This window comes from Azovibrio restrictus DSM 23866 (genome assembly GCF_000429665.1).
GTDB lineage: Bacteria > Pseudomonadota > Gammaproteobacteria > Burkholderiales > Rhodocyclaceae > Azovibrio > Azovibrio restrictus.
In genome coordinates, this window is the sequence record NZ_AUCH01000002.1 from 276,945 (window position 1) to 333,810 (window position 56,866).

The 56,866-nt window shown below is 65.2% G+C and carries 48 protein-coding genes (2 of these 48 only partly in view); 22 read left to right on the plus strand and 26 right to left on the minus strand.

From position 1 onward, the window contains the following. The 5 genes from eat to G474_RS21830 form a co-directional block, all read left to right on the plus strand. Positions 1–1,272, plus strand: the 3' portion of a protein-coding gene (eat, locus tag G474_RS0103285) for an ethanolamine permease (protein ID WP_026685729.1). The gene continues 147 nt to the left of window position 1, outside the view; 1,272 of the gene's 1,419 nt are visible here — the last part of the coding sequence; its start codon lies off the left edge, out of view; the stop codon is at positions 1,270–1,272. Between the two features lie 13 nt (positions 1,273–1,285). Continuing rightward, entirely contained in the window at positions 1,286–2,668 is a 1,383-nt protein-coding gene (locus G474_RS0103290) for an ethanolamine ammonia-lyase subunit EutB (protein ID WP_026685730.1), read from the plus strand. A gap of 14 nt (positions 2,669–2,682) precedes the next feature. Continuing rightward, on the plus strand, positions 2,683–3,447 hold the full coding sequence (gene eutC, locus G474_RS0103295) for an ethanolamine ammonia-lyase subunit EutC (protein WP_026685731.1): 765 nt from the start codon (positions 2,683–2,685) through the stop codon (positions 3,445–3,447). Between the two features lie 90 nt (positions 3,448–3,537). Next, positions 3,538–4,116: a DUF5610 domain-containing protein gene (locus G474_RS0103300; protein WP_026685732.1), complete on the plus strand. Its 579-nt coding sequence runs from the start codon at positions 3,538–3,540 to the stop codon at positions 4,114–4,116. Between the two features lie 153 nt (positions 4,117–4,269). Beyond that, positions 4,270–6,732 (plus strand): putative bifunctional diguanylate cyclase/phosphodiesterase, encoded by a 2,463-nt coding sequence (locus G474_RS21830; RefSeq protein WP_051281771.1) that lies wholly within the window; start codon positions 4,270–4,272, stop codon positions 6,730–6,732. Here the strand turns inward: G474_RS21830 and G474_RS0103310 are convergent. From G474_RS0103310 to G474_RS0103335, 6 genes are all read right to left on the minus strand, one after another. Further along, on the minus strand, positions 6,704–7,042 hold the full coding sequence (locus G474_RS0103310; RefSeq protein WP_026685733.1) for a zinc ribbon domain-containing protein YjdM: 339 nt from the start codon (positions 7,040–7,042) through the stop codon (positions 6,704–6,706). The genes G474_RS21830 and G474_RS0103310 overlap by 29 nt on opposite strands. 63 nt (positions 7,043–7,105) lie before the next feature. Beyond that, on the minus strand, positions 7,106–8,704 hold the full coding sequence (locus tag G474_RS19360; protein WP_051281773.1) for a tetratricopeptide repeat protein: 1,599 nt from the start codon (positions 8,702–8,704) through the stop codon (positions 7,106–7,108). After that, a complete protein-coding gene (locus tag G474_RS0103320; protein WP_026685734.1) occupies positions 8,701–9,909 on the minus strand; it encodes an ABC transporter permease in 1,209 nt (402 codons plus the stop codon). Before G474_RS0103320 ends, G474_RS19360 begins: the two co-directional genes overlap by 4 nt. Then, a complete protein-coding gene (locus G474_RS0103325; protein ID WP_026685735.1) occupies positions 9,903–10,619 on the minus strand; it encodes an ABC transporter ATP-binding protein in 717 nt (238 codons plus the stop codon). Before G474_RS0103325 ends, G474_RS0103320 begins: the two co-directional genes overlap by 7 nt. Continuing rightward, positions 10,616–11,905: an efflux RND transporter periplasmic adaptor subunit gene (locus tag G474_RS0103330; RefSeq protein ID WP_026685736.1), complete on the minus strand. Its 1,290-nt coding sequence runs from the start codon at positions 11,903–11,905 to the stop codon at positions 10,616–10,618. The genes G474_RS0103325 and G474_RS0103330 overlap by 4 nt, the downstream gene beginning before the upstream one ends. Next, a complete protein-coding gene (locus G474_RS0103335) occupies positions 11,902–13,374 on the minus strand; it encodes an efflux transporter outer membrane subunit (protein WP_026685737.1) in 1,473 nt (490 codons plus the stop codon). The genes G474_RS0103330 and G474_RS0103335 overlap by 4 nt, the downstream gene beginning before the upstream one ends. 337 nt (positions 13,375–13,711) lie before the next feature. Between G474_RS0103335 and G474_RS0103340 the strand changes: the two genes are divergently transcribed. Continuing rightward, on the plus strand, positions 13,712–15,118 hold the full coding sequence (locus tag G474_RS0103340) for a DEAD/DEAH box helicase (protein WP_026685738.1): 1,407 nt from the start codon (positions 13,712–13,714) through the stop codon (positions 15,116–15,118). Positions 15,119–15,463: 345 nt separating this feature from the next. Next, the gene (locus G474_RS0103345; RefSeq protein WP_026685739.1) at positions 15,464–17,296 is read left to right on the plus strand and encodes an SLC13 family permease; all 1,833 of its coding nucleotides are present in this window, start codon (positions 15,464–15,466) and stop codon (positions 17,294–17,296) included. Between the two features lie 4 nt (positions 17,297–17,300). Here the strand turns inward: G474_RS0103345 and recQ are convergent, their stop codons facing one another. From recQ to G474_RS0103385, 8 genes are all read right to left on the minus strand, one after another. Beyond that, entirely contained in the window at positions 17,301–19,160 is a 1,860-nt protein-coding gene (gene recQ / locus G474_RS0103350; RefSeq protein ID WP_051281775.1) for a DNA helicase RecQ, read from the minus strand. Between the two features lie 248 nt (positions 19,161–19,408). Further along, on the minus strand, positions 19,409–19,918 hold the full coding sequence (locus G474_RS0103355) for a GNAT family N-acetyltransferase (RefSeq protein ID WP_026685741.1): 510 nt from the start codon (positions 19,916–19,918) through the stop codon (positions 19,409–19,411). Beyond that, complete coding sequence (locus G474_RS0103360; protein WP_026685742.1) at positions 19,915–20,193, minus strand: type II toxin-antitoxin system TacA family antitoxin; 279 nt, start codon at positions 20,191–20,193, stop codon at positions 19,915–19,917. Before G474_RS0103360 ends, G474_RS0103355 begins: the two co-directional genes overlap by 4 nt. Positions 20,194–20,284: 91 nt before the next feature. After that, a complete protein-coding gene (locus G474_RS0103365; protein WP_026685743.1) occupies positions 20,285–21,025 on the minus strand; it encodes a UDP-2,3-diacylglucosamine diphosphatase in 741 nt (246 codons plus the stop codon). 16 nt (positions 21,026–21,041) lie between these two features. Continuing rightward, positions 21,042–21,533 (minus strand): peptidylprolyl isomerase, encoded by a 492-nt coding sequence (locus tag G474_RS0103370; RefSeq protein WP_026685744.1) that lies wholly within the window; start codon positions 21,531–21,533, stop codon positions 21,042–21,044. Positions 21,534–21,542: 9 nt separating this feature from the next. After that, positions 21,543–22,103, minus strand: a complete 561-nt coding sequence (locus tag G474_RS0103375; protein WP_043463022.1) for a peptidylprolyl isomerase — start codon at positions 22,101–22,103, stop codon at positions 21,543–21,545. A gap of 42 nt (positions 22,104–22,145) precedes the next feature. Next, the gene (locus G474_RS19365; RefSeq protein ID WP_245589294.1) at positions 22,146–23,504 is read right to left on the minus strand and encodes a L,D-transpeptidase family protein; all 1,359 of its coding nucleotides are present in this window, start codon (positions 23,502–23,504) and stop codon (positions 22,146–22,148) included. Next, the gene (locus G474_RS0103385) at positions 23,504–24,586 is read right to left on the minus strand and encodes a nuclear transport factor 2 family protein (RefSeq protein ID WP_026685746.1); all 1,083 of its coding nucleotides are present in this window, start codon (positions 24,584–24,586) and stop codon (positions 23,504–23,506) included. Before G474_RS0103385 ends, G474_RS19365 begins: the two co-directional genes overlap by 1 nt. Before the next feature lie 120 nt (positions 24,587–24,706). Here G474_RS0103385 and cysS point away from each other — a divergent pair, with 120 nt between their 5' ends. After that, entirely contained in the window at positions 24,707–26,077 is a 1,371-nt protein-coding gene (gene cysS / locus G474_RS0103390) for a cysteine--tRNA ligase (protein WP_026685747.1), read from the plus strand. 90 nt (positions 26,078–26,167) lie between these two features. Here cysS and G474_RS0103395 read toward each other — a convergent pair whose 3' ends face one another. The 5 genes from G474_RS0103395 to grpE all read right to left on the minus strand — a co-directional run bounded on the left by G474_RS0103395 (position 26,168) and on the right by grpE (position 32,409). Next, on the minus strand, positions 26,168–27,310 hold the full coding sequence (locus tag G474_RS0103395) for an ABC transporter substrate-binding protein (RefSeq protein ID WP_026685748.1): 1,143 nt from the start codon (positions 27,308–27,310) through the stop codon (positions 26,168–26,170). A 142-nt stretch (positions 27,311–27,452) separates the two neighbouring features. After that, positions 27,453–28,586, minus strand: a complete 1,134-nt coding sequence (gene dnaJ, locus G474_RS0103400) for a molecular chaperone DnaJ (RefSeq protein ID WP_026685749.1) — start codon at positions 28,584–28,586, stop codon at positions 27,453–27,455. 31 nt (positions 28,587–28,617) lie between these two features. Further along, positions 28,618–29,760 (minus strand): hypothetical protein, encoded by a 1,143-nt coding sequence (locus G474_RS0103405; protein ID WP_026685750.1) that lies wholly within the window; start codon positions 29,758–29,760, stop codon positions 28,618–28,620. Between the two features lie 71 nt (positions 29,761–29,831). Beyond that, positions 29,832–31,766 (minus strand): molecular chaperone DnaK, encoded by a 1,935-nt coding sequence (gene dnaK / locus G474_RS0103410; protein ID WP_026685751.1) that lies wholly within the window; start codon positions 31,764–31,766, stop codon positions 29,832–29,834. A gap of 100 nt (positions 31,767–31,866) precedes the next feature. Then, positions 31,867–32,409, minus strand: a complete 543-nt coding sequence (grpE, locus tag G474_RS0103415; RefSeq protein ID WP_026685752.1) for a nucleotide exchange factor GrpE — start codon at positions 32,407–32,409, stop codon at positions 31,867–31,869. Positions 32,410–32,523: 114 nt separating this feature from the next. On the opposite strand from grpE, the gene G474_RS0103420 reads away from it, so the two are divergent. Further along, the gene (locus G474_RS0103420; protein WP_026685753.1) at positions 32,524–33,873 is read left to right on the plus strand and encodes a protein kinase domain-containing protein; all 1,350 of its coding nucleotides are present in this window, start codon (positions 32,524–32,526) and stop codon (positions 33,871–33,873) included. 47 nt (positions 33,874–33,920) lie between these two features. Here the strand turns inward: G474_RS0103420 and G474_RS0103425 are convergent, their stop codons facing one another. The 5 genes from G474_RS0103425 to hrcA form a co-directional block, all read right to left on the minus strand. Continuing rightward, the gene (locus G474_RS0103425; protein WP_026685754.1) at positions 33,921–35,540 is read right to left on the minus strand and encodes a methyl-accepting chemotaxis protein; all 1,620 of its coding nucleotides are present in this window, start codon (positions 35,538–35,540) and stop codon (positions 33,921–33,923) included. 73 nt (positions 35,541–35,613) lie between these two features. After that, on the minus strand, positions 35,614–36,696 hold the full coding sequence (locus G474_RS0103430; protein WP_026685755.1) for a hypothetical protein: 1,083 nt from the start codon (positions 36,694–36,696) through the stop codon (positions 35,614–35,616). Positions 36,697–36,755: 59 nt separating this feature from the next. Continuing rightward, positions 36,756–37,181 (minus strand): thioredoxin TrxC, encoded by a 426-nt coding sequence (gene trxC / locus G474_RS0103435; protein ID WP_026685756.1) that lies wholly within the window; start codon positions 37,179–37,181, stop codon positions 36,756–36,758. 59 nt (positions 37,182–37,240) lie between these two features. Beyond that, positions 37,241–38,341 (minus strand): ferrochelatase, encoded by a 1,101-nt coding sequence (gene hemH / locus G474_RS0103440; RefSeq protein WP_026685757.1) that lies wholly within the window; start codon positions 38,339–38,341, stop codon positions 37,241–37,243. A gap of 5 nt (positions 38,342–38,346) precedes the next feature. Continuing rightward, a complete protein-coding gene (gene hrcA / locus G474_RS0103445; RefSeq protein WP_026685758.1) occupies positions 38,347–39,375 on the minus strand; it encodes a heat-inducible transcriptional repressor HrcA in 1,029 nt (342 codons plus the stop codon). Positions 39,376–39,444: 69 nt separating this feature from the next. Between hrcA and G474_RS0103450 the strand changes: the two genes are divergently transcribed. From G474_RS0103450 to G474_RS19370, 3 genes are all read left to right on the plus strand, one after another. Further along, the gene (locus G474_RS0103450; protein WP_026685759.1) at positions 39,445–40,356 is read left to right on the plus strand and encodes an NAD kinase; all 912 of its coding nucleotides are present in this window, start codon (positions 39,445–39,447) and stop codon (positions 40,354–40,356) included. 15 nt (positions 40,357–40,371) lie between these two features. Further along, entirely contained in the window at positions 40,372–42,027 is a 1,656-nt protein-coding gene (gene recN / locus G474_RS0103455; RefSeq protein WP_026685760.1) for a DNA repair protein RecN, read from the plus strand. An 82-nt stretch (positions 42,028–42,109) separates the two neighbouring features. After that, entirely contained in the window at positions 42,110–42,757 is a 648-nt protein-coding gene (locus G474_RS19370; RefSeq protein WP_084513543.1) for a putative metalloprotease CJM1_0395 family protein, read from the plus strand. Positions 42,758–42,770: 13 nt separating this feature from the next. On the opposite strand, the gene fur is transcribed toward G474_RS19370, so the two are convergent. Beyond that, positions 42,771–43,226: a ferric iron uptake transcriptional regulator gene (gene fur / locus G474_RS0103465; RefSeq protein ID WP_026685761.1), complete on the minus strand. Its 456-nt coding sequence runs from the start codon at positions 43,224–43,226 to the stop codon at positions 42,771–42,773. A 132-nt stretch (positions 43,227–43,358) separates the two neighbouring features. On the opposite strand from fur, the gene G474_RS0103470 reads away from it, so the two are divergent. The 6 genes from G474_RS0103470 (at position 43,359) to greA (ending at position 52,281) form a co-directional block, all read left to right on the plus strand. Then, positions 43,359–43,805: an outer membrane protein assembly factor BamE gene (locus G474_RS0103470; RefSeq protein WP_156919135.1), complete on the plus strand. Its 447-nt coding sequence runs from the start codon at positions 43,359–43,361 to the stop codon at positions 43,803–43,805. A 5-nt stretch (positions 43,806–43,810) separates the two neighbouring features. Continuing rightward, positions 43,811–44,620, plus strand: a complete 810-nt coding sequence (gene dapB / locus G474_RS0103475) for a 4-hydroxy-tetrahydrodipicolinate reductase (protein WP_026685763.1) — start codon at positions 43,811–43,813, stop codon at positions 44,618–44,620. Positions 44,621–44,653: 33 nt separating this feature from the next. Next, complete coding sequence (locus tag G474_RS19375) at positions 44,654–47,152, plus strand: PAS domain-containing hybrid sensor histidine kinase/response regulator (RefSeq protein ID WP_051281779.1); 2,499 nt, start codon at positions 44,654–44,656, stop codon at positions 47,150–47,152. A 155-nt stretch (positions 47,153–47,307) separates the two neighbouring features. After that, a complete protein-coding gene (gene carA, locus G474_RS0103485) occupies positions 47,308–48,465 on the plus strand; it encodes a glutamine-hydrolyzing carbamoyl-phosphate synthase small subunit (RefSeq protein WP_425386867.1) in 1,158 nt (385 codons plus the stop codon). A 47-nt stretch (positions 48,466–48,512) separates the two neighbouring features. Then, positions 48,513–51,719, plus strand: a complete 3,207-nt coding sequence (gene carB / locus G474_RS0103490) for a carbamoyl-phosphate synthase large subunit (RefSeq protein WP_026685765.1) — start codon at positions 48,513–48,515, stop codon at positions 51,717–51,719. A gap of 85 nt (positions 51,720–51,804) precedes the next feature. After that, a complete protein-coding gene (greA, locus tag G474_RS0103495; protein WP_026685766.1) occupies positions 51,805–52,281 on the plus strand; it encodes a transcription elongation factor GreA in 477 nt (158 codons plus the stop codon). A gap of 39 nt (positions 52,282–52,320) precedes the next feature. On the opposite strand, the gene G474_RS0103500 is transcribed toward greA, so the two are convergent. Continuing rightward, positions 52,321–52,674 carry a YhbY family RNA-binding protein gene (locus G474_RS0103500; protein WP_026685767.1) on the minus strand — a complete coding sequence of 118 codons (354 nt, stop codon included), beginning with the start codon at positions 52,672–52,674 and terminating at the stop codon, positions 52,321–52,323. Positions 52,675–52,708: 34 nt separating this feature from the next. On the opposite strand from G474_RS0103500, the gene rlmE reads away from it, so the two are divergent. From rlmE to glmM, 4 genes are all read left to right on the plus strand, one after another. Beyond that, positions 52,709–53,329: a 23S rRNA (uridine(2552)-2'-O)-methyltransferase RlmE gene (gene rlmE / locus G474_RS0103505; RefSeq protein ID WP_026685768.1), complete on the plus strand. Its 621-nt coding sequence runs from the start codon at positions 52,709–52,711 to the stop codon at positions 53,327–53,329. Between the two features lie 61 nt (positions 53,330–53,390). Next, entirely contained in the window at positions 53,391–55,271 is a 1,881-nt protein-coding gene (gene ftsH / locus G474_RS0103510; protein WP_026685769.1) for an ATP-dependent zinc metalloprotease FtsH, read from the plus strand. A 63-nt stretch (positions 55,272–55,334) separates the two neighbouring features. Continuing rightward, a complete protein-coding gene (gene folP / locus G474_RS0103515; RefSeq protein ID WP_026685770.1) occupies positions 55,335–56,165 on the plus strand; it encodes a dihydropteroate synthase in 831 nt (276 codons plus the stop codon). 5 nt (positions 56,166–56,170) lie between these two features. After that, on the plus strand, positions 56,171–56,866 hold the 5' portion of the coding sequence (gene glmM / locus G474_RS0103520) for a phosphoglucosamine mutase (RefSeq protein WP_026685771.1). Its footprint extends 663 nt past the window's final position; the window shows 696 of its 1,359 coding nt (coding positions 1–696); it begins with the start codon at positions 56,171–56,173; the stop codon falls past the right edge of the window.

Sequence of the window (56,866 nt, forward strand, 5' to 3'; positions counted from 1 at the left end):
CTGGGCTTCCTGGTCACGGCAATTGCCGTGGCCATCATGTATGGGGCTTTCATCTTCAGCTTCACCGAACTGACCACCAGCATTCCCCACGCGGGGGGGCCCTTCGCCTACAGCTACCAGGCCTTCGGTCCTACCGGGGGCTACCTGGCGGGCATGGCCACCCTGGTGGAATTCGTTTTCGCCCCCCCGGCCATCGCCCTGGCCATCGGGGCTTATCTGAATGTCCAGTTTCCCTCTCTGGATCCGAAGATGGCCGCCGTGGGGGCCTATGTGGTGTTCATGGGGCTGAATATCGTCGGGGTGCAGATCGCCGCCACTTTCGAGCTCTTCGTCACCTTGCTGGCCATCTTCGAACTGCTGGTGTTCATGGGTGTGGTGGCGCCGGGCTTCTCCTTGGCCAATTTCGTCCAGGGGGGCTGGGGTGGGGCCGACAGTTTCTCCCTGGCCTCCATTCCCGGCATCTTCGCCGCCATTCCTTTTGCCATCTGGTTCTTCCTCGCCATCGAGGGGGTGGCCATGGCGGCCGAGGAGGCCAGGAATCCCCGGCGTTCCATTCCCATTGCCTACACGGCCGGCATCCTTACCCTGGTGATCCTGGCCATGGGGGTGATGGTGATGGCGGGCGGCGCCGGTGACTGGACCCAGCTGGCCAACATCAACGATCCCCTGCCCCAGGCCATGAAGATGATCGTGGGCGAATCCAGCGGCTGGCTGCACATGCTGGTCTGGCTGGGGCTGTTCGGGCTGGTGGCCTCCTTCCACGGCATCATCCTGGGCTATTCCCGGCAGATCTTTGCCCAGGCCCGGGCCGGCTACCTGCCCACCTGGTTCGCCCAGGTCCATCCCCGCTTCAAGACGCCCCACCGGGCCATCATTGCCGGCGGGGTGGTGGGGATAGCTGCCATCTTCAGCGATGACCTGATCCAGTTCGGTGGACAGAGCCTGACGGCCAACATCGTCACCATGGCGGTGTTCGGCGCCCTGCTCATGTACATCCTGAGTATGGCGGCCCTGTTCAAGCTGCGCCGTAGTGCCCCGGCCATGGAGCGACCCTACAAGGCGCCCTTTTATCCGCTCTTTCCGGCCATTGCCCTGGTGGGCGCCGTGATCTCCCTGATCACCGTGGTCTGGTTCAACCTGGCCCTGGCTGGCGTGTTCGTCCTGCTGATGGGGCTTGGCTATGGCTACTTCCAGCTCACCCGTCATCGCCGGGAAGTCCTGGCCCTGGGGGAGAGCCTGCTGGAGCCGGACGAAGTCTCCGAGGCCGCTTGAGGAAAGGTCCTGCATGCGCTACTTCCACGACATTGGCGGGGTCCGCCACGCTTTTCCCGACCTGAAAGCCGTCATGGCCAAGGCCAGTCCCCTGCGTTCCGGGGACCTCCTGGCCGGGGTGGCGGCTGCCAGCGAGGAGGAGCGGGTGGCGGCCCGCCTGGTGCTGGCGGACCTGCCCCTGGGCCGCTTCCTGGAAGAAGCCCTGGTGCCTTATGAGGACGACGAGGTAACCCGGCTGATCCTGGACCGCCATGACCGGGCTGCCTTTGCCGAGATCAGCAGCCTTTCGGTGGGGGAATTCCGGGACTGGATACTGGCGGAGCATACCGACACCGCCACCCTGACCCGGGTGGCGCCAGGGATCACGCCGGAAATGGCGGCAGCGGTAAGCAAGCTGATGCGTAACCAGGACCTGATCCTGGCCGCCGGCAAGTGCCGGGTGGTGACCCGGTTTCGCAATACCCTGGGGCTGCCGGGCCGGCTGGCCGTGCGCCTGCAGCCCAATCACCCCACGGATGACCCCAAGGGAATTGCGGCCGCCATGCTCGACGGCCTGCTCTACGGCTGCGGCGACGCGGTGATCGGCATCAATCCGGCGACGGACAGCCTGCCGGCCATCGTTTCCCTGTTGCAGCTCATCGACGATCTGCGCCTGCGCTACGGGGTGCCCACCCAGAGCTGTGTCCTGACCCATGTCACCAACAGTCTGCGGGCCATGGAGCAGGGGGCGCCGGTGGACCTGGTGTTCCAGTCCATTGCCGGGACCGAACTGACCAATCGCAGTTTCGGCATCGACCTGGCCATGCTGGCCGAGGCCAACGGGGCAGCCCGCAGCCTGGGCCGGGGGAACCTGGGCAACAACGTGATGTATTTTGAAACCGGGCAGGGCAGCGCCCTCTCGGCCAATGGCCACCATGGCGTGGATCAGCAGACCCTGGAGGCCCGGGCCTATGCCGTGGCCAGGGAATTCCAGCCCCTGCTGGTGAATACGGTGGTGGGCTTCATCGGCCCGGAATACCTCTATGACGGCAAACAGATCATCCGCGCCGGCCTGGAGGACCATTTCTGCGGCAAGCTCCTGGGCCTGCCCATGGGCTGTGACATCTGCTACACCAATCACGCCGAGGCGGACCAGGATGACATGGATACCCTGCTCACCCTCCTGGGGGTGGCGGGGATCAATTTCGTCATCGGTGTGCCCGGTGCCGACGACATCATGCTCAACTACCAGAGCACCTCCTTCCATGATGCCCTCTACCTGCGGCAGGTTCTGGAACGGCGGCGGGCCCCCGAATTCGAGGCCTGGCTGGAAAGCATGGGCATCGTCGATCATCTGGGACGCCTGCTGCCCCAGTCGGCGCGGCAACCCCTGCTGCAGATGGCAGCAGGTTTTTGAAAAAGGAAAGGGCCATGGGACAACTGATCGTACCGGACAACTGGGACCAGTTACGCCGCCATACCCGGGCAAGGATTGCCCTGGGGCGGGCAGGGGTGAGCCTGCCCACCCGTGAGGTGCTGAATTTTTCCCTGGCCCATGCCCAGGCCAGGGATGCGGTACACCTGCCCCTGGACACAACAGCACTGGCCGGGGAACTGGCGCACCAGGGATTCCATCCCCTGCAGGTGCACAGTGCCGCCCCGGATCGGGCCGCTTATCTGCGCCGGCCTGACTGGGGGCGGCGGCTCGATGAGGCGGGCCGGGCCACCCTGCTGGCCGCCCGGCCGGTGGGGGAGTCCCCGGCGCTGGTCATCCTGGTGGCGGACGGACTTTCCTCCTTGGCGGTGAGCCGGCATGCGCCGCATGTACTGATGGAGCTGGCGGGGCATCTGCCGGAGCTGCCTGCCGCGCCCCTGGTCATCGCCAGGGAGGGCAGGGTGGCCCTGGGGGACGAGGTGGGGGAACTGCTCGGGGCCCGGCTGGTGGTGGTCTTGATCGGCGAGCGTCCCGGCCTTTCCTCGCCGGACAGCCTGGGCATCTATCTCACCTGGGCTCCCCGGGTGGGCTGCAACGACGCCGGCCGCAATTGCATCTCCAATGTCCGCCCAGAAGGTTTGTCTTACGCCCAGGCGGCCTGGAAGCTCGCCTACCTGATCAATGGGGCCCGGCGCCTGGGCTATACCGGTGTGCGCCTGAAGGACGATAGCGACACTCCGGCAGCCCTTGCCTCTCCCTGAGACGGCTGCGACCAAGCTTTTCGAGCGGCGCGAAATGTATTCACAAGCTATTGTTAAAAGGTGGCTTTTACATTTCGAGAGGAGCTGATCATGGACGAAGACATTTCCGTGAATGCCGTGGGCGACAGTGCTGCCGCCTGGCAGGGGGCCAAGGTGGAGGGCCATGGGGGACGCGCCGTGGAGCGGCAGAGCCAGCAGGCCAGCAACGTCCGCATCATGGAAGCCTCCATGAGTGTTTCCATCAAGGCTGGCGATGATTCCATGGCCCTGCTGTTTCGCAGCGCCATCGACCGGATCAACGAGGTCCTGGCGCCGGAACAGGGGCCCGATGCCATCCAGAACGCCATGGGCCAGGACAACTCTCCCGAGGCCACGGCGGGGCGCATCCTCAGCCTGTCCACCGGGTTTTACGAAGCCTATGCGGCCCAGCATCCGGGCGAGGACCCGGAAACCCTGGCCCGCAACTTCGTAGACCTGATCCGGGGCGGCTTCGAGAAGGGCTTCAACGAGGCCGTGGATATCCTCAAGGGTTTGCAGGTGTTCCAGGGCGAGGTGGAGAGCGGCGTGATGAAGACCTACGAGCTGGTGCAGAAAGGGCTGGACGATTTCCTGGCCGGCAAGTTGAAGCCTGTGGAAAGCAAGGTGGAGACCAGCGGGGAGGGCAGCTGAAGCAGAGCATGCACGCCTGTCGGGGCAGGTTTTTCCGGGCGGAACCGTGTCTGCCCGGGAGAGGGGGCTTGTGAGTCCGGGCCGGGCGTAGTTGAATGGCTGCATCGGGCCGCTCCTGGCCCCGGAATGGAGTGGTGCATGAGGGAGAAGGGGATGTCCGCTGCCTGGCGGTACTGCCTGCTGGCCTGTTTGTTGTGTCTGTCACAGCTGGCGCAGGCGGCCGGGGTGCCGGCAGTCCGGATGCAGCCGGCCCGGGACCTGCCCCAGGTGCTGGTGCTCATGTCCTACCACTACGGTTACAGCTGGGAGGACCGCATCCTCGAGGGGTTCGAGGAGTGGGGCGGAATTACCGCCGGGCGGCCGGTGCTGCATGTGGAGTGGATGGATACCAAACGGCACCGGGGCCTGGAGCAGCGCGCCCGGTTTGCCGCCTATCTGACCGAGAAGTACGCCGGGCAGCATTTCGACCTGGTCATGACGGCGGACGACAATGCCTTGGAATTTGCCCTGCAGCAGGAGATGCTGGCCGGCATTCCTATCGTCTTCGGCGGCATCAACGGGGACCCGCGCCAGATCATTGGCACCCGTTCCGGGGTGACCGGGGTGGCCGAACGCTTCGATCTGGTGCGCACCCTGCGCCTGGCCCTGGCCCTGCATCCCGAGGTGAAGCGGCTGGTGTTCATGACCACGGCCGACGAGTCGGGGGTGGGGACCCGCCAGCATCTTTCCGATGCCCTGGCGCGGCTGGGGACCGGGGTCCAGGTGGAGCACTGGGTGACCCGGCGCCTGGCGGAGGTGGAAGGGCGTCTGGCCGCCCTGGGGCCGGATGCCCTGCTGTTTGCCCTGGGCTCCCTGCCCCTGGAGGACGGGGGGCGGCCTTTCAGCCCGGAGGAGCTGGTGGCCTATGTCCATGCCCGCAGCAACTGTCCGGTCTATTCCGACCTGGATGCCACGGTGGGTCGGGGGGCCCTGGGAGGCTACATGAACAGCGGCCTGGAGAACGGCCGCCTGATGGCGCGCATGGCCCAGCACGTGCTGGCCGGGCAGCGCCCGGAGGAAATCCCCATCGTCTATGAAACTCCCCTGGCCCTGCTGTTCGATTACCGGGAGCTGCGGCGTTTCGGCATCGCCGAGCGGGACCTGCCTCGGGGCAGCCAGGTGCTGAACCGGCCACCCTCCATCTTCGATCCCGAATACCGCCATGCCCTGCTGGGGTTCAGTGGCGTCATCGCCCTGCTGCTTCTGGTCCTGGCCGGGGTGGTGCTCCGGGGCCGCCTGCTGGCTTCACGCCAGGCAGCCCTGCATCATCAGGCCACCCATGACGACCTGACCCGCCTGCCCAACCGGGCCTGGCTCAACGAACAGCTGCAGCAGGGGAAATGGGGCAGCGGATGCACCCTGGCCCTGGTGATGATGGATCTCAACCGTTTCCAGCTGATCAACGACACCTACGGCCATTCCTTTGGCGATGAGGTACTCACCAGCGTGGCAGACCGCCTGGCCGGGCTGCTGGATGGGAGGACCGAGCTGGTGCGTTTCAGCGGCGACTCCTTCGTCGTGCTGCGCCGGCTGGAGGACCCCCTGGAGCTGGGAGACTTCTGCGAACAGTGCGAACGGATTCTGGCCGAGCCTTTCCAGGTGAGCGGGCACCGCCTGTCCGTCTCGGCGGCTTTCGGCGCCACCCTGGCGGGGCCCGACGAGATCGACCGGGACCGGCTGCTGCGTGAGGCGGATACGGCCATGCACGAGGCCAAGCGGGAGCGGGGCAACCACGTGGTGGTGTTCGACCGGGACATCCACGAGCGGGCCCTGCGCCAGTTCCGCCTGGAAGCCTGGCTGCCCAATGCGGTGGCCCGGGGCGAGATCCAGGTCTATTTCCAGCCCATCGTCGAGGCCGGCAGCGGCGGCATTGCCGGCTTCGAAGCCCTGGCCCGCTGGCAGCATCCGGAACTGGGCTGGGTGCCGCCCCCCGAGTTCATCCGGGCCGCCATCGAGAGCGGCTGCATCCGGGAACTGACCCTGGGCATGCTGCGTGCCGCCTGCCGGGCCTTTCAGCCTTACCTGGAGGTGGTCTCACGGCCTTACCTGGGGGTGAATGTGTCGGTGAGCGACATCTACGCCGAGGACTTCCCCGGTCGGGTGGCCGCCATCCTGGCCGAGGAGCGGATGCCTCCCGAACGGCTGGTGCTGGAAGTCACCGAGGACATGCTGCTGGGGGATGTGGGCAATGCCACCCTGGTGCTGGGCCGCCTCAGGGAACTGGGGCTGCGCATCGCCATCGACGATTTCGGGACCGGCTATTCCTCCATGAGCTACCTGTCCAGCTTCATGGTGAACATCATCAAGATCGACCAGTCCTTCGTGCGCAACCTGACGACCAGCGCGTCCGACCAGAAGATCGTGCGCGCCATCGTCTCCATGGCGGCGGACCTGGAACTGAGCGTGGTCACCGAAGGGGTGGAAACCCCCGGGCAGCTGGAGCTGCTGCGCCAGCTGGGTTGCCGGCTGCTGCAGGGCTACATCTATGGCCGGCCGCAGCCGGCGGGCAGCTGGCTGCGGGAGGATGGACTGAACCGGGAAACCGGGATCAGACCTTGCGCAGATAGCAGGCCTTGAGCATGAAGGGGCTGCCCTCCACCTTGCAATCCACCTCGTGATCGCCGCCCACTAGGCGGATGCCCTTGATCTTGGTGCCCTGTTTCAGGGTGATGGAAGAACCCTTCACCTTCAGGTCCTTGATCAGCACCACCGTATCGCCGTTCTCGAGCAGGTTGCCGTTGGCGTCCCGGACCTGGTCGTCATCCTCATCCTGGGCCTTGCCTTCGCCGCCCACGGGCCATTCGTAGCCGCAATCGGCGCAGACCAGGTTGGGGCCGTCCTGGTAGGTGTTTTCCAGGGTGCATTGGGGGCAGGGAATGGTGGCCATGGGGAGATACCCGAAAGAATTGAGGGGGGCGAAGGATAAACCCAAATGCCGCCGGGGGCCATGTCACCCGGCTTGGGCATGGGTTGCGACCAGTTGCTCCAGGTCCCGGGCCAGGGCTGCCAGAGGGGTGTCCCAGTCGCCTCGGCTGGGCTGCCGGTAGAGCCGGGTGCGGGGGTACCAGGGGCTGTCGTTCCTGTCCTGGAGCCAGCGCCAGTCCGTCTTGTGTCGGGGCAGCAGCAGCCAGCAGGGCCGCCCCAGGGCCCCGGCCAGGTGGGCGGTGGAGGTATCCACGCTGATCAGCAGGTCCAGTTCTGCCAGCAGGGCGGCGGTGTCGGCAAAGTCTTGCAGCTGGGGCGCCAGGTCGGTCCAGGGCAGGGCGGGAATGCTGCGGCCCTGGGCCTCGCCTTTTTGCAGGCTGAAAAAATGCAGGCCCGGGATGGCGCCCAGGGGAGCGAGCCGCTCCAGGCTGTCCAGGGAGCGGTCCGCATCATTGCTGTGCCCGGGATTACCGCGCCAGACCAGGCCCACTTTCAGGGCACTGGGCGCTGCCTGGCGCACTAGGGGGGCGAGACGGGCCTGCCGTTCCGGCTCGGGGGCCAGGTAGGGGATGGGGGCGGGGATATTTTCCAGGGTGGTGCCGGCCTGCAGGGGCAGGCTGAGGAGCACGGTCCAGTAGTCGGCCCGGGGCAGCGGCCCGGCGGCTGGCGCCACGGGCAGGCACAGGTCCGGGCCGGCCAGGCCCTGCATCAGGGGGAGAAGCTCGGGCCGGCACATCTGGATCAGTTGCGCCGGCCCCCGGGTCTTGAGCCAGGACAGGTAGCGGCAGAACTGGATTTCGTCCCCCAGACCCTGCTCTGGCAGCACCAGGATGGTCTTGCCCTGCAGGTCTTCTCCCTGCCAGCGGGGACATGCCAGGGGGCCGCAATGGCGCTGCAGCAGTTCCAGGTTGCGCGGCGCCTGCAGCCGGGCTTCGTGCAGGCGCCAGCCTTCGGCAAAATGACCCCGGGCGAGCAGCATCTGGCCCAGGTTCAGGGCGTAGGCGGGGGATGCCGGTTCCAGGGCCAGGGCGGCGCGAAAGTGCTGTTCGGCCTCGGCGCTGCGGCCCTGGTCATGGAGCAGGACGCCCAGGTTGGAGTGGCTGGCGGCGTGCCCGGGGTCGGCGGCGAGGGCTTGCCGGTAATGGGCTTCCGCCGCCTCCCAGCGGCCCAGGGTGGTCAGGACGTTGGCCAGGTTGGCGCGGATGGCGGCGCTGGCCGGGGCCAGGGCCAGGGCCTGCTCCTGGCAGGCCAGGGCTTCTTCCAGCCGTCCCTGGCTTTCCAGGCTCAGTCCCAGGTTGCTGTGCAGGTGGGCGTCGTCCGGGGTCCGGGCCAGGGCCTGGCGGAACAGGGCTGCGGCGGCGCTGGAGTGGCCCAGGTTTTCCAGGATCAGGCCGAGCTGGTTGGCCGCATCGCTGCGTTCCGGATGGCTGGCCAGGAGTCGCCGCCAATAGTCGGCCGCCAGGGCTTCCTGGCCGGTCCCTTCCGCTCCCAGGGCGGCGATTTCCAGCAACTCCTCGTCTTCGGGCTGTAGGCTCAGGCCCAGGCGCGCCAGGTGCAGGGCCTCGGCGTGGCGCCGACCCAGCAGGGCCTGGCCGGCCGCTTCGGCAAAGGGGTTGCCGCTCATTCGTGGCGCAGGGCTTCGATGGGGTCCAGGCTGGCGGCCCGGCGCGCCGGCATGTAGCCGAACACCACGCCGATGGCGGCGGAGAAGGCGAAGGCCAGCAGGTTGATGCCCGGGTCGAACATGAAGGGCATGTGCATCAGGGCGGAGAGGCCCAGGCAGGTGAGCAGGGCCAGCAGGATGCCGACCACGCCGCCCAGGGCCGACAGGGCTACGGCCTCGATCAGGAACTGCAGCAGCACCTCGTGTTCCAGGGCGCCGATGGCGAGCCGGATACCGATTTCCCGGGTCCGCTCTGTGACCGAGACCAGCATGATGTTCATGATGCCGATGCCGCCCACCAGCAGGCTCACCGCCGCCACCGCGCCGAGCAGGGCGGTCATGGTGCCGATGGTGCCCGAGAGGGCCTGGGCGATCTGCTTGGTGTCCATCAGGTTGAAGTTGTCGTCGTCGTTCTCGGCCAGCTTGCGCCGTTCCCGCATCAGCTGGCGGATCTGCGCCATCACCCGGGAGGTGTCGGCGCCGTCCTGCATGGAGATCATCAGGGTGGCCACGTCCTGGTTGCCGGTCAGGCGGCGCTGGGCCGTGAGCAGGGGAATCACCACCACGTCATCCTGGTCCATGCCCATGGCGCCCTGGCCCTTGCTGGCCAGGAGGCCGATGATTTCACAGGAGAAATTCTTGATGCGCAGCTCCGCGCCGAGGGGGTTCTGGTGGCCGAACAGCTTGTCCCGCACCGTGTTGCCGATGACGCAGACGGCCCGGCCCACCTTCTCGTCCTCGTCGGAGAACTGGCGGCCAGCCGCCAGCTTCCAGTTGCCGGTGATGAAGTAGGCATTGGTGGTGCCGCTCACCGTGGAGGACCAGTTTTCGTTGCCGGCCACCAGGGTGACGCTGCTGCCCACCACCGGGGCCACGGCCTGGAGGGCGGAGACCTGGCTCTTGATCGCCTCCGCATCGGCAACCCGGAACTTGGGGGCGCCGGCTTCGTCCCGGCCGGGGCCCAGGCGCTGGCCGGGGCGCATGATCAGCAGGTTGCTGCCGAGGCTGGAAATCTGTTCCGCCACCATGCGGGTGGCGCCGTTACCCAGGGTCACCATGGTGATCACCGCCGCCACCCCGATGACGATGCCCAGTATGGTCAGGAAGGAGCGCATCAGGTTGCGCCGGATTTCCCGCAGGGCCAGCAGCAGGGCATTCATCAGCATGGGCGGGCCTCCTGGGCGTCGTCGCTGGCCACCTGGCCGTCCACGAAGTGCACGATGCGGGAGGCGTAAGTGGCCATGTCCGGCTCGTGGGTCACCATCAGCACGGTGATGCCCTGTTCCTGGTTGAGGCGGACCAGCAGCTCCATGATCTCGTGGCTGCGCTTGCTGTCCAGGTTGCCGGTGGGTTCATCCGCCAGCAGCACCAGGGGACGGGTGACGATGGCCCGGGCGATGGCGACCCGCTGCTGCTGGCCGCCGGACAGCTCCGCCGGGGTATGGTGCTCCCAGCCCGACAGGCCCACCAGGGCCAGGGCGTCCAGGGCCGCCTGGTGGCGGGCGGCGGGGGATTCACCCCGGTAGAGCAGGGGCAGTTCCACGTTTTCCTGGGCCGAGGTCCGGGCCAGCAGGTTGAAGCCCTGGAATACGAAGCCCAGGTAATGGCGGCGCAGCAGGGCCCGCTGGTTGCGGTCCAGGTCTTCCACATGCACCCCCTGGAACAGGTAAGTCCCGGTGCTCGGGGTGTCCAGGCAGCCCAGGATGTTCATGGCCGTGGACTTGCCTGAGCCGCTGGGGCCCATCACGGCCAGGAATTCCCCTTGCTGGATGCTCAGGTCCACCCCGCTCAGGGCCTGGAAAGCAGCCTGGCCCTGGCCGTAGGTCTTGGTGATGCCCTGGAACTCGATCAGCGGGGCGGCGGGTGCCGAGTTCATTTGCGGGCTTCCTGGTACTCGGTGATCACGGCCATGCCGGGCTGCAGTGCGCCGCCCAGCACTTCCGTGTAGCGGCCGTTGCTGACCCCGGTCTTGATGTTGATGGCCACCGGCTGGCCCTCCTGCAGCACCCATACCTGGGGCTCCTGGTCCTTGCCCTGGGGCTGGGGCTTCTTCGCCGGTGCGCTCCGGGGCGGTCCCGGCATCAGGCGGGACACGAAGCTGCGCTGATCTTCGCCGGCGCCGGCCTTGGGCGGGGTGAAGCGCAGGGCGGCATTGGGCACCAGCAGGGCCTGTTCGCGCCGGGCGGTGATGATTTCCGTCGAGGCGGTCATGCCCGGGCGCAGGGCCAGGTCGTCGTTGCGCACCTGCAGCACCGTGGTGTAGGTGACCACGTTGTCGGTGGTGGTGGAACCCAGGTCCACCCGCTCCACCTGGGCGGGAAACTTGCGCCCGGCCCAGGCGGCCACGGTGAAGGTGGCATCCTGGCCCTGCTGCACCTGGCCCACGTCGGCTTCATCCACGTTTACATGCAGTTCCATCTGGGTCAGGTCCTCGGCGATGTTGAACAGTACCGGAATGGTCATGGCCGCCACCACGGTCTGGCCCGGTTCCACCTTGCGGGTCAGCACCACCCCGTCCACCGGGGAGCGGATCGTGGCTTTCTGGACGTTGGTCTCGTCGGTCTTCAGGGCGGCCCGGGTCTGGATCACCGTGGCCCGGGCGCTGGCCAGGTTGGCCTCGGCCCGCTTCAGGGCCGCTTCGGCGCTGTCCAGCTCGGTCTTGGCGGGTACCTTGCCGCCCGAAAGTTCCGCCACCTGGCGCATGCGGGCCAGGCTGGCCCGGCTTTCCGCCAGGGTGGCTTCCATCTGGGCCACCTGGGCCTCGGCGGCGGCCACGGCGGCCTGGGACTTGACCACGGCATCCTTGAGCTTGGCCGTATCCAGCTGGGCCAGCAGCTGGCCCTTGCTGACCCGGTCGTTTTCCTGCACCAGTACCGATTCCAGGGTGCCGGACAGTTCGCTGCCCACATCCACGGAGCGGGTCGGCTTCAGGGTGCCGCTGGCGGCGACGCTCACCGTCAGGGGGCCCTGGCTTACCTCCTCGGTGCTGTAGGTCAGGGTCCGGGGGGCACTGCGGCTGGCCAGGAACAGGAGCAGCAGTACCAAGAGGGCGCCGATGCCCCAGAGCCAGCGCTTTTTCAGCCAGCCGGAAGACCTGGAGCCGCTGCCCCGGCGTTGCAGCAATTCCTGGAGGGAGCCGGTGTTGTTGTCGGGTGTGCTCATGATGGATCTTTGTTCTCGGAGGAGGTGGGGGCGGCGGGATCCCAGCCGCCGCCCAGGGCCTTGTAGAGCTGGATCACGGCGGTGAGGATGTCGCTCCTGGCACTGACCAGGTTGTCTTCGGCGCTGAGCTGGGTGCGCTGGGTTTCCAGCACGCTCTGGAAGTCGGTGAGGCCGGCCTGGTACATCTGGCTGGCCAGGCTGGCGGCGTTCCGGGCCGCCTCGGCGGCCTGGGCCCGGCGGGCTTCCTTTTCCCGGCTGGTGGCGTAGGCCACCAGGGCGTTTTCCACGTCTTCCAGGGCCGTGAGCAGGGTCTGTTCGTAGCTCACCAGGGCCTGTTCCTGGATGGCATCCTGGATGGCGATCTGGCTGCGGATGCGGCCCCCGTCGAAGAGGGTGGCGGCGAGGCTGGCGGCGAGGGAATGGGTGACGCTGCTGCCGCCGCCCAGGGCCGAATAGCTCAGGGCCTGCCAGCCGAAGCTGCCGCTCAGCTTGAGGCTGGGGTAGCGGGCCGCCACCTTTTCATCCACCCGGGCGGTTTCGGCCCGCAGGGTCTGTTCGGCGGCCAGGACATCGGGCCGGCGGCGCAGGGTGTCGGCGGGAATGCCGCTGGCGATCTGCTCCGGCGCCCGGGGCAGGGGGCGGACCTCGGCCAGCCGGGCGTGCAGGCTGCCCGGGGTCTGGCCCAGGAGGATGTCGAGCCGGTGCTGGCTGGCGGTGAGGCTGTTTTCCAGGGCCGGCAGGGTGGCCCGGGTCTGCTCCAGGCTGCTGCGCGCCTGTTCCACGTCGAGCTCGGTCACCAGCCCGGCGGCGGCGCGCCAGCGGGTGATCTCCAGGGTTTCCTGCTGGCTGGCGGCGTTCTTGCGGGCGATCTGCAGGCGCTCCTGGTAGGCCCGGTATTCCACGTAGTTGCGGGCGATTTCCGCCACCAGGGTGACCCGGGTATTTTCCAGGCTGGCGGCCTGGGCGGCCAGGTCCGCCTCGGCGCCGCTGACGGCGCTGCGGGTGGCGCCGAAGATGTCGGGTTCCCAGCTGGCGTCGAAACCGGCGTTGTAGAGGCTGCGGCTGCTGCTGTTGCCGCCGCTGGTTTCCTCGCTGGCCCGGGAGCGGCTGCTGCCGGTGGACACGCCCAGGTTGGGAAACAGGCCGGCGCTGGTCAGGTCCCGGGTGGCCCTGGCCTGGCGCAGGCGGATCTGGGCGGCGCGCAGGTCGGGGGCCCGCTCCAGGCCCTGGCTGATCAGTTCGTCCAGCAGCGGGTCCTGCAACTGCTGCCACCAGCGGGCCAGGGCTTCCGGGCTGCCGGGATCGGCCAGGGGGGCCTGCTGCCAGCGTTCCGGGACCACCACGCTGGAGAGGCGCAGGCTCAGGTCCGGGGCGGGGCTGAAGAGGGCGCAGCCGCCCAGGCAGCCGGCAGCCAGGAGGGCGATGACCAGGGGGCGGACTGGCGGGTGCAGAGGGGTAGGGGGAGTCATGGTTTTCGAGTGTGGGCCGGCGCCCATGCCGGCGGAGAATGCTGCGCAGTGTAATCAATGCCCCGCTCCGGGAACAGGCGCCATGCCCCGGTTTTACAGTCGGTAACGACTGGGGCGGCCCAGGTTAAGTTGGGTAAATGGGCCAGGGGGAAAGCGGCGGGGGAAAACGGCGGCCTGGCCAAAGGGCATATCGTGCTACACTGCGCGCCCTTCGGGATCCGGCTTCAGTCTTCCGGCTCCTGTCTCCAGGACGATTCCGTCCTTGTTTCTTCCCTGACGTATGTCAGCCCAGACTGGCCTGCCCCAAGCAGGTGGCCGGCATCGGGAGTCCTACCCCATGAAATTCACCGAACTGGGCCTGTTGCCCGAGTTGCTGCGCGCCGTTGACGACACCGGCTACACCGATCCCACCCCCATCCAGCGGGAAGCCATTCCCGTGGTGCTCCAGGGCCGCGACCTGATGGCCTGCGCCCAGACCGGCACCGGCAAGACTGCCGGCTTCACCCTGCCGCTGCTGCAGCGGCTGATGGCCGGGCGCAAGGATCGCCTGAGCCGTTCCGCCAGCAAGTCCCCCCGGGCCCTGGTGCTGGCCCCCACCCGGGAACTGGCCCTGCAGGTGGAGGAGAGCGTGCGCACCTATGGCAAGCACCTGCCCCTGACCTCCCTGGCCATGTTCGGCGGGGTGGGTATGAATCCCCAGATCGCCGCCCTGCGCCGGGGCGTGGATATCCTGGTGGCCTGTCCGGGCCGCCTGCTGGACCATGTGAACCAGCGCACCCTGGACCTTTCCGCCGTGGAAATCCTGGTCCTGGACGAGGCCGACCGGATGCTGGACATGGGTTTCATCCGCGACATCCGCAAGATCCTGGCCCTGCTGCCTGCCAAGGGCCAGCGCCAGAACCTGATGTTCTCCGCCACCTTCTCCGATGAAATCAAGCAGCTGGCCGCCGGCTTCCTGCACGATCCGGCCTACGTGGAAGTGGCGCGCCGCAACACGCCCGCCGAATCCGTGCTGCAGACCGTGATTCCCCTGGACAAGGATCGCAAGAAGGATGCCCTGCTGCACCTCTTCGAGACCCGGGGCTGGCATCAGGTGCTGATCTTCACCCGCACCAAGCATGGGGCCGACGCCCTGTCCCGCTCCCTGGAAAAGAGCGGCATCCGCTCCGCCGCCCTGCACGGCAACAAGACCCAGGGTGCTCGGGTGCGGGCCCTGACCGAGTTCAAGGAGGGCAAGCTGGTGGCTTTGGTGGCCACCGACATCGCAGCCCGGGGCATCGACATCGACCAGCTGCCCTACGTGATCAACTACGAGCTGCCCAATATCGCCGAGGATTACGTGCACCGTATCGGCCGTACCGGCCGGGCCGGGGCCGAGGGGGAGGCCTATTCCCTGGTCTGCCACGACGAGAAGGACTACCTGAAGGGCATCGAGCGCCTGATCAAGAAGGATCTGGAGCGGCTGGTGCTGCCCGGTTTCGAGCCCCTGATGACCCTGGAAAACCCGGCCAAGCCCAATCCGCCCAAGTCGGGTCAGGGGCAGGGCCGGGGCGGTCAGGGCCAGGGCCGCGGCCAGCAGGCGGCCGCGCCCCGGCGTAGCGAGGGCGGCCAGCCCGGCGCAGGGCGCCGCGGTGGCGGGGGTTCCGGCCGGGGTGGCAGCGGCAATGGTAATGGTGGTGGCAATGGCGGCGGCCGGCCTGGTGGCGGCGGCGGGCAGCACCGTAATGGCAGCCGCCACCACTGATCCGGGCGGCTCCCTCGGGAGGGCGCCGGGATCGCCCGGCGGCTTTCCCGGCGGGCGCCTTGCCGGTCCCGCTCAGGGGCTGGCGGCGGGGCCGGTGTTCCTGAGCCGGCTTTCCGTGGTAGAAACCGGGCTTCCTGCCTGAATCATCCTAAAAACCTCACCACAGAGACACAAAGACACAGAGAAGTTCAAAAAAACAATGGCTTGCATTATCTTCTGCGCTCACCTAGAAAGTGACCTGGCCTTCCAGGACAAGTCTTTGTTTTTCCTCGGCGTCTCTGTGCCTCTGTGGTTTAACTGAGGTTTTAAGGATCATTTGCGGCCGCCCTGGCGGCCTTTCTTGCCATGACGCACGAACAGCTCTGGGTTTTCGGTTTGCTGCTGGCCTGTGTGACCGCGTTCATCGTCAACCGGCCGCGCATGGACGTGGTGGCCCTGATGGCGCTGGTGGCCCTGGTGCTTGGGGGCACCCTGAGCCCGGCCGAGGCCCTGGCCGGATTCAGCGAACCCAGCGTACTCCTGATTGCTGCCTTCTTCGTCATAGGCGAGGGCCTGGTCCGCACCGGGATTGCCTACCGGGTCGGGGACTGGCTGGTGCATAAGGCCGGCAGTGACGAGACCCGGCTGATCGTCCTGATGATGCTGTCCGTGGGCCTCCTGGGCTCGGTGATGAGCTCCACCGGGGTGGTGGCCATCTTCATTCCCGTGGCCCTGAGTGTCGCTTCCCGCCTGGGGCTGGCCCCGGGGCGGCTGATGATGCCCCTCTCCTTCGCGGCCCTGATCAGCGGCATGCTCACCCTGGTGGCGACGCCGCCCAACCTGGTCATGAACAGCGAACTGGAGCGGGCCGGTGTTGCCGGCTTCGGCTTCTTCTCCTTCACCCCCGTGGGGCTCCTGGCCCTGGGTCTGGGCATCGTCTACATGCTGTTCGCCCGTCACTGGCTGGGAACGGCGCCGCGCAAGGGGCCCCGGGGTGAGCGTCCGCGCCGGCGCATGCTGGAGCTGGCCCGGGACTACGAACTGGAGGGCCGGGTGCTGCGCCTCCTGGTGCGTCCGGATTCTCCCCTGGTGGGGCGCACCCTGGGGGAGCTGCGGCTGCGCACCCGCCTGGGCTTGAACGTGATCGGCCTGGAACGCCAGCGCCATTTGCGCCTGGCCCTGCTGGAGGCGGGTCCGGGCCGGGAACTGCAGGCCGGGGATACCTTGTTGCTGCTGTGCGACCCCCTGCAGGTGAATTTTCTCACCCTGGGGCGTGAGCACGGCCTGGAATCCCGCCCTTTCCGGGAGGATTCCTTCGCCGATTCCTCCCGGGAAATGGGGTTGGCCGAGGTGGTGCTGCCGCCGGAATCCAGCCTGATCGGCAAGACGGTGCTGGAACTGGGGTTCCGCACCCGCTACGGCCTGCACGTGGTGGGACTGCGGCGCCGTCGCCGGGCCCAGGGGAGTGGTCTGGACCGGAAGCTGCGCATGGGGGACACCCTGCTGGTAGCGGGAAGCTGGAAGGCCATCCGCCAGTTGCAGGGCTGCAGCCAGGATTTCCTGGTGCTCAACCTGCCGGCGGAACTGGACGAGGCGGCACCGGCGGGCAGGCGGGCGCCCTTTGCCATCCTCACCCTGCTGTTGACCGTGGGGTTGATGATCAGCGGCCTGGTGCCGCCGGTGATCGCCGCCTTCATCGGCTGCCTGCTGATGGGGGCTTTCCGCTGCGTCGATCTGGAAAGCGCCTACCGGGCCATCAACTGGCAGTGCCTGATCCTCATTGTCGGTATGCTGCCCTTTGCCACCGCCCTGCAGAAAACCGGCGGCATCGACCTGGTGGTGCAGGGGCTCCTGGCCCTGACCGGGGGCGATTCGCCGCGCCTGGTGCTGGCCAGTCTGTTCCTGCTCACCGCCCTGGTGGGGCTGTTCATTTCCAATACCGCCACGGCGGTGCTGATGGCGCCCGTGGCCATGGCTACGGCCAGCCAGCTGGGGCTGTCCCCCTATCCTTTCGCCATGACCGTGGCCGTGGCGGCCTCGGCCGCCTTCATGACTCCGGTTTCTTCGCCGGTGAATACCCTGGTGCTGGTGCCGGGCCAGTACCGCTTTTCCGACTACCTGCGTCTGGGCGTGCCGTTCACGGTCCTGCTGCTGCTGGTGTGCGTGCTGGTGCTGCCCTGGCTGTTCCCCTGGCGGTGAGGCCTCAGGCCGAGCGCACCAGCTCCAGGATCTCGTCCCCGTAGCGCTCCATCTTGGCTTCGCCGAAGCCCTGCACGCTCATCAGGTAGCCCCGGCTGCCGGGGCGCAGTTCGGCGATTTCCTTCAGGGTCCGGTCGTGGAAGATCACGTAGGCCGGCACCCCCTGTTCCTTCGCGGTTTCCGCTCGCCACTGGCGCAGGCGCTCGAAGAGGGCCAGGGCTTCGGGGCTGAGGTCGGCGGTGAGCTGGCTGCGGCTGCTGCTCCGGACCGGCTTGCCGGCCTTGGTGGTGCGGCGGCGCAGTTCCACGGACTGTTCCCCCTTCAACACCGGCTTGGCGGCGGCGGTGAGCTTCAGGGCCCCGTATTCGTTCATGTCCGCGTGCAGCAGGCCGGCGGCCACCAGTTGGCGGAACACGGCGCGCCAGGCGGTTTCGTCCAGGTCGGCGCCGATGCCCCAGGTGGACAGGTTGTGGTGGCCGTATTCCCGGGTCTTGGGGTTTTCCTTGCCGCGCAGCACGTCGATCAGGTGCTTGGCGCCGAAGCGCTGGCCGGTGCGGTAGGCGGTGGACAGGGCCTTCCGGGCCGCCTCGGTGCCGTCCCAGAGTTCCGGCGGGTCCAGGCAGACATCGCAGTTGCCGCAGGGCTGGCTGGCTTCCCCGAAGTAGTCGAGCAGCACCACCCGGCGGCAGCGGGGGGATTCCGCATAGCCCAGGAGGGCGGTGAGCTTCTGGCTTTCCAGGCGCTTCTGCTCCTCGCCGGCGGTGGAGTCGTCGATGCGGGAGCGTTGCAGGGCCACGTCCTGGAGGCCGTAGGTCATCCAGGCTTCGGCGGGTTCCCCGTCCCGGCCGGCCCGGCCGGTTTCCTGGTAATAGGCTTCCAGGCTCTTGGGCAGGTCCAGGTGGGCCACGAAGCGCACGTCCGGCTTGTCGATGCCCATGCCGAAGGCGATGGTGGCGACCATGATCAGCCCCTCCTCGCGCAGGAAGCGGCGCTGGTTCTCGGCCCGCACCCGGGCATCCAGACCGGCGTGGTAGGGCAGGGCCGGGTAGCCCTCCTGACTGAGCCAGGCGGCGATCTCCTCCACCTTCTTGCGCGACAGGCAATAGACGATGCCGGCTTCCCCCTTATGCCCGCCGAGAAAGCCCAGCAGCTGGCGCTTGGGGGTGTCCTTCTCCACCACCGTGTAGCGGATGTTGGGCCGGTCGAAGCTGGAGATGAACACCCGGGCCTCGTTCAGGCCCAGGCGGGCGATCATCTCCCGCCGGGTGGCCTCGTCGGCCGTGGCGGTGAGGGCGATCCGGGGCACTTCCGGGTGGCGCTCGTGGATGGCGGACAGCTGCAGGTATTCGGGGCGGAAGTCGTGGCCCCACTGGGAGACGCAATGGGCCTCGTCGATGGCGAACAGGGCCAGCCGGCCCCCCTCGGCCAGCCCGTCCAGGAGCGCCAGGAAGCGCTCGGTCATCAGCCGTTCCGGGGCCACGTAGAGCAGGTCCAGGTCGTCGGCGAAGAGGCGCTGTTCGGTCTCCCGCACCTGCTCCCAGGCCACGGTGGAGTTCAGCAGCGCCGCCTTGATGCCGAGCTGGGTCAGGGCGTCCACCTGGTCCTGCATCAGGGCGATCAGGGGAGAGACCACGATGGCCACGCCGCGGCGCAGCAGGGCCGGAATCTGGTAACAGAGGGACTTGCCGCCCCCGGTGGGCATCAGCACCAGGGCATCACCGCCCCCGGCCACGTGCTCGATGATCTCCCCCTGTCGGCCGCGGAAGGCCGGGTAGCCGAAGGTGTGCTGGAGGATGTCCAGGGCGGAGGGGGGAGCATTCAAGGCGCCGGAGATAACTCCAGGGCTTGCACACGCAAAAGGCATGGACGGACTTTCAGATGGGTTCAATGGATTAGGCCGTCCCGCGGTGCATCAAGATCCTTTAGCCATGTCCCGGCCTGCTGCCAGCGGATGCGATCCTGTTCGATCCGGTCAGGGGAGCCCGTTGCTGCCGGATGTCTTGCCTGGGGAGGGAGCACTTTTCTTTCCGTTCCGTTGTTTCGATCTAGTGGAAAAGTATAGGTTTTTGCGGCGGGTGCCACGGGGTTTTCCGGGCTTGCTTCATGGTCCGCTCACGGCGCTGTCGCCAACGCCTTGAGATCCTTGAGCAGTAGAAACAAATGGTAGGCATCGCTGGGGCTGGGCTCGAACTCCCAGGATTCATACCAGTTCTTGGCGGCATCATTCTTGGCATGTACGAGCAGGCAGCGGATGCCGGCAATATCAGCGGCCTGGAGTGTGCGCAGTAGGGCGTCCTTGAGCAGGGCACGGCCCAGTCCCCTGCCTTGGTGGGGCGCCGCTACTGCGAGACGGGCCAGGATCATGACCGGGATGGGGTGGCGGGCCAGCCCTTTCCCGGCTCCGGGTGGGGCCTCCTCGGGCTCCACGCTGCCCACAGCCAGACTGTAAAACCCGACCACCTGTTCCGCCTGGCAGCAGACGTAGGTTTGCGCACTATTGGCCTTCTGGCTGACGAGGGCATGACGCTGCAAGAACAGGTTCAGGGCGGGCTGGCCACAGTCGAAAGTCTCGACCCTGTCCGTTGCCGCCAGCTTGCGCACCGGCTCGTAGCGAGGGCTCAATCCAGTACTCCGGGCTGCTGGAGCAACTGTTGCAGGCGCGGCTTGGCCTGTACGGGACGATCCAGGGCTTCCTGGAATTGCGCCCACTGGGCTTCGTCGAGGATGAAGCGGCGTCGGTCGGAGAGGGCCTGATTGGCCGCATTGATCCCCGCTTCAAGCAGAAACTCGCTGACATTCTTGTGGCAGGACCGGGCGGCCTCCTGCAGCAACTGCTTGACGGGGCTGCTGGCGCGAACGTCGATCCGTTCGGTTTTGGCAAGATTCAGGGAAGACATGGCTGGCTCCGGACAATACGCATGGCGTGATGATAGCGTCCGGATGATGTACCGACAATTGTTTTTCTGTATTGGGGGTGCGGGGCTCCGCTCAGCTTTGGTGCAGCGTTTCGCGCAACAATTGCTCCCCGTCCCAGCACAGGGCTTCACCCCTGTGTTCGCTCCAGTCTGCTAGCACCCAGCGTTCCACGTGGATGCCGTCCACGATGTGGTCGTGGCGGGCGGGTTGGTGGGTGTGGCCGTGGATGAAGGTGGCGTAGCCGTACTGGCGCAGGAAATCGTCGGTCTCGCCGGGGTTGAGGTCCATCTGGTAGGCGGACTTTTCGCTCTTGGCGGCTTCGCTCTGCTGACGCAAATGCTCGGCGATGGCGTGGCGCTCGGCCAGGGGTTTGACCAGGAAGGCGGCTTGCCAGTCCGGGTTGCGGGTTTGGGCACGGAACTGCTGGTAGGCCTGGTCGTCGGTGCATAGGGCGTCCCCGTGGGCGAGGACGAACTGCCATTCGGGAGTGGACAGCACGTAGGGGTCGGGCAGCAGGGTGAGGCCGGCGGCCCGGGCGAAGTCCTGGCCCAGGAGGAAATCCCGGTTGCCGTGCATCAGATGGGTAGCGAGGCCGGCGGCGCCAGCCTGGGCGAGGGCGGTGATGATCTCCTGGTGGCAGGGATCATCCATGTCGTCGTCGCCGACCCAGGTCTCGAAGCAGTCGCCGAGGATGTAGAGGCTGTTGTTTCTGGCTACATCCGGGCGGGCGATGCGCTCCAGAAAGGCCTTGAAAATGCAGATCGCCCCGGGAGTCCGGGGCGACAGGTGCAGGTCGGAGATGAAGTAGATCAAGTCCGGGGATTCCGCCTTAGACGGCTTCGGCCTTTTCGATGATCACGTCTTCCACGGGCACGTCCTGGTGGAAGCCCTTGTTGCCGGTCTTGACGGACTTGATCTTGTCTACCACGTCCATGCCTTCCACCACTTCACCGAAGACGCAGTAGCCCCAGCCGCTGCCGGAGGGGGCCTTGAAGTCCAGGAAATCGTTGTCGGAGACGTTGATGAAGAACTGGGCGGTGGCGGAGTGGGGATCGTTGGTGCGGGCCATGGCGATGGTGCCGCGCTTGTTCTTGAGGCCGTTGCCGGCTTCGTTTTCGATCTGCTCGCGGGTGTCCTTCTGCTTCATGCCGGGCGTGAAGCCGCCGCCCTGGATCATGAAACCGTTGATGACCCGGTGGAAGATGGTGTTGTCGTAGTGGCCGTCCTCTACGTACTGGATGAAGTTCTTGACGGTGACGGGGGCCTTCTCGGCGTCCAGCTTCAGGGTGATGGTGCCCAGGTTGGTTTGCAGCTTGATCATGTTAATGGCTCACTTTTCGGAAATGATTTTGACGGACTGGATGATGACGGGTTCCTTGGGCACGTCCTGGTGGGGACCGGAGCGGCCGGTGGAGACCTTGGCGATCTTGTCCACCACCTCCATGCCTTCGGTGACCTTGCCGAACACGGCGTAGCCCCAGCCGTCGAAGGAGGGATAGTCCAGGTTCTTGTTGTCCACCAGATTGATGAAGAACTGGGCGGTGGCGGAGTTGGGGTCGGGGCGGCGGGCCATGGCGATGGTGCCGCGGCTGTTCCGGAGCCCGTTCTTGGCTTCGTTCTCGATGGGTTCCCGGGTTTCCTTCTGGTTCATCTTGGGGTCAAAGCCGCCGCCCTGGATCATGAAGCCGGGAATCACCCGGTGGAACACGGTGCCGTTGTAGAAGCCTTCCCGGGCGTACTGGAGGAAATTGGCCACGGATTTGGGGGCCTTGGCATTGTTGAGTTCCAGGACGATCTTGCCCTGGTTGGTTTCCAGTTCCACGGTGGGGGCTGCCCAGCTCAGGGTGGAGGCGGCGAGGCCGGCGGCCAGAACGAGTGCGCGAGGCAACATGGGGATTTCTCCTGCAAAGGGTGGTGGGGCCGGAGCCAGGGCTCAGGCGGCCCCTTCGTAGACGATCTTCCAGTGACCCCGTTCCCGGAGCCAGTACTGGCGCTTCTTCATGGTGTTGCTGAGATTGTTGCTGTCGTAGACCTGGTCGAAAGTGACCACCACGACTTCTTCGGCGCCGGGGTTCCGGAACACCGAAAGATTGTTGAGCTTGACCTTGACCCAGGTCTTGCTGTCATTCACCTGGCGCTTCTGCTCGGCAAAGGCCCGGTAATCCTGGCCGTTGGCCTGGAATTCCCTGGAGTAGTGGCGCAGGTAACGTTCTGTATCCAGGCTTTCCCAGTCGGCCCGCCAGGTTTCTATGGTCTTGTTCAGCTCCTGCCGTTCCCGGTTCCAGTCATCCAGCGTCAGCCATTCGATCTCGTTGCTGATGATCACGGGGGTGAGCCCCACCTGGACGCTCTTGCCCAGGCTGTCGAAATCCTGGTTGGTCAGCACCACGCAGCCGTCCGAGGCCTTGGGGGGGCGGGAAAAGGTGTCGGACTGGGTGCCATGCAGCCAGATGCCGGAACCGCCGCGGCCCTGGCGCTTGTCCCATTCGTTGGGGTAGTTGAGGGGAAAGGCGCCGTGGCCGTACAGGTCGGCCAGCTTTTCCCGGGGCAGGCTGGAGGTGACGTGATAGACGCCGATGGGGGTGCGCTTGTCCCCTTCCGCCATCTTGTCCGAACCCAGCTTGCCCTGGGTGACGTAGTAGTCGGCCACGAAACGGGGGCGGCCATTATCGTTCTGGTACAGGTAAAGGCGGGCCTTCTTGGTGTCCACCACGATGGCGTACTGCTGGTCCTGGCGCATCTGCAGCAGGTAACGGGGCACGTAGTCGGCAGGCGGTTTGTTCTTGTAGCCCTGGAGGCGGACGAAGGCTTCTTCGCGCAGGTCCGCCACCCGCTCGGCGGGAGCGTTCTGGGCCGCGCCGAAACTGCTGATGGGGCGGGCCCGGGCGAGCAGCAGGTCGCCCTTGATCAGGTAGGCCAGACGGAAGTTGGGGTAGCGCTGGATCAGCCCTTCGGTGAGCTGCAGGGCCGCATCCAGGCGGCGTGCCTCGATCTCGGCGAAAATGCGCTCCAGTTGGGGTTCGGGGCCGGAATCGGAAATGGTGGCGCCGGCTCCGCTGGGGGAGCTGGTGCTGCTGCTCCTGGCCGGAGGGGTGCTGCCCAGCAGCTGCCCGATGGTATCCAGCACCTCCTTGGGCGGATCCTGGATCGGGGCGGACGAAACCACGGCGACGGGAGCCGGTGCGGCCGGCGCCGCTCCCCCCTGGGGCGCGCCCGGCTTGAACATCACCCACATGCTGCTGGCCACGGCGCCCGTGGCCAGCAGGCCCAACAGCAAACTACGCAACTGCATTAACGGGAGTCTTCGTCAAGAATCAGCCAGGAGTTGCCGGACTTGGTAAATACCAGGGTCTTGCTGGAAGAGCTCTTGAAGTTGGAAGCCTTGTAATTCTGGCGGAAGCGCACCGTGGCCTGGTTGCCTTCGATGCTGATGCTGGGCTCGTCGTAGCTCACCTTGATCCAGCTGGGGCGGCTGATGCGCTCCTGGCGTTCGGCTTCCCAGGCCTTGCGGTTCATGCCCTTGGGCGTCTTGAAGCCGGGGGCGTAGTGGCTCAGGTAGGCCTTCACATCCTTGCGGGACCAGGCTGCCGCCCAGGCGGCCAGGGCCTTGGAGACTTCCTGGGCGGCCGGGTCCGCAGCTTCGGCCCGGGGAGCGGGCTGAGCCGGGGCGGTGGCGGCCGGAGCCGCCGCTGCCGGCGGCGTTGCGGCAGCGCCCGGGGTGGCGGTGACCACGGTGGCGACCGGACCCTTGGGCTGGGCAGCCGGGGGCGTCGGGGCCGCCGGCGGAGTGGGGGTGATGGGCAGGGTGGAGGTGGCGACCGTGGTGGGACGGCTGCCGGGCTTGACCGGGGTGCTCACCAGATCGCGGATCAGGGCCAGCTTGTTCTGGGCCGCCGCATTGGCGGAATCCAGCTGCAGGGCCTTGTCGTAGGCCTGGCTGGCCAGCTTGGCATAGACATCACCCAGGTTTTCGTAGGCGATGGCATAGGCAGGATGGGTGCGGATGGCCATTTCCAGTGCCGTGCGGGCCCGGTCGTACTGCTTCTGCTGGGCGTAGAGCACGGCCAGGTTGTTGTAGGGCTCGGGCAGTTCCGGGTAATCCTCGGTGAGCTTGGTGAAGATGGCGATGGCATCGCCGGGGCGGCTCATTTCGGTGAGGATCAGGCCCTTCAGGAAGCGGCCCTGGGCATCCTTGGGACGGCTGGAGAGGTAGCTATCCACCTTTTCCAGCGCCTGGGGGTACTGGGCCTGTTTCATCAGGCGCTGTATGTCCGGCAGGTTGTCGGCGATGGCGGGAGTAGCAGCATAGAGGGCTGCACCCAGGCACAGGGCCTGGAGCGTGCGACGCAGTGGGGAGCGATCAGAGGTGGCCATTGCTAGTGCTATACTTCGCTGAGAATTCTAAACGACAGATTCTACCAACATTTTTTTGTTAATCTCAAAATTTGCGCCCAAGGCCCGATTCTGCGGGGTTCCGGGCCTCCCAGATTCCCTATGCTCACCATCTATAATTCCCTGAAGCGGGAAAAACAGGAATTTACCCCCATCGAACCCGGCAAGGTCAAGATGTATGTCTGCGGCATGACCGTGTACGACTACTGCCATCTGGGCCACGCACGGGTGATGGTGTCCTTTGACGCGGTCTATCGCTGGTTCAAGGCGCGGGGCTTTGCCGTCACCTACGTGCGCAACATCACCGATATCGATGACAAGATCATTCGCCGCGCGGCGGAGAACGGCGAACCCATCGAAGCCCTGACCAAGCGCTTCATTGCGGCCATGCACGAGGATGCGGATGCCCTGGGTGTGCTGCGTCCCGACCATGAGCCCCGGGCCACCGAATTCGTACCCCAGATGCAGGCGCTGATCGGCCAGCTGGAAGCCCATGGCCTGGCCTACAAGGCGGCCGATGGGGATGTGAATTACTCGGTACGCAAATTCCCCGGGTACGGCAAGCTGTCCGGCAAGTCCCTGGACGATCTGCGCGCCGGCGAGCGGGTGGAGGTGGATACCGCCAAGCAGGATCCTCTGGATTTCGTGCTCTGGAAGCACGCCAAGCCGGGGGAGCCGGCCTGGGCGTCGCCCTGGGGCGAGGGTCGGCCGGGCTGGCATATCGAGTGCTCGGCCATGAGCTCATCCCTGCTCGGCAAGCATTTCGACATCCACGGCGGCGGCCAGGACCTGCAGTTCCCGCACCACGAAAACGAGATTGCCCAGTCCGAGGGGGCCCACGGCTGCAGTTACGTCAATTACTGGATGCACAACGGTTTCGTGCGGGTGGATAACGAGAAGATGTCCAAGTCCCTGGGCAACTTCTTCACCATCCGTGAGGTGCTCAAGGAATATGACCCGGAGGTGGTGCGCTTCTTCATTCTGCGGGCCCATTACCGCAGCCCCCTGAACTATTCGGATGCTCACCTGAAGGATGCCCGGGCCAGCCTGGACACCCTGTACTTCACCCTGCGGGATGTGGCGCCGGAGCCCGTGGCGCTGGACTGGAGCCATCCCCATGCCGCCCGTTTCCAGGCGGCCATGGATGACGATTTCGATACCCATGGGGCCATCGCCGTGCTGTTCGAGCTGGCCCAGGAGGCCCGGCGTGGCAACGATGCCCGCCTGTCCGGCCTGCTCCAGGCCCTGGGGGGCGTGCTGGGTCTCCTGCAGCGGCCGCCCCTGGAATACCTGCGTGCCGCAGTGGGAGAGACCGGTCTGCCGGAAGCCGAGATCGAGGCCCTGATCGCCCGGCGTCTGGCCGCCAAGCAGGCCAGGGATTTTGCCGAGGCTGACCGGGTTCGGGAGGAACTGAAAGCTGCCGGAGTGCTGCTCGAGGATGGTCCCGGCGGGACCACCTGGCGGAGGGCCTGAGCGCCCGGGGCGGATTCACTCCGCTCCGCTGGCTGAACAGCAAAATGGCCCGCATCTGCGGGCCATTTTGCTGGAGGCTGTTGCCTGGGATCAGCGCAGAATCTTGCCGCCGCTGCCGATCACCGTCAGTTCCACGAAGCGGGAGCCGTTGCGGCTGTCCGGGCCATAGGTGACCCGGTAGCCGCCCAGGTCCAGGTTGTTCATGGTTTCCAGGGCCGTGACCAGTTTTTCCCGGGTCAGGTCCCGGCCGGCCCGGCGCAGGGCCTCCACCATGAGCTTGGCGGTGATGTAGCCTTCAACGCCGTAGTAGGAGTATTTGCCGTTCCGGCCCAGCAGCCGCTGGTAGTCACGCACGGCCGGCGTGGTGTCGTTCCAGGGATAGGGCATGACCTGGGAAATGCCGATGCCCCGGGCCTCGTCTCCCAGTTCGGCCACCAGCTGTTCCGCCCCCACGGGGGAAACCGTCATGAACATGGGATTCTGGCCATTCTTCTTCATGTGGCGCACGAAAGCAGCCGTAGGCTTGTACAGGGTGATCATCACCACCGCTTGAGGCGTGACCTTGGAAATGTTCTGTACCGCCAGGTCCACGTCCAGGGAGTTGCGCTCCACCGTGCCCACGGCCGAGGGGGCCAGATCAAACTTTTTCAGGGCGGCGGTGACCCCATCCAGACCGGAGCGGCCGTAGCCGTCGTTCTGATAGAACACGGCGATGTTCTTAAGGCCCAGGGAAACCAGCTGGCTGACGATCACGTCGGTTTCATTGGCGTAGCTGGCCCGCACGTTGAACATGTAGCGGTTGTTGGGGTTGGCCCCGGGAGGGCGGCGCAGGCTGTCGGCGCCGGAGATGGTGCCTACCAGGGGGACCTTGGCCGGGCCGAACACATCGTTCATGGCCTGGGTGGTGGGGCTGGAGCCGTAGTAGCCGAGCAGGGCAAAGGCCTGCTTGTCATTGATCAGGGTACGGGTGTTGGCCACGGTGCGGTCGGTTTCGTAGCCGTCATCCAGGGCTTCCAGAACCAGCTTGCGGCCGTTTACGCCGCCGTTCTTGTTCACCTGGGCGAAATAGGCGTTGATGACCTCGCGCATTTCCACACCGTAGGCCCCGTTGGGGCCGCTGAGGGGGGCGGACATGCCCAGGGTGATGCTGCTGTCGGTGACGCCGGGTTCGGCTGCGGCCAGGGCGGACCAAGCCATCAGGCAGGTGGCGGCCACGGTTTTCCAGAGTTTCATCCCACGCTCCTCGTTTTTGCTGATTATTGCCGGATTCTAGCAGTCCGGAGGCCCGGATGGACTAAGGCGAGAGGGTTGTGGTCTGACTTTTGTCAAAAAAAAGGGCAGCCGCAGCCGCCCCTTTGCCCTGGTTTTTCCGCCTTCAGCTGGCGAAAAAGTCCCTTACCTTGTCCATCCAGGACTGGGCCCGAGGATTGTGCTTGCCGTCGTTGCCCTTGGAGATTTCCTCCAGTTCCCTGAGCAGTTCCTTCTGACGTTCGGTGAGATGCACGGGGGTTTCCACCACCACGTGACAGAGCAGGTCCCCGTGGGTGTGGCTGCGCACCCCCTTGATGCCTTTGCCGCGCAGCCGGAAGATGCGGCCCGACTGGGTTTCGGCGGGAATCTTGATGTTGGCGGCGCCATCCAGGGTGGGAATCTCGATTTCTCCGCCCAGGGCGGCCGTGGTGAAGCTGATGGGCATCTCGCAATGGAGGTCGCTGTGGTCCCGGGTGAAGACCGCGTGGGGCTTCAGGTGGATCTGTACGTACAGGTCGCCCGGAGGGCCGCCATTGACCCCGTGCTCCCCTTCGCCAGCCAGCCGGATGCGATCGCCCTCGTCCACCCCGGCGGGAATCTTCACGGCCAGGGTCTTGTGCTGCTTGACCCGTCCGGCGCCGTGGCAGGTATTGCAGGGATCGGAAATGAAGCGCCCTGTGCCATGGCACTTGTGACAGGTCTGCTGGATGGAGAAGAAACCCTGTTGCAGGCGCACCTGGCCCGAGCCGCCGCAGGTGGGGCAGGTGGTGGGCTGGGTGCCCGGCTTGGCGCCGGAGCCGTGGCAGGACTCGCACACTTCCATGGTGGGAATGCGGATCTTGGTTTCGGTGCCATGGGCGGCCTGCTCCAGGGTGATCTCCAAGTTGTAGCGCAGGTCGGCGCCCCGGTAGATGTTGGAGCGGCCGCCACCGCCGCCCCGGCCCCCGAAGATTTCGTCGAAGATGCCGCCAAAGGCATCGGCGAAGTTGCCGAAGCCCTGGCCGCCGCCGCCCCCGCCAAAGCCGGCCTGGGGGTCCACGCCGGCGTGGCCGTATTGGTCATAGGCAGCTCGCTTCTGGGCGTCCGAGAGAATCTCGTAGGCTTCCTTGGCTTCCTTGAACTTTTCCTCGGCGGCCGGATTGTCCGGATTCCGGTCCGGGTGATGCTTCATGGCCAGCTTGCGGTAGGCCTTCTTGATCTCGTCTTCGCTGGCGTCGCGGTTGACGCCGAGGATTTCGTAATAATCGCGTTTGCTCATGATGGGTTTCTCTTGTATGTCGGCTGGTGCTTCAGCGGGCTTTGAAGGGCTCGCCCCAAGGAATGTCCTGATCGCTGCGGGCCCACATCAGCCAGTCGTCGCAGTGGGGTTTGTCGCAGGTGCGGCTGGCCAGGTGGTGCAGGGTGGCCAGGGTGGGATTCTTGTCGCCGCTATCTGGCAGAGGCTCCCGTTTGCCCACTGTGGCCGCCAGCAGCACGCTGTTCTGGCTGCCGGGAAAGTTCGGGGTAATGCCGGTCAGTTGCACCGGGGCGAAGCGGTCCCGCAGGGCGCTGCGGATCAGGGCCCGGTCCCGGGTCAGCATCCGTTCCAGGCGCACCACGACGCCTACGGTCTGGCCTTCCCAGCGGAAAGGATTTTCGTCCAGTTGCTGCAGGGTCACCCAGGCCTGGATGTTGTTCCTGCGGCTGAAGTCATGGAACTGCTGGCGGCTTGCTTCCCGCTGCCGTTCATGTTCGGCCCGGGCCTGTTCCTGCCGGGCCTGGTCCGCCGCCTTGTTGGAATAGCGCTCCACCTGGGTTGCAGCTGGCCCCATGTACGCCTGGGCGATGGGGTTGGGCAGCATGTGGTTGGGCTGGGGGAGGACTGCCTCGGTGTGGATGCCGAGGTTGAGGTCCCTGCCGGTGTCCGGGCAGGTTTTACGATAGCGCTGGTGCGCTTCGAGCATCAGGCTTTTGACCTTGTCCTCATCGGCGGCGGAAACCCCGGCGGGTAGCACCAGACGGATGGATTTCGTGCGGCAGAGTTCCAGGGGCCCGTCCTGTTCGCTGGTGCTGATGAATAGCAGGTCGGCGCCGTTTACCTTGCCCATGGGAATTAGGTACTGGTCTCCCGGGATCGGGGTGATGCTGCCCTTGATGTCGCTACCATTAAGGAAGACCCCATTGCGGAATTCCCCTTCCCAGCGGCTCTTCACCTTCATCTCCGCATAGCGGTACAGCCATTCCGCCTTGCCCTTGCCTTCGGCCCGGCCGTTCTTGCAACCCCCCGTGTAGCGCAGGGCGTATTCCTCGGGTTTGAGCCGGGATGGGGCCCATACGGAGCAGCGCCCGTCCTCGGCGCTGACATAGCCGTGCTCTCCCGCCTGGGCGTATGGCGACGGCAGGCTGGCCAGGGTCAGCAGGATGGCGTGAAGCAGCAGGGTCCGGGTGCGCATATTTTTACCTGTGGGTGAACGACCAACGGGGATGGCTGGCATCCCCGTTTCGGCACAAGGCGAAGCGGGGCTTACTTCTTGTCCTTGTTCACCTCGGTGAATTCGGCATCGACCACGTCGCCTTCCACGGTCTTCTCGCCCTGGGGCTGGGCACCGGCATCGCCGGCGGCGGCCCCTTCGGCCTGTTGCTGGGCGTACATCTTTTCACCCAGCTTCTGGGCCGCCTGGGACAGGGCCTCGGTCTTGGCGGTGATGTCGTCCTTGTCGTTGCCGCGGATGCTGTCTTCCACATCCTTGATGGCGGCTTCGATCTTTTCCTTTTCGCCGGCTTCCAGCTTGTCGCCGTAGTCGGTCATGGACTTCTTCACCATGTGCACCATGGCATCGGCGCCGTTCCGGGCATCAGCCAGTTCGTGGGCCTTCTTGTCTTCTTCGGCGTGCAGCTCGGCGTCCTTCACCATAGCCTGGATTTCATCTTCGGAGAGCCCGGAGTTGGCCTTGATGGTGATCTTGTTTTCCTTGCCCGTGCCCTTGTCTTTGCCGGTCACGTGCAGGATGCCGTTGGCGTCGATATCGAAGATCACCTCGATCTGGGGCACGCCGCGGGGAGCCGGGGGGATGCCTTCCAGGTTGAACTGGCCCAGGCTCTTGTTGCCCGAGGACATCTCGCGCTCGCCCTGGAGAACATGGATGGTCACGGCGGACTGGTTGTCGTCGGCGGTGGAGAATACCTGGCTGGCCTTGGTGGGGATGGTGGTGTTCTTCTGGATCAGCTTGGTCATGACGCCGCCCAGGGTTTCGATGCCCAGGGACAGGGGGGTGACGTCCAGGAGCAGCACGTCCTTGACTTCGCCTTGCAGCACACCGCCCTGGATGGCCGCACCGACGGCCACGGCTTCGTCGGGGTTCACGTCCTTCCTGGGGTCCTTGCCGAAGAATTCCTTCACCTTTTCCTGCACCTTGGGCATGCGGGACTGGCCGCCCACCAGGATCACGTCGTCGATGTCGCTGATCTTGCAGCCGGCGTCCTTCAGGGCCACCTTGCAGGGGTCGATGGTGCGGTTCACCAGCTCATCCACCAGGGATTCGAACTTGGCCCGGGTGATCTTCAGGGCCAGGTGCTTGGGACCGGAGGCGTCGGCGGTGATGTAGGGCAGGTTCACCTCGGTCTGCTGGCTGGAAGAGAGCTCGATCTTGGCCTTTTCGGCGGCTTCCTTCAGGCGTTGCAGGGCCAGCACGTCCTTCTTCAGGTCCACGCCGGATTCCTTCTGGAATTCCTCGATGATGTAGTCGATCAGGCGCTGGTCGAAGTCTTCGCCGCCCAGGAATGTGTCGCCGTTGGTGGCCAGCACTTCGAACTGCTTTTCGCCATCCACGTCGGCGATTTCGATGATGGAGATGTCGAAGGTGCCGCCGCCCAGGTCATACACGGCGATCTTCTTGTCCTTGCCGGACACCTTGTCCATGCCGAAGGCCAGCGCCGCAGCGGTGGGCTCGTTGATGATGCGCTTGACTTCCAGACCGGCGATGCGGCCGGCGTCCTTGGTGGCCTGGCGCTGGCTGTCGTTGAAGTAGGCGGGCACGGTGATGACGGCCTCGGTGACTTCCTCGCCCAGGTAGTCCTCGGCGGTCTTCTTCATCTTGCGCAGCACTTCGGCGGAAACCTGGGGCGGGGCGATCTTCTTGTCGCGCACTTCCACCCAGGCGTCGCCGTTGTCGGCCTTGACGATCTTGTAGGGCATCAGGCTGATGTCCTTCTGCACTTCCTTCTCTTCGAAGCGGCGGCCGATCAGGCGCTTCACTGCGTACAGGGTGTTCTTGGGGTTGGTGACGGCCTGGCGCTTGGCGGGGGCGCCGGCCAGGATCTCGCCGTCTTCGGCGTAACCGATGATGGAAGGGGTGGTGCGTGCGCCTTCGGAGTTCTCGATGACCTTGGCCTGGCCGCCTTCCATGATGGCGACGCAGCTGTTGGTGGTGCCCAGGTCGATACCGATGATCTTGCCCATGTTCAAATCCTTTCTAGGGTGTGTGCCGCATCTTGGGTGGCGGCAGCACGGGTTCTATACAAAATTTCCTGATCGCTAAGTAGGGGTGTTCCCCGGAATTTCAAGCGTCCTTGCCCTTGGCCACCATCACCAGAGCGGGGCGCAGCACCCGCTCGGCAATCAGATAGCCTTTCTGCAGCACATGCACCACGGTATTGGCTTCCTGTTCGGCCTCCACCATGCCCATGGCCTGGTGCTGGTGCGGGTCGAATTTCTCCCCGGCCGGATTGATTTCCTTGAGGCCGGAACGGTCAAAGGCGGAAATCAGCTGCTTCAGGGTCAGTTCCACGCCGCTGCGCAGGTCTTCCACGGTCTGCTTGTCGCTGGCCAGGGCGGCTTCGAGGCTGTCCTTGACCGCCAGCAGCTCGCCGGCAAACTTCTCGATGCCGAACTTATGGGCCTTGGCGATGTCTTCCTGAGCCCGGCGCCGGACGTTTTCCGTCTCGGCCTTGGCACGCAGCCAGGCATCATGGTGTTCGGTGGCCTTGAGTTCCAGGTCGCGCAGCTGCTCTTCCAGGCTGGGCAGGCTGTCCACCTGTGAGGTGTTGATGGTCTCCGGCTGATCCTGGGGGGCGGTGGACGGGTTGTTGATGTCTTCGGTCATTGTTGAGTCTCCCATTGATTCTTCCGGTTATGGGGGCGGAATGTCGGCTTTCAAGCCCTTTTTTTAAATTCTCCGATTCCTGCTAGCATCTGGAATATCTTCGGACGGAGTGCCATGGAACGCATCGGAAAATATCGGGTTGTCCGGGAACTGGGCAAGGGGGCCACGGCGGTGGTCTACCTGTGCGACGATCCCGACGAAGGCCGCCAGGTGGCGGTCAAGCTCGTGCGCTTCGACAGCGACAACGCGGCCGTCTCCCGACGCCTGCGCAAGCTGTTCCAGACCGAGGATGCCATTGCCCGGCGCCTGGACCACGCCAATATCGTCAAGATTTACGAGGCGGTGGTAGAGGAGAACCAGGCCTACATCGCCATGGAATACGTGGATGGGGTTTCCCTGGAGGACTTCTGCCGCATCGACCGGCTGCTGCCCCTGTACCGGGTCGTGGGCATCATCTTCAAATGCTGTCTGGCCCTGGATCATGCCTACCGCCAGGGGGTGATCCACCGGGACATCAAACCCGCCAACATCCTGCTCGACAAGGACGACAATCCCAAGATTGCGGACTTCGGCCTGGCCATCAACATCAACAAGGACATGGACCGGGATTCCACCTTCGTGATGGGCGTGGGTTCCCCGGCCTACATGTCGCCGGAGCAGATCAAGGGTTATCCCTTGAACCAGAAGACCGACCTGTATTCCCTCGGGGTGGTGCTGTTCCAGATGCTCACCGGGCGGCTGCCCTTCCGGGCCAAGAATCCGGCCACCCTGATCTACAAGATCGTGAACATGGATATCCCGGTGATTTCCCAGCTCAATCCCAACCTGCCGGAGGGGCTGGATGCGATCATCAAGAAGGCCCTGGAAAAGGATCTCTACAGCCGCTACCGCAACGGGGCCGAGTTCGCCAAGGATTTGTCCACGGTGCGTTACCAGATCGTCAAGGAAGACGACCCGGAACCCCAGGACATGCGCCATTTCGAAGCCCTGCGCAAGCTGGAGTTCTTCGTGGAGTTCGAGAACGTGGAACTCTGGGAAATCCTGCGTTCAGCCATCTGGCGGGATGTGGACCGCAACGTGACCCTGTTGTCCGAGGGGGAAGCGGACAAGCGCTTCGGCATCATCGTCAGCGGTTGTGTCGAGGTATCGGTGGAGGGCAAGGTGCTCTGCCGCCTGGGGGCCGGGGAGGTGGTGGGGGAGATGGCGCACCTGCATTACGCCGACGGCAAGCGTCACGCCACGGTGGTGACCCTGGAGCCCTGCCGTTTCCTGGAAATCAGTGGACCGGCCCTGGCCCTGTCCTCCGAGGAGCTCCAGGAGCGCATGCAGAAAACCCTGATGGCCAAGGTGATCGAGCGCCTGCGCGAGGCCAACAAGCTCCTGGCCAAACAGGGGCCTGGCGCCACCAAGGGCAGTGGCCCCCTGCCGCCGGCCAGCCTGGACCTGGAGCTGATGCCCATGTGAAGAACCCGCCGTCAGGCGGGTTCATGTTTGGTGCTGCCGGGCCGGGCTCAGACCTTGAAGCGGCCCACGGTGCCCTGCAGATTGTCGGCCAGGATCTTGAGGTCGTCGGCGGCAGCGGCGGTTTCTTCCACCGAACTGGTGTTGTCCCGGGCCATGCTGGCGATGGCTTCGATGTTGTCCGCCACTTCGCCGGAGACCCGGCGTTGCTGGTCGGTGGCCGTGGCGATGGTGTCCAGTCCCTCGCCTACCTCCTGCACCGAACCGTTGGTGGCGGTCAGGATGTCGGCCACCGAATGGACCGATTCCTGGCTGCTGGAGAGGTGCGACAGCCCCTCGTGGATGGCCTTGCGCACGGCCACCGACTGGGAGGTGAGCTTTTCCGTGATGGCGTCGATCTCGCTGGCGGAACGGGCGGACTTTTCCGCCAGCTTCCTGACCTCGTCGGCCACCACGGCAAAGCCGCGTCCCTGTTCCCCGGCCCGGGCTGCCTCGATGGCCGCGTTCAGGGCGAGCAGGTTGGTCTGTTCGGCGATGTCCTTGACCTCCTGGGTCATGGCATTGATGGCCTCGGTATTGCGCACGAACTCATTGACCGACTCGGCCATCTGCTTGACGGCGGATTCCACCACGTCCATTTCTTCCAGCAGCTCGGTCAGGCTGCGATTGCCGGCCTGGGCCCGGTCCAGGGACTCCTGGGACTGGTGCTGCACGTGTTCGGCGCTCTGGGCGATGGAGACGATGCTGGTCACCAGCTGTTCCACGGCGGCGGCCGCCTGGTTGGATTTCTCGTCCTGCTGATGGGAGCTGCTGGCCACCCGGCTGGCGCTCATGGAAAGATCGTGGGCCTTGGCGGAAACCCGCTGGGCAGCTTCCGTGACCTGGCGTACCAGCTTGGCGAAGTTCTCCATCATTTCGTTGAAGACCAGGGCGGTCTCACCGATCTCGTCCTTGCCCTTGATCTTCAGCCGGCGGGTCAGGTCCCCTTCGCCCCGGGCAATGTCCACCAGGCCCTTACGCAGTTCGTCCATGGGCTGGGTGACGAAGTGGTGGGTGAGCCAGTAAATGACCCCCAGGAGCAGCAGGCTGACCAGGAAGGCGGCTCCGGCAATCTTGAAGCGCATGGCGGATACGGCCGATTCCACCGAGTCCAGGGACACCTTCATGCTGACCACGCCCAGCACCGTGCCTTCGGGGACCTGGTGGCAGGCGATGCAGTCCTTGCCCAGGTAATTGCGGTCGGCCTTGGTGGGGTTGACCACGCGCAGGGCCAGGTGGCCGTCTTCCTCAATCACCGATACATAGGATTGACCGGAGTTCATGACCTGCTGTTCGATGCTGTCCAGGGCCCGGTTGGATTTGGTGTCGGGGCCGAAAATCTTGGATACCGCATCGCCCCGAGCCACGTGCAGGTCCTTGATCACGGAGAGCTGCTTGATCTGGTCCAGGAACACTTCCCGCTGCCCCACCGTGCCGGTGATCATCATGCCGGTCAGGCCGGCCATGGTCATCTCGTGGATGCTCTGGGCAAAGTCCTTGGCCTGGTTGATGGCATTGCTGCGGTTTTCCTGGCTTTCCCAGGCAATCAGGCCTCCCCAGGCCAGCACCAGCACCGACCAGATGGCGGCGGTGAGGCGAATCCAGATCTTCCAGTCAGCGATCCGTGTCATTTTGTTTTCCTTGTCTCCCGAAGGGATATTCCAGGTTTTCCCATGCGGCTGAAATATCGGGAAAGCCTGCTGTTTAGACGGCCAAGTCTATTTTCTGCATTGTGCCAGCCCCTCCGGTTTCTTGCAAAAACACGCTGGTGGACCGGATCTGGCCCTGAAGCTGGTTGTCATGGTCCTTGATGGAGTAGGGGGTTGCCATCTGGGCCAGGCTGATGGCGCCCACGTTGGCGGCCTGCAGGGTCTGCAACTGATCGTTGCCTTGGGCGTCCTTGCTCCAGACCCGGAGATCCTTGTAGGCGCTGTCGTTTTCGTCGATCCAGCCGTTGCCGTCTTCGTCCAGGGCGGCCAGTTCGGCGTAGCCGTCGCCACTCATGGCGCCGAACAGCTCGCGGCCGTCATTGACCTTGCCGTCCTGGTTGCGGTCCAGGGTCAGGAAGCCGCTGCCGGGTTTGACGAAATTGATGGAATCCATTTCCCCGTCTGCGTCCAGGTCGAAGCGGAAGCGGGTGTCGGTGAGCTGGGCGGCGCTGCCGTTGAAATTGAGCACCAGGGGGTCCTTCAGCTGGGCATCGCCCATACGGATACTGACGCTGGTTTCCTCGTAGTAGCTGCGGCTCATGCTCAGGTTGAGGGAGAAGCTGATTTCCTGGCCATCCTGAGTCAGGACGCTGCCCTGGGCGGAGAAGGTGGTGGTCTCGCTCTCCGCATAGGATTCGAAATAATCGTATTCCACCCCGTAGCCCGCCGGCCGGGCGCCCTCGCTGCTGGTGCCGGCACTGCCCGGGGCGCTGGTGGTGGCACCGCTGCCGCTGGCCTGCAGGTCGGAGGCGTCAAAGATGTTGATCTTGCGGCCGGTGAGCATTTCGATGGCGGCTCGCAGCAGCATCAGCTTCGGGTCGTTGTCCATCTGCTGCCGCAGTTCGTCCGAACTATTGGAGGCGGTCGCTTCCGCGTTCAGGCTCTGCCGGCCCAGCTCGGAAAGCTGGACCCGGGTGGATTCGGGAATCTGCCGGGCCGGAAGGGCGGCATCGCTGTTTTCCTCCCGGTTGGCGACCCGGCGCAGGCCAGTCCACATGTTGAGGGACTCCCGCACCTGGTGTTCCTGTTTGGCCTCGTGGGTGGAGGCCAGCTGCAATTGGGCACTGGCGATTTTCATGGCGGCATCCTCCGGAAGTCATAGATCTGTCTACGGCATGGGGGAGGATGTCTTGAGCGTCAGCGGTGCTGGCTCCTGACCCACTGAATGATCTGGGTTTCGCTCAGGGCGCCGGACTGGCGGGCAACTTCTTTGCCGCCCTGGAACAGGACCAGGGTGGGAATGCTGCGGATGGCGTAGCGGGCCCCCAGTTCCGGCAGGGCTTCCGTGTTCACCTTGCCCAGGCGCAGAGCAGGTTCCAGATGGACTGCGGCCTGGGCGAAAGCCGGGGCCATCATGCGGCAGGGGCCGCACCAGGGGGCCCAGAAATCCACCAGCAGGGGCAGTTCGCCCCGCTCCAGGTGCAGGGCCAGGGTGCTGGCGTTCAATTCCAGGGGCTGGCCGGTGAACAGGGGCTGTTTGCAGCGGCCGCAGACGGGCTGTTCTGCCAGGCGTTCTTCAGGAAGGCGGTTGAGGGTGTGGCAGTGGGGGCAGGGAAGCAGCATGGCGACTCCTTTTTATCAGTGAATGCTGATATGGGGCCGCCAGGCTGGAAATCAAGGTTTCAGTTCTGGGCGCCCAGCTGCCGGGCCCGGTTGGCGGTTTCCACCCGTTCTGCCGCCTCGGGGGGCTGCAGGGGCCAGCCGCCCAGATGGGTTTCCACCAGGTCCGCCAGGGCGTGAATCCAGACCGGGTTTTCGTTCAGGGCCGGGATGTAGTGGTATTCCTGGCCGCCGGCCTGGAGGAAGTCCTGCTTCCCTTCCAGGGCGATTTCTTCCAGGGTTTCCAGGCAGTCGGCCACGAAGCCGGGACAGATCACGTCCACCCGCCGCACCCCTTCCCGGGCCAGGGCTTCCAGGGTGGGGGCCGTGTAGGGCTGCAGCCACTGGGCCTTGCCAAAGCGGGACTGGAAACAGACACGATATTGCTCCGGGTCGAGTTTCAGCCGTTCCGCCAGGAGGCGGCCGGTTTTCTGGCATTCGCAGAAATAGGGGTCGCCCAGGTCCAGGCTGCGGCGGGGCAGGCCGTGGAAGCTCATCACCAGCCGGGTGCCTGCATCGGGCAGGCCGTGGGCGCGCCAGTGGCGGCGCACGGTATCTTCCAGGGCATTCAGATAGCCCGGATGGTCGTGAAAGTTGCGGATGGTGCGTAGTTCCGGCTGGTTGCGGCTCTGCTGGAACCAGTTGAACACCATGTCTAGGGCGGTGGCGGTGGTGCTGGCCGCGTACTGGGGGTACATGGGGACGACCAGGATGCGGCGCACCTGCCGGTTCTTCAATTCCGTGAGGATGCGGCCCACATCCGGGTCCCCGTAGCGCATGGCCCAGGCCACGTCGGCCTGGATGCCCCGCTCTCCCAGGTAGCCCTTGAGCAGGCGGGCCTGCTGCTCCGTGTGAAAGCGCAGGGGGGAGCCCTTGTCGGTCCAGATGGAGGCGTACTTGGCGGCCGATTTCTTCGGGCGGGTGTTGAGGATGATGCCGTTCAGGATGGGCCACCAGAGCAGGCGGGGGATTTCCACCACCCGGGGGTCCGAGAGGAACTGCTTCAGATAGGTCCGGACGGCCCGGGGGGTGGGCGCCTCTGGGGTACCCAGGTTGATGAGCAGCACGCCCAGGGCGGGCGGGGCATCGTGCCGGTGCGCGGGTTCGGGCAGGTAAGAGGACATGGTGGTCATTTTCCGGTCTGGGTGCTGAGGGCGCTGGAGAGCAGCTTGGCGGTGATGTCCACGATCGGGATGACTCGCTCGTAGGCCATGCGGGTGGGGCCGATCACGCCCAGGGAGCCGACTACCTGCCCATCCACCTCATAGGGGGCGGTGATGACGCTGCATTCGTCCAGGGGGGCCAGTCCGGATTCGCCGCCGATGAAGATCTGAATGCCTTCCGCCCGGTGGGACTGGTCGAGCAGGCCCATGAGGCTGGAGCGTTGCTCGAACAGGTCGAACAGCTGCCGCAGGCGCTTCATGTTGGAGGACAGGTCTTCCACATCCAGCAGGTTGCGTTCCCCGGAAATGATGCAGGGCTGGGGGTCCCCGGCCAGGGCCTCGTTGCTGGCGTCCAGAGCGGCCGTCATCAGGGCCTGCATGTCCTGGTGCAACTGCTGCAGCTCCTCCTGCACCCGGGTGCGGATCTGGCTGAAATCCAGGCCGGCAAAGTTCTGGTTCAGGTAATTGGCGGCTTCCACCAGCTCCGCCGGGGAATAGGGCTGGGCCGTAAACAGGATGCGGTTCTGCACATCCCCGTCGCTGGTGATCAGGATCAGCAGGATGCGTTTTTCGGAAAGGCTGAGAAACTCGATCTGGCGGATCTTCGGGGTGGTACGCCTGGGGGTGGCGACGATGCCGGCGAAATGGGTCAGCTGGGAGAGAAGCTGGGAGGCATTGGCGATCAGCTGCTGGGGATGGCTGGGGCGCAGGGAGTCCCCGATCTCGACGATCTGGTGCTGTTCCAGGGGGCGCATGGTGAGCAGGCTGTCTACGAACAGCCGATAGCCCCGGGCCGTGGGAATGCGGCCGGCGGAGGTGTGGGGGCTGGCGACGAAGCCGGCTTCTTCCAGGTCTGCCATGACGTTGCGGATGGTGGCGGGGGACAGCTCCAGGCCGGAAAACCGGGACAGGGCCCGGGAGCCCACGGGGGTACCCTCGGCGATGTAGTGCTCGATCAGGGTCTTGAGCAGGGTGCGGGAACGGTCGTCAAGCATGCGGGCGATTGTACAGCAGGGCAGGCCGGGCGCGCCGCAGGGGCGGGTTTTGTGCTTAAATTCGGCTCCATGAATTTTCCCTTCCATTCCCTCCTCAATCCCCGCACCATCGCCCTGGTCGGCAAGTACCAGAGCCGTGAAGTGGGCGATGCCCTGATCATGCTGGCCGAGTACCTGCATGAGCGCGGCGTGGTGGTGTTCATCGAGCGGGAAACGGCCGAGAACATGGGGCGGGGGGAGGCCCTGAGCCGCTGGATGGTGTGCGGCTTCAACGATATCGGCGCCCATGCGGACCTGGCCATCGTCCTGGGGGGCGACGGCACCATGCTCAATGCGGCCCGTCGCCTGGCTCGTTACAAGGTGCCCCTGGTGGGTGTGAACCAGGGGCGTCTGGGCTTCATGACCGACATCGCCCGGCAGGACATGCTGACCTGCATGGAGGATCTCCTGGACGGCCGCTTCCAGCCCGAGTCGCGCATGCTGCTGGACGCCGAGGTGATCCGCGAGGGGCGGGAGATCACCAGCAACGTGGCCCTGAACGACATCGTGGTGGACAAGGGGGCCATAGGCCGGATGATCGAATTCGAACTGTTCATCAACGGCGAGTTCATCTACAACCTGCGTTCCGACGGCCTGATCGTGTCCACCCCCACGGGGTCCACCGCCTACGCCCTTTCGGCCAACGGACCCATCCTGCATCCTACCCTGACCGGCATCGCCCTGGTGCCCCTCTGCCCCCACGCCCTGACCAACCGGCCGGTGATCGTGGATGACCGGGTGGAGATCGAACTCATCATCAACCATGCGGATGACCCGCGGGTGCACTTTGACGGGCAGCTGACCCTGAACCTGCAGCGGGGCGATGCCATCCGCCTGCGCCGCTCCGAATACTCGATCTGTTTCCTGCATCCGCCGGGCTACAGCTATTTCGCCATGCTGCGCCAGAAGCTCCAGTGGAGCGAACGGCCCAAGGGCACCTGAGCAAAGAGGCAAACCATGCTGCTGCACCTGGCCATCCGTGACTTTGTCATCGTGGACCGTCTGGAACTGGAATTTGCCCGGGGCTTTGCCGCCCTCACCGGCGAGACGGGGGCCGGCAAGTCCATCCTTATCGACGCCCTGGCCCTGGCCCTGGGAGAGCGTGCCGACCCCGGCGTGGTGCGCAGCGGCCGGGAGAAGGCCGAGGTGGCGGCCACTTTCGACGTAGAGGCCCTGCCGCCGGTGCGCCAGTGGCTGGCCGCCCAGGATCTGGAAGACGAGGGGCAGCTGATCCTGCGCCGGGTAGTGGATAGCGGCGGCCGTTCCCGGGCCTACATCAATGGCAGTGCCTGCACCGTGCAACAGCTGCGCGAGGTGGGCGAATATCTGGTGGACATCCACGGCCAGCATGCCCATCAGTCCCTGCTGCGCGCTGATGCCCAGCGGCAGCTGCTTGACGGGCATGGGGGATTACTGGAACTGGCCCGGGAAGTGTCCGGGGCCTGGAAGTCCTGGCGCCAGCTGGAAAGTGCCCTGGAAGCCGCCCGGGCCGGCAGCGAGGCCAGTGCCCGGGAGCGGGACATGCTGGCCTGGCAGCTGCAGGAGCTGGAACAGCTGGGTTTCTCTGCCCCCGAGTGGGCGGAGCTGGAAGCGGAGCAGCGCCGCCTGGCCCATGCGGCCAGCCTCATTGAAGGGGCCCAGTTCGCCCTGGGGGCCCTGGTGGAAGGGGAGGGGGCATGCGAATCCCTGGTGGCCAGCGTTGCCGACCGCCTGCAGGACATGGCCCGGGTGGACGAGGAACTGGAGGCGGCGGCGGGGATGCTGCAGTCGGTCCAGGCCGAGATTTCCGAAGTGGTTTCCATCCTGCGCCGCTACTCGGACCGGGTGGATCTGGACCCGGCCCGGCTCGCGGAAGTGGAGCGGCGCATGGATGCGGTCCTGGGACTGGCGCGTAAGCACCGGGTGGATCCCGTGCAATTGCCGGAGCTGCAACAGCAATGGCGGGTACGGCTGGACGGCTTGCAGGAAGCCGCAGATGTGGAAGGCCTGGCGGACAAGGCGGCAGCCGCTGCCGATACCTACCGGCAGCTGGCCGGGCGCCTCTCGGCGGGCCGGCAGCAGGTGGCCCAGGAACTGGGCGCGGCGGTGAGTGCCCAGATGCGGGATCTGGCCCTGGGCAGCGGACGCTTCGAGGTGGCCCTGCTGCCCCTGGAAGGTGGGGCAGCCCAGGGGCTGGAGCAGGTGGAGTTCCGGGTGGCCGGTCTGGCGGCCAACGAAGCCAGGCCCCTGGCCAAGGTGGCTTCCGGAGGCGAATTGTCGCGCATCAGTCTGGCCCTGCAGGTGGTCACCTCCCGCAATGCCAGCGTGCCGACCCTGATTTTCGACGAAGTGGATGTGGGGATAGGTGGCGGTGTCGCGGAAATTGTAGGGCGCCTGCTGCACCAGCTGGGTGCCGAGCGCCAGGTGCTCTGCGTTACCCATCTGCCCCAGGTGGCCGCCAGGGCCGACTGGCACTGGCAGGTGAAGAAGGCGGACCGGGATGGGGTGGTGACCAGCCGTATCGAAGCCCTGGAGGACGTCCAGCGGGTGGAAGAGCTGGCGCGCATGCTGGGCGGGGTGGAAATCACCGAGACTACCCGCAGCCATGCCCGGGAGCTGTTGCAAGGGGCCTGATTTCCTTCAGGATTCGGCCGGTACGGCCTAGAATTCAGTTGCCCCGGGAGTTTTTTGCTCCCTCTGTCCAGGGAGAGTATTCGTGATCTCCGGTATTTCCAGCCCAGTCTTCAGTTTTCATCGCGCCTACCCGGCGGCGAAGGCTGATGCTGCGTCCGCCTCTGACGAGGCGAAGGCGGAAAGTCCGGAGAATGCTAAAGCGGCGGGAAAGTCCGGTGCGGCGGAGCTCTCTGAAGCCGAGCAGCGCCAGGTGGAGGAGCTGCGCCAGACGGACAAGCAGGTGCGGCAGCACGAGCAGATGCATGTGTCTGCCGGGGGCGATCTGGTGACTTCGGGGCCCAGCTACTCCTACACAACAGGCCCGGACGGGCAGCGCTATGCGGTGGCCGGGGAAGTGGGCATCGATACTTCCAAGGAAGACACTCCAGAAGACACCTTGTCCAAAGCCAGGCGTATCCGCAGCGCTGCCCTGGCGCCACCGGATCCTTCCGGTCAGGACCGGCAGGTGGCCGCCCTGGCCAGCCAGATGGAGATGCAGGCCCTGCAGGAAATCGCCCGCCAGCGCCAGTCTGCTGCCGCCGAGGAATCTGCCTCGGGTGGGGCGGCTGGCGAGGGGGCTGCTGCGGAGAAGGGGGATACCGGGGGGGCTGATGCTGCCGGAAGTCAGGCCTACCGGCAGATGATGGCGGGGAATTCCGGGCAGGCCAACGGGGTGTCGGCCTACGCCTGAGGGTTTGGGCGCTTTACTGGATATCCTTGTTGCGGCCCTTTTTGGTCTGTTTGTGGGGGCATTCGCTCTTGGTGCATTTGGCGTACAGGTAGAGCGCGTGTTCCTGAATCTCGAAGCCCCGTTCCTCGGCTACCTTCTTTTGCCGGCGTTCGATTTCGGCGTCGTAGAACTCCTCCACCTTGCCGCAGTCGGTGCACACCAGGTGGTCGTGGTGATGGCCTTCGTTGATCTCGAAAATGGCCTTGCCCGATTCGAAAAAATGGCGCTCCAGCAAACCGGCCTGTTCGAACTGGGTCAGTACCCGGTATACGGTGGCCAGGCCGATGTCCAGGCCCTCGGCGATCAGGAGGCGGTAAACATCTTCGGCACCCAGGTGGCGTACTTCGCTTTTTTCAAATAATTCAAGGATCTTCAGCCGGGGCAGGGTGGCCTTGAGGCCCATTTCCCGGAGATTGTGAGATTGAGGCATGAGTTTCCTTCCTGAGGGATTCGCGCCGCAGGGCGGGCGCCGTATTTCGGTTATGATATAACGCTTGATAAACCTTTCAAAATCCTCCGTTCGCCCTCCATGGCTCAAAAATCCATATTAATCGCAGGGTTAATGGCCCTTGCCCTGAGTGCCTGCTCCAATGTTCCGCGCATCGTCACCGAGTACCGGATCGACGTGCAGCAGGGCAATGTGCTGACCCAGGAAATGGTTTCCCAGCTGCGCCCGGGGCTGACCCGGGACCAGGTCCGCTTCATTCTCGGTACGCCGCTCCTGAGCGATGTATTCCATGGGGATCGTTGGGATTATGTCTTCCGCCTGCAGGATGGCAAGACCAATCAGGTCACGGCCCGTAATTTTTCCGTGTTTTTCGGGGCTGACGGGCTGTTGACGCGGGTGACCGGGGATGTGGAAGTGGGAACGGTGGCCGAGCTGACAGCGCCGGTGGCGCGTACCCAGGTGGTGGATCTGGGCAGCGTCGGCGCGGATGCCGCTCCGCTGCCGCCTCCCGAGGATGAGCGGGGGTTCTTTGGGCGCATGATGCAGACTATTGGATTGTGATCGAGATGAAGAAGACGCGTATTGGAATTGTCGGGGCCTCCGGCCGCATGGGGCGGATGCTGATCGAAGCCACCCTGAAGGATGAGGCGGCCCAGCTGGCGGCCGTTTTTGATCAGCCGGGCAGCCCGGCCCTGGGGCGGGACGCAGCGGAGCTTGCCGGCATGCCGGCCAGTGGTGTGCTGGTCAGTGCTGACCTGCCGGCCGGCCTCGCCGACTGTGACTGCCTGATCGACTTTACCCGTCCGGAAGGAACCCTGCGTCATCTGGAACTGTGCGAGCAGGCCGGGGTGGCCATGGTGATCGGGACCACCGGCATGGATGCGGCCGCGAAGGCGCGGATTGCCGAGGCGGCCCAGCGGATTCCCGTGGTGTTCGCACCCAACATGGCCGTGGGAGTGAACCTGGTGTTCAAGCTCCTGGACACGGCGGCGCGGATTCTGGCGGGGGGCTACGATGTGGAAATCGTCGAAGCTCACCATCGCATGAAGGTGGATGCGCCTTCCGGTACCGCCCTGCGCATGGGTGAGGTGGTGGCCCAGGCCCTGGGCCGGGATCTGTCCGAATGTGCCGTTTATGGCCGTGAAGGACATACCGGGGAACGGGACGGGCAGACCATCGGTTTTGCCACCGTGCGGGGTGGGGACATCGTGGGCGACCATACGGTGATGTTCTGCGGTCTGGGCGAGCGGGTGGAAATCTCCCACAAGGCCAGCAGCCGCATGCCCTATGCCCTGGGCAGCCTGCGGGCATCCCATTTCCTGGCGGGACGCAAGCCCGGCCTGTTCGACATGCAGGACGTACTGGGCCTGCGCTGATCCCGTCCATCCCTGCCTGGGAGGCGTCTCCAGATGAAGTCTCCGGCCCTGAACCGGCAGTTGCAGTCCATCTTCGGTGATGAAGGTGAGGCCAGGTTGTTCCAGGGTCTGGAGCGTCTGGAGGCCCGGGAGCCGGAGCTGGTCTCCGGACTGCGCCGCCTGATCCATGGGGCCGATGCGGCCTGTGCCCAGTATGCCTTCATCCAGCAGGCGCTGGCGGAGCTGGGGGGGGACGTGCTTTCCGAGTGGAACCTTCGTTCCGGGCGGATAGAGTCGGGGCGCCAGTGGAAAACCCTGCTCGGTTACCCTCTGGACGCCCTGGAAGACAGTGTGGCCGCCTGGCAGGGTTTGCTGCATGGGGATGATGTGGCGCTGGTGCGGGCCGCCATTGCGGCCCATGTGCGCGGTGAACGGAGCAGTCTGGACGTGGAATGCCGCATGCGCACCCGGGAGGGCGCGTGGTGCTGGCTCCAGGTGCGGGGCAAGATCAGCGCCAGGGATGAGCAGGGCAACGCCCTGCGCCTGCTGCTCCTGCATCGCAACATCACGGTGAGGCGGGCCACGGAAACCGCCCTGGTGGCCGCCAAGGAGGCGGCCGAGGCGGCGAACCGGGCCCGGGGCGCCTTTCTGGCCAACATGAGCCACGAAATCCGTACCCCTCTGAACGGGGTCATCGGCATGACCGAGCTGGCCCTGGATACGGATCTGGACAGCGAGCAGCGCCACTACCTGAAAACGGTCAAATCCTCGGCTGAATCCCTGTTGGCCCTGTTGAACGACATTCTCGACTTTTCCAAGATCGAGGCTGGCAAGCTCCAGTTCGAGACTATCTCCTTTTCCCCGGCCGCCGTGCTCCAGGAGGCTGCCCGTACCGTGGCCGTGAGTGCCCACCGGAAGGGTCTGGAACTGGTGGTGGGGGTGGGGCGGGATGTGCCGTCCCGGGTCGTTGGTGACCCGACCCGCCTGCGTCAGGTCTTTCTCAACCTGCTGGGCAATGGAATCAAATTTACCGAGCGGGGTGAGGTGGAGGCCCGGGTGGAGCTGGAGCGTCTCGCCGAAGCCTCCGTTGTCCTCCGTTGCAGCGTCCGGGATACGGGGATAGGCATTGCGCCGGAGCGTCAGGCCGAGGTATTCGAGGCCTTTTCCCAGGGCGACAGTTCCACGACCCGGCGCTTTGGCGGCACCGGCCTGGGGCTGGCCATCTGTGCCCGGCTGGTGCAGTTGATGGATGGGCGCATGGACCTGGAAAGTCAGGCGGGGCAGGGGAGCACCTTTACCTTCACGGCCCGCATGGGGCGGGAGGAAGCCGCTGTTCCGGCTGCCGGGCAGGGGCAGTCTTTTTCCGGCTTGCGGGCCTTGCTGCAGGAGCCCAACGACACGGCTGCCGGTGCCCTGGGGGATTGCCTGCAGGGGCTGGGGGTGGCGGTTTCCCGGGTGCGGGGGGCGGAGGAGGCTGCGCAGGCCCTGGTCCGGGCCCGGGAGCTGGATTATCCCTTCGCCTTTCTCTTTGCCCAGGGGGATGCGGGGCTGGTGCCGCAATGGCTGCAGCAGCGCCCCCCGGAAAAGCTGGTGCTGCTGCTCAAGCATGAGCAGGCCCGGGAGGGGCTGGATGCCCTGCAAGCGGCAGGGCTGGGGGCTTGTCTGCTCAAGCCCGTGGTGGCGGAGGATGTGCAGGAGGTCCTGTCCCTGTTGCAGGGAAGTTCTGGCTTTGATCTGGCGCCCATCGATCTGCAGACCCAGGTGCTGCAGGAGACGAAGCGTCTGGAGGTGCTGCTGGTGGAGGACAATCCGGTTAACCAGGAGCTGGCCCGGCGGCTCCTGGAGCGCCGGGGGCACCGGGTGACCCTGGCCAACCACGGAGGGGAAGCCCTGGAGCTATTCGAGCAGCAGCGCTTCGACGTCATTTTCATGGACATGCAGATGCCGGTGATGGGAGGGCTGGAGGCGACGGAGGCTATTCGTGCCAAGGAGCTCCGGCGCAGCTGGGTGGTATCCGGCGATTACCACCAGGTGCCCATTGTCGCCATGACCGCGAATGCCATGGCCGGGGACCAGGCCCGTTGTCTGGAAGCCGGGATGAACGATTACCTCACCAAACCCCTGCGTCTGGACGAGCTGGACCGGGTCCTGGAAGGTTTGCAGGACTGCGGCGGAGCGGGGTTCCCGGAACCGGGCGGCGGCAATGGCGCCGTGCTGGATCTGGAAGCGGCTGAGCAGGATCTGGGCGACCGGGAACTGTTGCGCCAGATGGGGCGCATGCTGCTGGAGGAGTGGCCGACCCATCTGGCCGGACTGAATGATGCCCTGCAGGGGCGTAAGGGGCGGGATCTCTGCCGGCACGCCCATACCCTGAAGAGTCTGGTGGCCATTTTTCATGGGGACCGGGCCCGCCGGGCGGCGCAGGCGCTGGAGCAGACTTGTCAGAACGAGGCAGCGGTGGACTGGTCCGAGGCCTTGCGTCTGAGCCAGGAACTGCAGCTGGCCCTGGAGGAGATGAAGCCCGAACTGGAGCGCTTTTCCGGCGCTTCCTGATCGTGGTTTACCCGTATTTTGCAGTGCAAAATTTGCCCCGAAATGGTGCCTCGGGTAGAATGAAAAGGTTTAAATTCGCGCCTGCAGGCGGTCTCCTTCGGGGGGGTCGCATCAATTCAGGGCGCGCTCCATCATAATAATTCCAGGAGTTTTTCGTGTCGCTGCTGCCAAACTATCCGCCAGCCCTGCTCGTCCTTGCCGATGGAACCGTATTCCGGGGGATCGCCATTGGGGCCACGGGGGTCACCAGTGGCGAAGTGGTGTTCAATACCGCCATCACCGGGTACCAGGAAATCCTCACCGATCCTTCCTACTCCCGTCAGATTGTCACCCTGACCTATCCGCACATCGGTAACGTGGGCTGCAATCCCGAGGATTTCGAATCCGCCGCCAACTACGCCGCCGGCCTGGTGATCCGCGACCTGCCCCTGCAGGTTTCCAGCTGGCGCGCCACCGAGAGTCTGCCCGACTACCTGAAGCAGCATGGGGTCGTGGCCATCGCCGGCATCGATACCCGTAAATTGACCCGCATCCTGCGCGACAAGGGCGCCCAGGCCGGCGCCATCATCGCCGGTGAGGCTGATGAAGCCAAGGCCCTGGCCGCTGCCCGCGCCTTCCCCGGCCTGGCCGGCATGGACCTGGCCAAGGTGGTGAGCGCCAAGGAAACCTTCACCTGGGAACAGGCTGAATGGGACCTGGAAAAGGGTTATGAATCCGCCACCGATTCCCGCTTCCACGTGGTGGCCTACGACTTCGGCGTCAAATACAACATTCTGCGCATGCTTGCCGCCCGCGGCTGCAAGCTGACCGTGGTGCCTGCCGAGACCCCGGCCGCCGAGGTGCTGGCCCTGAAGCCGGACGGCGTGTTCCTTTCCAACGGCCCCGGCGACCCGGAGCCCTGCAGCTATGCCATCGAAGCCATCCGTGAGTTCCTGTCCAAGGGCGTGCCGGTGTTCGGTATCTGCCTGGGGCACCAGCTGCTGGCCCTGGCCTCCGGCGCCAAGACTTTGAAGATGAAGTTCGGCCATCACGGTGCCAACCACCCGGTCAAGGATCTGGATTCCGGCCAGGTGCTGATCACCAGCCAGAACCACGGCTTCGCCGTCGATCCCGACAGCCTGCCCGCCAACCTGCGGGCCACCCACGTGTCCCTGTTTGATGGTTCCCTGCAAGGCATCGCCCGCACCGACGTGCCGGCCTTCTCCTTCCAGGGACACCCGGAAGCGAGCCCCGGCCCCCATGACGTGGCCTACCTGTTCGACCGCTTCCTGGACATCATGACCCGGGGTGTGGCAGCGCTGCAAAAGCCCTGACCGGCTGTTGCTGCAGCTCTCAAAAGAATTGAAGACAAAGGCGAAACATGCCCAAGCGTACAGACATTAAAAGCATTCTGATCATCGGCGCCGGTCCCATCGTGATCGGTCAGGCCTGCGAGTTCGACTACTCCGGCGCCCAGGCCTGCAAGGCCCTGCGCGAAGAGGGGTACAAGGTGATCCTGGTGAATTCCAACCCGGCCACCATCATGACCGACCCGGAAACCGCCGACGTCACCTACATCGAGCCCATCACCTGGCAGGTGGTGGCCAAGATCATCGAGAAGGAACGCCCCGACGCCCTGCTGCCCACCATGGGCGGCCAGACCGCGCTCAACTGTGCCCTGGACCTCGACCGGGAAGGGGTGCTGGCCCAGTTCGGCGTCGAGTTGATCGGCGCTTCCAAGGAAGCCATCGACAAGGCCGAAGACCGCCAGAAGTTCAAGGACGCCATGACCAAGATCGGTCTCGGCTCCGCCAAGTCGGCCACCGCCCACAGCATGGAAGAGGCCTACCAGGTCCAGGCCATGATCGGCTTCCCGACCATCATCCGTCCGTCCTTCACCCTGGGCGGCACTGGCGGCGGCATCGCCTACAACATGGAAGAGTTCGAGACCATCTGCAAGCGCGGTCTGGAAGCCTCGCCCACCAACGAGCTGCTGATCGAAGAGTCCCTGCTGGGCTGGAAGGAATACGAGATGGAAGTGGTCCGCGACAAGGCGGACAACTGCATCATCATCTGTTCCATCGAGAACCTGGACCCCATGGGCGTGCATACCGGCGACTCCATCACCGTCGCCCCGGCCCAGACCCTGACGGACAAGGAATACCAGCTGCTGCGTAACGCCTCCATCGCCGTGCTGCGCGAGATCGGCGTCGATACCGGCGGCTCCAACGTGCAGTTCTCCATCAATCCCAAGGATGGCCGCTGCATCGTCATCGAAATGAACCCCCGGGTGTCCCGTTCCTCGGCCCTGGCTTCCAAGGCCACCGGCTTCCCCATCGCCAAGGTGGCGGCGAAGCTGGCCGTGGGTTACACCCTGGACGAACTGGCCAACGAGATCACCGGCGGCAAGACCCCGGCCTCTTTTGAGCCCTCCATCGACTACGTGGTCACCAAGGTGCCCCGTTTCGCCTTCGAAAAGTTCCCCCAGGCCGACTCCACCCTGACCACCCAGATGAAGTCCGTGGGCGAGGTGATGGCCATCGGCCGCACCTTCCAGGAATCCCTGCAGAAGGCCCTGCGCGGTCTCGAAGTGGGGGTGGACGGCTTCAACCTGAAGTCCGTGGATCCCGAGACCATCGACGAGCAGCTGGCCCGTCCCTCCCCCGAGCGCCTCTGGTACGTGGCCGACGCCTTCGGGATCGGCATGTCCCAGGAGAAGGTGTTCGAACTGACCAAGATCGACCCCTGGTTCCTGGCCCAGATCAAGGAAATCGTCGATCTGGAACTGGAACTGGAAAAGCGCAGCTTTGCCGAGTTGTCCGCCGAGCAGGTGCGTTACCTGAAGAGGAAGGGTTTCTCCGACCGGCGCCTGGCCTACCTGACCAAGACCACCGAATCCGAAGTCCGCAAGCAGCGCCACGCCCTGGGCGTGCGCCCGGTGTACAAGCGGGTGGATACCTGCGCTGCTGAATTTGCCAGCAACACCGCCTACATGTACTCCACCTACGAGGACGAGTGCGAGGCGGCCCCCACGGACAAGAAGAAGATCATGGTCCTGGGCGGTGGTCCGAACCGCATCGGCCAGGGCATCGAGTTCGACTATTGCTGCGTCCATGCGGCCATGGCCATGCGCGAAGACGGCTACGAGACCATCATGGTCAACTGCAACCCGGAGACCGTGTCCACCGACTACGACACCTCCGACCGTCTCTATTTCGAGCCGCTGACCCTGGAAGACGTGCTGGAAATCGTCGCCGTGGAAAAGCCCGTGGGCGTGATCGTCCAGTACGGCGGTCAGACCCCGCTCAAGCTGGCCCTGGACCTGGAGGCCAACGGCGTGCCCATCATCGGCACCACGCCGGAATCCATCGACATCGCCGAAGACCGGGAGCGCTTCCAGAAGCTGCTGCACGAGCTGGGCTTGAAGCAGCCTCCCAACCGCACCGCCCGCACCGAGGAAGAGGCCCTGCGCCTCGCCCAGGAAATCGGCTACCCCCTGGTAGTGCGTCCCTCCTACGTGCTGGGCGGCCGTGCCATGGAAATCGTCCATGAGCAGAAGGATCTGGAGCGCTACATGCGCGAGGCCGTCAAGGTCTCCAATGATTCCCCTGTGCTGCTCGACCGCTTCCTCAACGATGCCTGCGAAGTGGACGTGGACGCCCTCTCCGACGGCGAGGAAGTGATCATCGGCGGCGTCATGGAACACATCGAACAGGCTGGCGTACACTCCGGCGATTCCGCCTGCTCCCTGCCGCCTTACTCGCTCTCCAAGGACATCACCGACGAGCTGCGCCGCCAGACCAAGCTGATGGCCAAGGCCCTCAACGTCTGCGGCCTGATGAACGTCCAGTTCGCCATCAAGGACGACGTGGTGTACGTGCTGGAAGTCAATCCCCGTGCCTCCCGCACCGTGCCCTTCGTTTCCAAGGCCACCGGTCTCCAACTGGCCAAGATCGCGGCCCGCTGCATGGCCGGCAAGAGCCTGAAATCCCAGGGCGTGACCGCCGAGGTGGTGCCCCCTTACTTCTCCGTCAAGGAGGCCGTGTTCCCCTTCGTCAAGTTCCCCGGCGTCGATACCATCCTGGGGCCCGAGATGAAGTCCACCGGCGAGGTGATGGGCGTGGGCCGCAACTTCGCCGAAGCCTTCGTCAAGTCCCAGCTGGCGGCCGGCGTCAAGTTGCCGTCCAGCGGCAAGGTATTCCTCTCGGTCAAGGAGGGCGACAAGCCCAAGGCCGTGGAGATCGCCCGCCACCTGGCCAATGCCGGTTTCAGCGTCATTGCCACCCGCGGGACTGCTGCGGCCATTGACGCGGCCGGCATTCCCGTGCAGGCGGTGAACAAGGTGACCGAGGGCCGTCCCCACATCGTGGACATGATCAAGAACAACGAGATTGCCCTGATCATCAACACGGTGGACGAGAAGCGCCAGGCCATCAACGACTCCCGCTCGATCCGGACTTCCGGTCTGCAGGCCCGGGTGACCATGTACACCACCATCTGGGGAGCCGAGGCGGCTGCCGAGGGCATCACCTCCGGGGGCGATCTGGTGGTCTACCCGATTCAGGCCCTGCATAGCGAACTGCAGTAATCCTTAGTTCAAAACCGCCGGGGTGGCTCCTGCCGGAGCGCCGGCGGTTTTCCTTTAGGTAGTTTCCCTTTAGGTAGAGAAGAATATGAGCAAAGTACCGCTGACCGTTGCCGGCGCAGAAAAACTGCGCGAGGAACTGCATAGACTCAAGACCGTGGATCGGCCCAATGTGATTGCCGCCATTGCCGAGGCCCGTTCCCATGGGGACCTGTCCGAAAACGCCGAATACGATGCGGCCAAGGAGCGCCAGGGCTTCATTGAAGGGCGTATCCAGGAAGTGGAGGGCAAGCTCTCCAACGCCCAGATCATCGATCCCAAGCTGCTGGATGCCGATGGCCGCTGCGTGTTCGGCGCCACCGTGGAGATGGAAGATCAGGACTCCGGCGATGTGGTGACCTACCAGATCGTCGGGGAGGACGAGGCCGACATCAAGCTGGGCAAGATTTATGTGGGCTCGCCCATGGCTCGGGCCCTGATCGGCAAGTATGCCGGGGATGTGGCGCAGGTCCAGGCCCCTGGCGGTATCCGCGAATTCGAGATCATCGACATCCGCTATGAATGAATCCCGGCGGCCCCTGGTGGGGGCCGCTTCGGGGCTGTATCACTGGTAGCTGCGCTTGCTGCGCCGCACCGGGCGGGGCGCAGGACGGGCGGACCTTCTGGGGGCCTGCTCCTGTTCTCCCTCGGGGCGGGGACGCCAGACCACCAGGAGCTTGCCGATGTGCTGGACCGGGGCGGCCTCCAGGGTGTCGCAGATGGTCTGCAGGAAAGTTTCCCGGGCTTCCCGGTCGTCACCATAGACCCGGATCTTGATCAGTTCGTGGGCTTTGAGGCAGGCGTCGATTTCCTTCAGGACGGACTCGGTGAGCCCCTGCTGGGCGATGGCCACGACAGGATTGAGGCCATGGGCCTGGGCCCGCAACTGGCGGCGCTGTTCGGATGAGAGCTGCAGCATTGAATAACCTTTTCTAAAACAGGCATTTTAGCGGATGGCCAGAACGAGAACCAGCAAAGCGTGGATGCAGGAGCACGTGAACGACCCCTATGTGCAACAGGCCAAGAAAGAGGGCTGGCGTTCCCGGGCGGCCTTCAAGCTCATGGAGATCGACGACAAGGACAAACTCATCCATCCCGGCGACGTGGTGGTGGACCTGGGGGCCGCTCCCGGCGGCTGGTCTCAGGTTGCGGCCCGCCGTGTCGGCGACCGGGGCCGGGTGCTGGCCCTGGATGTCCTGGAGATGCAGGGCATAGGCGGGGTGGATTTCATCCAGGGGGATTTCCGCGAGGACGAGGTGCTGCAGCGCTTCGAGGCCCTGCTGGGGGAGCGGCAGCCCCGGCTGGTGATGTCCGACATGGCCCCCAACATGTCCGGCGTCTCCCTGGTGGACCAGGCCCGGGGCATGTACCTGGCGGAACTGGCCCTGGAATTCGCCAAGGCCCACCTCCGGCCCGACGGTGCTTTTCTGGTGAAGGTGTTTCAGGGAACCGATTACGATAACTTTGTCAAAAGCATGAGGGACAGCTTTGCCAGCGTGGCCACGCGCAAACCCAAGGCTTCCCGGGACCGCAGCGCGGAGCTCTACCTGCTGGGCAGAAACTTGCGCTCTTGAGGTTTCCCATTAGAATCCCAATCTCGCGGTATACGCCTTTGGCGTCGGAAGGAGAAAAAGCTTGAACAACACGTTCAAAAATCTGGCGGTCTGGCTCGTCATCGGCCTGGTGCTGATGACCGTCTTCAACCAGTTCAACGCACGCCAGGTGAGCAGCAATGCCATCGACTATTCCCAGTTTATCGAAGAGGTTCGCGATGGCCGCATCTCCAAGGTGGTGATGGAGGGGCGCACCCTCAAGGCCACCACCAACGACGGCAAGCGCATCACGTCCTATGCTCCCCCTGACCTGTGGCTGGTCTCCGACCTGCTCAAGTACGGGGTCAAGATCGAGGCCAAGCCCGATGAAGAGCCCTCCATGCTGATGAGCATCTTCGTCAGCTGGTTCCCCATGTTGCTGCTGATCGGTGTCTGGGTGTTCTTCATGCGCCAGATGCAGGGGGGCGGCCGGGGCGGCGCATTCTCCTTCGGCAAGTCCCGGGCCAAGATGATGGACGAAAACCAGAACCCGGTGACCTTCGCCGACGTGGCCGGTTGTGATGAGGCCAAGGAAGAGGTGCAGGAGCTGGTGGACTTCCTCAAGGACCCCACCAAGTTCCAGAAGCTGGGCGGCCGCATTCCCAAGGGGGTGCTGATGGTGGGCAATCCCGGTACCGGCAAGACCCTGCTGGCCAAGGCCATCGCTGGGGAAGCCCGGGTGCCTTTCTTCAGCATCTCCGGTTCCGATTTCGTGGAAATGTTCGTGGGCGTGGGCGCGGCCCGGGTGCGCGACATGTTCGAGAACGCCAAGAAGCAGGCCCCCTGCATCATCTTCATCGATGAAATCGACGCCGTGGGCCGCCACCGTGGCGCCGGCCTGGGGGGCGGCAACGACGAGCGGGAACAGACCCTGAACCAGCTGTTGGTGGAAATGGATGGCTTCGAAGGCCATTCGGGCATCATCGTCATTGCCGCTACCAACCGTCCTGACATCCTGGATCCGGCCCTGCTGCGTCCTGGCCGCTTCGACCGCCAGGTGGTGGTGCCCCTGCCCGATATCCGGGGTCGGGAGCAGATCCTGCTCGTGCACATGCGCAAGATTCCCATGGCCGGCGATGTCAAGGCCGACATCATCGCCCGGGGTACCCCCGGCTTCTCCGGTGCCGATCTGGCCAACCTGGTCAATGAAGCGGCGCTGTTCGCTGCCCGGGGTAACAAGCGGCTGGTGGACATGGAGGACTTCGAGCGGGCCAAGGACAAGATCATGATGGGGGCCGAGCGCCGTTCCATGGTCATGACCGAGGAAGAGAAGATGAATACCGCCTACCACGAGTCCGGTCATGCGGTGGTGGCCAAGCTGGTGCCCAAGTCTGACCCGGTGCACAAGGTCACCATCATTCCCCGCGGCCGGGCCCTGGGGCTGACCATGCAACTGCCGGAGCAGGACCGCTACGCCTATGACAAGGAGTACCTGATGAGCCGTATCGCCGTGCTGTTCGGCGGACGGATCGCCGAAGAGCTGTTCATGAACCAGATGACCACCGGGGCTTCCAACGATTTCGAGCGGGCTACCGCCATGGCCCGGGACATGGTCACCCGCTACGGCATGTCCGAGCTGGGGGTGATGGTTTACGGCGAAAACGATGGGGAGGTCTTCCTGGGCCGCTCCGTCACCCAGCACAAGAATGTTTCCGAAGCCACCATGCAGAAGGTGGATATGGAAATCCGCCGCATCATCGACCAACAGTACGCCCTGGCCCGCCAGCTCCTGGAGGACAACCGGGACAAGGTGGAAGCCATGACCAAGGCCCTGCTGGAGTGGGAAACCATCGATGCGGAGCAGATCGACGACATCATGGAAGGCAAGCCTCCCCGTCCTCCCAAGCCCAGTCAGGGGCTCTCCCGTCCGCCCAGCAACAAGGACACCCCGGACGCGGCCCCGAGTGCCCCGGCCACGGCCTGAGTCTCATCCCTCCCAGCAACGCCGGAAGCCCGCCTGCTTCCGGCGTTTTTACTTCCTGAATCCATGCCGACCCTTCATTGCGGAAAATACCGACTGCCCCTGGACCGACCCCTGGTCATGGGCATCGTCAACCTGACCCCCGACTCCTTCTCCGGCGACGGTCTGGCCGGGCAGACCCGGGCAGCCCTGGAACACGCCCGGGCCCAGTGGCAGGCCGGGGCGGACATGCTCGACCTGGGGGCGGAATCCACCCGCCCGGGCGCCCAGCCTACCTCCCTGGACGAGGAACTGGAGCGGCTGCTGCCGGTCCTGGAGGGCATGAAGGACTGGGGGGTGCCGGTTTCCATCGACACCTACAAGCCACCGGTGATGGCAGCGGCCCTGGCCGCCGGCGCCAGCATGATCAACGACATCAACGGGCTGCGCAGCCCGGGCGCCCTAGAGGCCGTCGCCGCCAGCGATTGCGGCATCTGCCTGATGCACATGCAGGGTGAACCGCTGCACATGCAGCAGGCTCCGGTTTATGGTGATGTGGTGGCCGAGGTTGAAAGTTTCCTTGCCCAGCGGCTGGCGGTCTGTGAACAAGCCGGCATTGCCCGGGACCGCCTGGTACTTGATCCAGGTTTCGGCTTCGGCAAGACGCAGGAACACAATCTGCGTCTGTTTGCCCACCTGCCGCGCCTGGCGGTGGCGGATCTGCCTCTGCTGGTGGGCGTATCCCGCAAGAGCATGCTGGGCGCGATCACCGGCCGGCCCGTGGCGGAGCGGCTGGCCGCCAGCCTGGGGGCCGCGGTGGTGGCGGCAGCCAAGGGGGCCCGCATCATCCGCGTACACGACGTGGCCGCCACCCGGGACGCCCTGGCGGTCTGGTCGGCCATCACACAACAGGAATAATGACCATGAGCAGAAAGTATTTTGGCACCGACGGGGTGCGGGGCAGGGTAGGGGAGTTTCCCATCACCCCGGAATTCGCCATGAAGCTGGGCTATGCGGCCGGGAAAGTGCTGGTGGCCCAGGACGGCCTGCCCCAGGGAGAGCGGCCGGCGGTGTTGATCGGCAAGGACACCCGGGTTTCCGGCTACCTGCTGGAAGCCGCCCTGGAGGCCGGATTTTCCGCCGCGGGGGTGGATGTCTGTCTGGTGGGGCCGCTGCCTACCCCGGGGGTGGCCTACCTGACCCGGGCTCTGCGGCTCCAGGCCGGGGTGGTGATTTCCGCTTCCCACAATCCCTATGACGATAATGGCATCAAGTTCTTCTCGGCCAGCGGCAGCAAGCTGCCCGACGGGGTGGAGCAGGCCATCGAGGCCGGTATTGACGGCCCCATGGGTTGTGTCGAGTCGGCCCGGCTGGGGCGGGCCCGGCGCATCAGCGACGCCCGGGGGCGCTACATCGAGTTCTGCAAGAGCACCTTTCCCAATGAGCTCAACCTGCGGGGGCTGAAGTTGGTGGTGGATTGCGCCCATGGGGCCGCCTACCACGTGGCGCCGGATGTATTCCATGAGTTGGGGGCTGAGGTCCGGACCATAGGTGCCGAACCCAACGGTCTGAACATCAATGCCGGAGTGGGCGCCACTGCCCCGGCTGCCCTGCGCCAG

Bases quoted from the DNA above. Each gene is read 5' to 3' on its own strand.
- G474_RS0103290 (WP_026685730.1), top strand. From the start codon at position 1,286: ATGCGCTACTTCCACGACATTGGCGGGGTCCGCCACGCTTTTCCCGAC.
- eutC (WP_026685731.1), top strand. From the start codon at position 2,683: ATGGGACAACTGATCGTACCGGACAACTGGGACCAGTTACGCCGCCAT.
- G474_RS0103300 (WP_026685732.1), top strand. From the start codon at position 3,538: ATGGACGAAGACATTTCCGTGAATGCCGTGGGCGACAGTGCTGCCGCC.
- G474_RS21830 (WP_051281771.1), top strand. From the start codon at position 4,270: ATGTCCGCTGCCTGGCGGTACTGCCTGCTGGCCTGTTTGTTGTGTCTG.
- G474_RS0103310 (WP_026685733.1), bottom strand. From the start codon at position 7,042: ATGGCCACCATTCCCTGCCCCCAATGCACCCTGGAAAACACCTACCAG.
- G474_RS19360 (WP_051281773.1), bottom strand. From the start codon at position 8,704: ATGAGCGGCAACCCCTTTGCCGAAGCGGCCGGCCAGGCCCTGCTGGGT.
- G474_RS0103320 (WP_026685734.1), bottom strand. From the start codon at position 9,909: ATGCTGATGAATGCCCTGCTGCTGGCCCTGCGGGAAATCCGGCGCAAC.
- G474_RS0103325 (WP_026685735.1), bottom strand. From the start codon at position 10,619: ATGAACTCGGCACCCGCCGCCCCGCTGATCGAGTTCCAGGGCATCACC.
- G474_RS0103330 (WP_026685736.1), bottom strand. From the start codon at position 11,905: ATGAGCACACCCGACAACAACACCGGCTCCCTCCAGGAATTGCTGCAA.
- G474_RS0103335 (WP_026685737.1), bottom strand. From the start codon at position 13,374: ATGACTCCCCCTACCCCTCTGCACCCGCCAGTCCGCCCCCTGGTCATC.
- G474_RS0103340 (WP_026685738.1), top strand. From the start codon at position 13,712: ATGAAATTCACCGAACTGGGCCTGTTGCCCGAGTTGCTGCGCGCCGTT.
- G474_RS0103345 (WP_026685739.1), top strand. From the start codon at position 15,464: ATGACGCACGAACAGCTCTGGGTTTTCGGTTTGCTGCTGGCCTGTGTG.
- recQ (WP_051281775.1), bottom strand. From the start codon at position 19,160: ATGCCTTTTGCGTGTGCAAGCCCTGGAGTTATCTCCGGCGCCTTGAAT.
- G474_RS0103360 (WP_026685742.1), bottom strand. From the start codon at position 20,193: ATGTCTTCCCTGAATCTTGCCAAAACCGAACGGATCGACGTTCGCGCC.
- G474_RS0103370 (WP_026685744.1), bottom strand. From the start codon at position 21,533: ATGATCAAGCTGCAAACCAACCTGGGCACCATCACCCTGAAGCTGGAC.
- G474_RS0103375 (WP_043463022.1), bottom strand. From the start codon at position 22,103: ATGTTGCCTCGCGCACTCGTTCTGGCCGCCGGCCTCGCCGCCTCCACC.
- G474_RS19365 (WP_245589294.1), bottom strand. From the start codon at position 23,504: ATGCAGTTGCGTAGTTTGCTGTTGGGCCTGCTGGCCACGGGCGCCGTG.
- G474_RS0103385 (WP_026685746.1), bottom strand. From the start codon at position 24,586: ATGGCCACCTCTGATCGCTCCCCACTGCGTCGCACGCTCCAGGCCCTG.
- cysS (WP_026685747.1), top strand. From the start codon at position 24,707: ATGCTCACCATCTATAATTCCCTGAAGCGGGAAAAACAGGAATTTACC.
- G474_RS0103395 (WP_026685748.1), bottom strand. From the start codon at position 27,310: ATGAAACTCTGGAAAACCGTGGCCGCCACCTGCCTGATGGCTTGGTCC.
- dnaJ (WP_026685749.1), bottom strand. From the start codon at position 28,586: ATGAGCAAACGCGATTATTACGAAATCCTCGGCGTCAACCGCGACGCC.
- G474_RS0103405 (WP_026685750.1), bottom strand. From the start codon at position 29,760: ATGCGCACCCGGACCCTGCTGCTTCACGCCATCCTGCTGACCCTGGCC.
- dnaK (WP_026685751.1), bottom strand. From the start codon at position 31,766: ATGGGCAAGATCATCGGTATCGACCTGGGCACCACCAACAGCTGCGTC.
- grpE (WP_026685752.1), bottom strand. From the start codon at position 32,409: ATGACCGAAGACATCAACAACCCGTCCACCGCCCCCCAGGATCAGCCG.
- G474_RS0103420 (WP_026685753.1), top strand. From the start codon at position 32,524: ATGGAACGCATCGGAAAATATCGGGTTGTCCGGGAACTGGGCAAGGGG.
- G474_RS0103425 (WP_026685754.1), bottom strand. From the start codon at position 35,540: ATGACACGGATCGCTGACTGGAAGATCTGGATTCGCCTCACCGCCGCC.
- G474_RS0103430 (WP_026685755.1), bottom strand. From the start codon at position 36,696: ATGAAAATCGCCAGTGCCCAATTGCAGCTGGCCTCCACCCACGAGGCC.
- trxC (WP_026685756.1), bottom strand. From the start codon at position 37,181: ATGCTGCTTCCCTGCCCCCACTGCCACACCCTCAACCGCCTTCCTGAA.
- hemH (WP_026685757.1), bottom strand. From the start codon at position 38,341: ATGTCCTCTTACCTGCCCGAACCCGCGCACCGGCACGATGCCCCGCCC.
- hrcA (WP_026685758.1), bottom strand. From the start codon at position 39,375: ATGCTTGACGACCGTTCCCGCACCCTGCTCAAGACCCTGATCGAGCAC.
- G474_RS0103450 (WP_026685759.1), top strand. From the start codon at position 39,445: ATGAATTTTCCCTTCCATTCCCTCCTCAATCCCCGCACCATCGCCCTG.
- recN (WP_026685760.1), top strand. From the start codon at position 40,372: ATGCTGCTGCACCTGGCCATCCGTGACTTTGTCATCGTGGACCGTCTG.
- fur (WP_026685761.1), bottom strand. From the start codon at position 43,226: ATGCCTCAATCTCACAATCTCCGGGAAATGGGCCTCAAGGCCACCCTG.
- G474_RS0103470 (WP_156919135.1), top strand. From the start codon at position 43,359: ATGGCCCTTGCCCTGAGTGCCTGCTCCAATGTTCCGCGCATCGTCACC.
- dapB (WP_026685763.1), top strand. From the start codon at position 43,811: ATGAAGAAGACGCGTATTGGAATTGTCGGGGCCTCCGGCCGCATGGGG.
- G474_RS19375 (WP_051281779.1), top strand. From the start codon at position 44,654: ATGAAGTCTCCGGCCCTGAACCGGCAGTTGCAGTCCATCTTCGGTGAT.
- carB (WP_026685765.1), top strand. From the start codon at position 48,513: ATGCCCAAGCGTACAGACATTAAAAGCATTCTGATCATCGGCGCCGGT.
- greA (WP_026685766.1), top strand. From the start codon at position 51,805: ATGAGCAAAGTACCGCTGACCGTTGCCGGCGCAGAAAAACTGCGCGAG.
- G474_RS0103500 (WP_026685767.1), bottom strand. From the start codon at position 52,674: ATGCTGCAGCTCTCATCCGAACAGCGCCGCCAGTTGCGGGCCCAGGCC.
- rlmE (WP_026685768.1), top strand. From the start codon at position 52,709: ATGGCCAGAACGAGAACCAGCAAAGCGTGGATGCAGGAGCACGTGAAC.
- folP (WP_026685770.1), top strand. From the start codon at position 55,335: ATGCCGACCCTTCATTGCGGAAAATACCGACTGCCCCTGGACCGACCC.